Annotated in this window: 53 protein-coding genes, 2 tRNA genes, 4 pseudogenes and 1 other annotated feature (2 of these 60 cut by a window edge); of the genes and pseudogenes, 39 read left to right on the forward strand and 20 right to left on the reverse strand. The window is 71.2% G+C overall.

The window, feature by feature from the left end:
* A protein-coding gene (locus tag A0130_01175; protein ANF30477.1) for a hypothetical protein crosses the window boundary here: on the forward strand, positions 1–364 show its end. It extends 422 nt beyond the left edge of the window; 364 of the gene's 786 nt are visible here — the last part of the coding sequence; the start codon falls outside the window, past its left edge; its stop codon occupies positions 362–364.
* A gap of 30 nt (positions 365–394) precedes the next feature.
* On the opposite strand, the gene A0130_01180 is transcribed toward A0130_01175, so the two are convergent.
* Positions 395–2602, reverse strand: a complete 2208-nt coding sequence (locus A0130_01180; protein ID ANF30478.1) for a glycogen-branching enzyme — start codon at positions 2600–2602, stop codon at positions 395–397.
* 29 nt (positions 2603–2631) lie between these two features.
* The gene (locus tag A0130_01185) at positions 2632–4593 is read right to left on the reverse strand and encodes an alpha-1,4-glucan--maltose-1-phosphate maltosyltransferase (GenBank protein ID ANF33241.1); all 1962 of its coding nucleotides are present in this window, start codon (positions 4591–4593) and stop codon (positions 2632–2634) included.
* Between the two features lie 195 nt (positions 4594–4788).
* On the opposite strand from A0130_01185, the pseudogene A0130_01190 reads away from it, so the two are divergent.
* Positions 4789–7358, forward strand: a pseudogene (locus A0130_01190) (glycogen phosphorylase).
* An 81-nt stretch (positions 7359–7439) separates the two neighbouring features.
* Here the strand turns inward: A0130_01190 and A0130_01195 are convergent.
* Genes A0130_01195 through A0130_01205 form a run of 3 tightly spaced genes read right to left on the reverse strand, consistent with a single transcriptional unit; the run spans position 7440 to position 10503 of the window.
* Positions 7440–7928 (reverse strand): acetyltransferase, encoded by a 489-nt coding sequence (locus A0130_01195; GenBank protein ANF30479.1) that lies wholly within the window; start codon positions 7926–7928, stop codon positions 7440–7442.
* On the reverse strand, positions 7925–8413 hold the full coding sequence (locus A0130_01200) for an aminoacyl-tRNA deacylase (GenBank protein ANF30480.1): 489 nt from the start codon (positions 8411–8413) through the stop codon (positions 7925–7927). Before A0130_01200 ends, A0130_01195 begins: the two co-directional genes overlap by 4 nt.
* Positions 8413–10503 carry a glycogen debranching enzyme gene (locus A0130_01205; protein ANF30481.1) on the reverse strand — a complete coding sequence of 697 codons (2091 nt, stop codon included), beginning with the start codon at positions 10501–10503 and terminating at the stop codon, positions 8413–8415. The genes A0130_01200 and A0130_01205 overlap by 1 nt, the downstream gene beginning before the upstream one ends.
* Positions 10504–10549: 46 nt before the next feature.
* On the opposite strand from A0130_01205, the gene A0130_01210 reads away from it, so the two are divergent.
* The 12 genes and pseudogenes from A0130_01210 to A0130_01265 all read left to right on the forward strand — a co-directional run bounded on the left by A0130_01210 (position 10550) and on the right by A0130_01265 (position 24700).
* Entirely contained in the window at positions 10550–11728 is a 1179-nt protein-coding gene (locus tag A0130_01210; GenBank protein ID ANF33242.1) for a cysteine desulfurase, read from the forward strand.
* A 75-nt stretch (positions 11729–11803) separates the two neighbouring features.
* Positions 11804–12862, forward strand: coding sequence for a tRNA(5-methylaminomethyl-2-thiouridine)-methyltransferase (locus A0130_01215; GenBank protein ANF30482.1), 1059 nt, complete (start codon positions 11804–11806; stop codon positions 12860–12862).
* A gap of 56 nt (positions 12863–12918) precedes the next feature.
* Positions 12919–13599, forward strand: coding sequence for a hypothetical protein (locus A0130_01220; GenBank protein ANF30483.1), 681 nt, complete (start codon positions 12919–12921; stop codon positions 13597–13599).
* A gap of 9 nt (positions 13600–13608) precedes the next feature.
* A pseudogene (locus A0130_01225) lies at positions 13609–15866 on the forward strand (DNA ligase (NAD(+)) LigA).
* Between the two features lie 213 nt (positions 15867–16079).
* The gene (locus A0130_01230) at positions 16080–17390 is read left to right on the forward strand and encodes a hypothetical protein (GenBank protein ID ANF33243.1); all 1311 of its coding nucleotides are present in this window, start codon (positions 16080–16082) and stop codon (positions 17388–17390) included.
* A 49-nt stretch (positions 17391–17439) separates the two neighbouring features.
* On the forward strand, positions 17440–19215 hold the full coding sequence (locus tag A0130_01235) for a hypothetical protein (GenBank protein ID ANF30484.1): 1776 nt from the start codon (positions 17440–17442) through the stop codon (positions 19213–19215).
* A 44-nt stretch (positions 19216–19259) separates the two neighbouring features.
* Positions 19260–19595 (forward strand): asparaginyl/glutamyl-tRNA amidotransferase subunit C, encoded by a 336-nt coding sequence (locus tag A0130_01240; protein ANF33244.1) that lies wholly within the window; start codon positions 19260–19262, stop codon positions 19593–19595.
* 3 nt (positions 19596–19598) lie between these two features.
* Positions 19599–21146, forward strand: coding sequence for an aspartyl/glutamyl-tRNA amidotransferase subunit A (locus A0130_01245; protein ANF30485.1), 1548 nt, complete (start codon positions 19599–19601; stop codon positions 21144–21146).
* The gene (locus A0130_01250; GenBank protein ID ANF30486.1) at positions 21146–22660 is read left to right on the forward strand and encodes an aspartyl/glutamyl-tRNA amidotransferase subunit B; all 1515 of its coding nucleotides are present in this window, start codon (positions 21146–21148) and stop codon (positions 22658–22660) included. The genes A0130_01245 and A0130_01250 overlap by 1 nt, the downstream gene beginning before the upstream one ends.
* 39 nt (positions 22661–22699) lie before the next feature.
* Positions 22700–23254 carry a hypothetical protein gene (locus A0130_01255; protein ANF30487.1) on the forward strand — a complete coding sequence of 185 codons (555 nt, stop codon included), beginning with the start codon at positions 22700–22702 and terminating at the stop codon, positions 23252–23254.
* A complete protein-coding gene (locus A0130_01260; GenBank protein ID ANF30488.1) occupies positions 23251–24174 on the forward strand; it encodes a hypothetical protein in 924 nt (307 codons plus the stop codon). The genes A0130_01255 and A0130_01260 overlap by 4 nt, the downstream gene beginning before the upstream one ends.
* A 1-nt stretch (position 24175) precedes the next feature.
* A complete protein-coding gene (locus A0130_01265) occupies positions 24176–24700 on the forward strand; it encodes an aromatic compound degradation protein PaaI (protein ANF30489.1) in 525 nt (174 codons plus the stop codon).
* A 1-nt stretch (position 24701) separates the two neighbouring features.
* Here A0130_01265 and A0130_01270 read toward each other — a convergent pair whose 3' ends face one another.
* Entirely contained in the window at positions 24702–26426 is a 1725-nt protein-coding gene (locus tag A0130_01270) for a long-chain fatty acid--CoA ligase (protein ANF30490.1), read from the reverse strand.
* 3 nt (positions 26427–26429) lie between these two features.
* Positions 26430–27091, reverse strand: a pseudogene (locus tag A0130_01275) (NAD-dependent dehydratase).
* A 118-nt stretch (positions 27092–27209) separates the two neighbouring features.
* Between A0130_01275 and A0130_01280 the strand changes: the two are divergent.
* The 4 genes from A0130_01280 (at position 27210) to A0130_01295 (ending at position 29476) form a co-directional block, all read left to right on the forward strand.
* On the forward strand, positions 27210–27527 hold the full coding sequence (locus tag A0130_01280; protein ANF30491.1) for a hypothetical protein: 318 nt from the start codon (positions 27210–27212) through the stop codon (positions 27525–27527).
* 84 nt (positions 27528–27611) lie between these two features.
* Positions 27612–28385, forward strand: coding sequence for a preprotein translocase YidC (locus tag A0130_01285; GenBank protein ID ANF30492.1), 774 nt, complete (start codon positions 27612–27614; stop codon positions 28383–28385).
* Positions 28386–28521: 136 nt separating this feature from the next.
* Positions 28522–28764, forward strand: coding sequence for a hypothetical protein (locus A0130_01290; protein ANF33245.1), 243 nt, complete (start codon positions 28522–28524; stop codon positions 28762–28764).
* Between the two features lie 52 nt (positions 28765–28816).
* Positions 28817–29476: a hypothetical protein gene (locus A0130_01295; protein ID ANF30493.1), complete on the forward strand. Its 660-nt coding sequence runs from the start codon at positions 28817–28819 to the stop codon at positions 29474–29476.
* 73 nt (positions 29477–29549) lie between these two features.
* Here the strand turns inward: A0130_01295 and A0130_01300 are convergent, their stop codons facing one another.
* Positions 29550–30554 carry an aldo/keto reductase gene (locus A0130_01300; GenBank protein ANF30494.1) on the reverse strand — a complete coding sequence of 335 codons (1005 nt, stop codon included), beginning with the start codon at positions 30552–30554 and terminating at the stop codon, positions 29550–29552.
* Positions 30555–30652: 98 nt separating this feature from the next.
* Here A0130_01300 and A0130_01305 point away from each other — a divergent pair.
* From A0130_01305 to A0130_01335, 7 genes and pseudogenes are all read left to right on the forward strand, one after another.
* Positions 30653–31896, forward strand: a pseudogene (locus A0130_01305) (DNA polymerase IV).
* Between the two features lie 43 nt (positions 31897–31939).
* Complete coding sequence (locus A0130_01310) at positions 31940–32266, forward strand: hypothetical protein (protein ANF30495.1); 327 nt, start codon at positions 31940–31942, stop codon at positions 32264–32266.
* 24 nt (positions 32267–32290) lie between these two features.
* Positions 32291–32401, forward strand: a binding site (TPP riboswitch).
* Between the two features lie 35 nt (positions 32402–32436).
* Positions 32437–33060 carry a hypothetical protein gene (locus tag A0130_01315; GenBank protein ID ANF30496.1) on the forward strand — a complete coding sequence of 208 codons (624 nt, stop codon included), beginning with the start codon at positions 32437–32439 and terminating at the stop codon, positions 33058–33060.
* Positions 33061–33155: 95 nt separating this feature from the next.
* Positions 33156–34577: an ABC transporter ATP-binding protein gene (locus A0130_01320; protein ANF33246.1), complete on the forward strand. Its 1422-nt coding sequence runs from the start codon at positions 33156–33158 to the stop codon at positions 34575–34577.
* Positions 34574–35353 (forward strand): ABC transporter, encoded by a 780-nt coding sequence (locus A0130_01325; protein ID ANF30497.1) that lies wholly within the window; start codon positions 34574–34576, stop codon positions 35351–35353. Before A0130_01320 ends, A0130_01325 begins: the two co-directional genes overlap by 4 nt.
* 43 nt (positions 35354–35396) lie before the next feature.
* Positions 35397–35972 carry an ATP-binding protein gene (locus A0130_01330; protein ANF33247.1) on the forward strand — a complete coding sequence of 192 codons (576 nt, stop codon included), beginning with the start codon at positions 35397–35399 and terminating at the stop codon, positions 35970–35972.
* Positions 35969–36247, forward strand: a complete 279-nt coding sequence (locus A0130_01335) for a hypothetical protein (protein ANF30498.1) — start codon at positions 35969–35971, stop codon at positions 36245–36247. Before A0130_01330 ends, A0130_01335 begins: the two co-directional genes overlap by 4 nt.
* A gap of 19 nt (positions 36248–36266) precedes the next feature.
* On the opposite strand, the gene A0130_01340 is transcribed toward A0130_01335, so the two are convergent.
* From A0130_01340 to A0130_01355, 4 genes are all read right to left on the reverse strand, one after another.
* The gene (locus A0130_01340; GenBank protein ID ANF30499.1) at positions 36267–36620 is read right to left on the reverse strand and encodes a hypothetical protein; all 354 of its coding nucleotides are present in this window, start codon (positions 36618–36620) and stop codon (positions 36267–36269) included.
* A 7-nt stretch (positions 36621–36627) separates the two neighbouring features.
* The gene (locus tag A0130_01345; GenBank protein ANF33248.1) at positions 36628–37653 is read right to left on the reverse strand and encodes a hypothetical protein; all 1026 of its coding nucleotides are present in this window, start codon (positions 37651–37653) and stop codon (positions 36628–36630) included.
* A gap of 81 nt (positions 37654–37734) precedes the next feature.
* Positions 37735–38526 carry a hypothetical protein gene (locus A0130_01350; GenBank protein ID ANF30500.1) on the reverse strand — a complete coding sequence of 264 codons (792 nt, stop codon included), beginning with the start codon at positions 38524–38526 and terminating at the stop codon, positions 37735–37737.
* Between the two features lie 341 nt (positions 38527–38867).
* Complete coding sequence (locus tag A0130_01355; GenBank protein ID ANF30501.1) at positions 38868–40136, reverse strand: MFS transporter; 1269 nt, start codon at positions 40134–40136, stop codon at positions 38868–38870.
* A gap of 74 nt (positions 40137–40210) precedes the next feature.
* On the opposite strand from A0130_01355, the gene A0130_01360 reads away from it, so the two are divergent.
* Complete coding sequence (locus A0130_01360; GenBank protein ID ANF30502.1) at positions 40211–40762, forward strand: transcriptional regulator; 552 nt, start codon at positions 40211–40213, stop codon at positions 40760–40762.
* 4 nt (positions 40763–40766) lie between these two features.
* Here the strand turns inward: A0130_01360 and A0130_01365 are convergent, their stop codons facing one another.
* The gene (locus A0130_01365) at positions 40767–41069 is read right to left on the reverse strand and encodes a thiol reductase thioredoxin (GenBank protein ID ANF30503.1); all 303 of its coding nucleotides are present in this window, start codon (positions 41067–41069) and stop codon (positions 40767–40769) included.
* 96 nt (positions 41070–41165) lie between these two features.
* Here A0130_01365 and A0130_01370 point away from each other — a divergent pair, with 96 nt between their 5' ends.
* The 3 genes from A0130_01370 to A0130_01380 all read left to right on the forward strand — a co-directional run bounded on the left by A0130_01370 (position 41166) and on the right by A0130_01380 (position 42710).
* The gene (locus tag A0130_01370) at positions 41166–41963 is read left to right on the forward strand and encodes a hypothetical protein (protein ID ANF30504.1); all 798 of its coding nucleotides are present in this window, start codon (positions 41166–41168) and stop codon (positions 41961–41963) included.
* A 10-nt stretch (positions 41964–41973) separates the two neighbouring features.
* Positions 41974–42597, forward strand: a complete 624-nt coding sequence (locus A0130_01375; GenBank protein ANF30505.1) for an oligoribonuclease — start codon at positions 41974–41976, stop codon at positions 42595–42597.
* Between the two features lie 37 nt (positions 42598–42634).
* Positions 42635–42710: transfer RNA gene (locus A0130_01380), tRNA-His, on the forward strand.
* A gap of 138 nt (positions 42711–42848) precedes the next feature.
* On the opposite strand, the gene A0130_01385 is transcribed toward A0130_01380, so the two are convergent.
* Positions 42849–42924 (reverse strand) — tRNA-Arg (locus A0130_01385).
* 18 nt (positions 42925–42942) lie between these two features.
* Positions 42943–44247, reverse strand: coding sequence for an MFS transporter (locus tag A0130_01390; GenBank protein ID ANF33249.1), 1305 nt, complete (start codon positions 44245–44247; stop codon positions 42943–42945).
* 163 nt (positions 44248–44410) lie between these two features.
* On the opposite strand from A0130_01390, the gene A0130_01395 reads away from it, so the two are divergent.
* Entirely contained in the window at positions 44411–45265 is an 855-nt protein-coding gene (locus A0130_01395; protein ID ANF30506.1) for a LysR family transcriptional regulator, read from the forward strand.
* Between the two features lies 1 nt (position 45266).
* Here A0130_01395 and A0130_01400 read toward each other — a convergent pair whose 3' ends face one another.
* A complete protein-coding gene (locus A0130_01400; GenBank protein ANF30507.1) occupies positions 45267–46484 on the reverse strand; it encodes a sodium:proton exchanger in 1218 nt (405 codons plus the stop codon).
* A gap of 78 nt (positions 46485–46562) precedes the next feature.
* On the opposite strand from A0130_01400, the gene A0130_01405 reads away from it, so the two are divergent.
* The gene (locus A0130_01405) at positions 46563–47402 is read left to right on the forward strand and encodes an NAD(+) synthetase (protein ID ANF30508.1); all 840 of its coding nucleotides are present in this window, start codon (positions 46563–46565) and stop codon (positions 47400–47402) included.
* Positions 47403–47482: 80 nt separating this feature from the next.
* Here the strand turns inward: A0130_01405 and A0130_01410 are convergent, their stop codons facing one another.
* Positions 47483–48205: a hypothetical protein gene (locus tag A0130_01410; GenBank protein ANF30509.1), complete on the reverse strand. Its 723-nt coding sequence runs from the start codon at positions 48203–48205 to the stop codon at positions 47483–47485.
* A gap of 106 nt (positions 48206–48311) precedes the next feature.
* Between A0130_01410 and A0130_01415 the strand changes: the two genes are divergently transcribed.
* From A0130_01415 to A0130_01435, 5 genes are all read left to right on the forward strand, one after another.
* Positions 48312–48836, forward strand: coding sequence for a peptide-methionine (S)-S-oxide reductase (locus A0130_01415; GenBank protein ID ANF30510.1), 525 nt, complete (start codon positions 48312–48314; stop codon positions 48834–48836).
* Positions 48837–48973: 137 nt separating this feature from the next.
* Positions 48974–49387 carry a single-stranded DNA-binding protein gene (locus tag A0130_01420; protein ID ANF30511.1) on the forward strand — a complete coding sequence of 138 codons (414 nt, stop codon included), beginning with the start codon at positions 48974–48976 and terminating at the stop codon, positions 49385–49387.
* Positions 49388–49409: 22 nt separating this feature from the next.
* The gene (locus tag A0130_01425; protein ANF33250.1) at positions 49410–49919 is read left to right on the forward strand and encodes a hypothetical protein; all 510 of its coding nucleotides are present in this window, start codon (positions 49410–49412) and stop codon (positions 49917–49919) included.
* A 98-nt stretch (positions 49920–50017) separates the two neighbouring features.
* Positions 50018–51700: an energy-dependent translational throttle protein EttA gene (locus tag A0130_01430; protein ANF30512.1), complete on the forward strand. Its 1683-nt coding sequence runs from the start codon at positions 50018–50020 to the stop codon at positions 51698–51700.
* Between the two features lie 13 nt (positions 51701–51713).
* Entirely contained in the window at positions 51714–52202 is a 489-nt protein-coding gene (locus A0130_01435) for a 4-hydroxybenzoyl-CoA thioesterase (protein ID ANF30513.1), read from the forward strand.
* 81 nt (positions 52203–52283) lie between these two features.
* Here the strand turns inward: A0130_01435 and A0130_01440 are convergent, their stop codons facing one another.
* Entirely contained in the window at positions 52284–52709 is a 426-nt protein-coding gene (locus A0130_01440; protein ANF30514.1) for a hypothetical protein, read from the reverse strand.
* Positions 52710–52829: 120 nt separating this feature from the next.
* Here A0130_01440 and A0130_01445 point away from each other — a divergent pair, with 120 nt between their 5' ends.
* Positions 52830–53342 (forward strand): RNA polymerase subunit sigma, encoded by a 513-nt coding sequence (locus tag A0130_01445; protein ANF30515.1) that lies wholly within the window; start codon positions 52830–52832, stop codon positions 53340–53342.
* Positions 53339–54058 (forward strand): hypothetical protein, encoded by a 720-nt coding sequence (locus A0130_01450; GenBank protein ID ANF30516.1) that lies wholly within the window; start codon positions 53339–53341, stop codon positions 54056–54058. The genes A0130_01445 and A0130_01450 overlap by 4 nt, the downstream gene beginning before the upstream one ends.
* A gap of 15 nt (positions 54059–54073) precedes the next feature.
* On the opposite strand, the gene A0130_01455 is transcribed toward A0130_01450, so the two are convergent.
* Positions 54074–54943 carry an acyl-CoA thioesterase II gene (locus A0130_01455; protein ID ANF30517.1) on the reverse strand — a complete coding sequence of 290 codons (870 nt, stop codon included), beginning with the start codon at positions 54941–54943 and terminating at the stop codon, positions 54074–54076.
* Positions 54944–54985: 42 nt separating this feature from the next.
* Between A0130_01455 and A0130_01460 the strand changes: the two genes are divergently transcribed.
* Positions 54986–55672 (forward strand): hypothetical protein, encoded by a 687-nt coding sequence (locus A0130_01460; protein ANF30518.1) that lies wholly within the window; start codon positions 54986–54988, stop codon positions 55670–55672.
* Positions 55673–55682: 10 nt separating this feature from the next.
* Here the strand turns inward: A0130_01460 and A0130_01465 are convergent, their stop codons facing one another.
* On the reverse strand, positions 55683–56515 hold the 3' portion of the coding sequence (locus A0130_01465) for an FAD-binding dehydrogenase (protein ANF30519.1). It continues 814 nt past the right edge of the window; the window shows 833 of its 1647 coding nt (coding positions 815–1647); its start codon lies beyond the right edge, outside the window — the gene reads right to left on this strand; the stop codon is at positions 55683–55685.

Below are 56515 nucleotides of genomic sequence, written 5' to 3' on the forward strand. Positions count from 1 at the left end.
GGCGACCCAGTTCCACGACTTCGTCACGGCGATCTTCGACCGCGGGCGTCCCCTGGGAGTGCTGCTCACCCCGAGCGGCACCCGGTTCCAGCCCATCGCGGTGACCGATGTCGCGCGCGTGCTGGTCGACGTGGCCGAGGGTGCCGGCGAGCCGGACAGCGTCCGCCACATCGGCGGACCGCGCGTGGAGTCGGCGCGCTCGCTCGCCGAGCAGTGGAAGCGCGCGAGCGGCAGCCGCCGCTACATCCTCCCGATCCGCCTCGGCGGGGGACTGGGCGCCACCTGGCGTGCGGGCCGCAATCTCGTCCCCGAGCACGCCGTCGACGGCGTGCACTACGGCGCCTGGGTCGACTCCCGCGCCTGAGCGCCGCAGGAGCCGACTGCAGGCGGAGCGTCAGCCGCGGGGCTTCAGGTACAGCGCCCCGAGCGGCGGCAGGGTCAGCACGGCGGAGGCCGGGCGTCCCATCCACGGGTCGTCCGTGGCGGTCACCGCGCCGAGGTTGCCCACGCCCGATCCGCCGAAGGTCTCGGCGTCCGTGTTGAGCAGCTCCTCCCACTCGCCGGCGAAGGGCAGGCCGATGCGGTAGTCGCTATGCGGCGCCCCCGAGAAGTTGAACACCACGGCGATCGGCGACCCGTCGGCGTCCTTGCGGAGGAACGCGATGACGTTGCCTTGCGCGTCGGACCCGTCGAGCCATTCGAACCCCTGTGGCTCGTTGTCGCGCGCCCACAGCTGCGGGTTGTCCTTGTACACGGCGTTGAGCTGGGCCACGAGGTTCCAGAGGCCGCGGTGCGCCGGCTGGTCGAGCATCCACCAGTCGAGTCCGCGCTCCTCGCTCCACTCCGACAGCTGCCCGAACTCCTGGCCCATGAACAGCAGCTGCTTGCCGGGGTGCGCCCACATGAAGGCGAGGAACACCCGGGCGTTCGCCAGCTGCTGCCAGTGGTCACCGGGCATCTTGCCCAGCAGCGACCCCTTGCCGTGCACGACCTCGTCGTGGCTGATCGGCAGGAGGAAGTTCTCGCTCCACGCGTAGACGAACGAGAACGTGATCTCGCCGTGGTGGTAGCTGCGGTACATCGGGTCCTCGTGGATGTACTGGAGCGCGTCGTGCATCCAGCCCATGTTCCACTTGAGGCCGAAGCCGAGGCCGCCGGATGAGGTGGGCGCTGTGACACCCGGGTAGCTGGTCGACTCCTCGGCGATCATCACCGTGCCGGGGTTGCGCTTGTACGCGGTCGCGGTGACCTCCTGCAGGAACCCGATCGCCTCCAGGTTCTCCCGGCCGCCGTGGATGTTCGGCTCCCACTCGCCGTCGTTGCGGGAGTAGTCGAGGTACAGCATCGAGGCGACGGCGTCGACGCGGAGGCCGTCGACGTGGAACTCCTCCAGCCAGTACAGCGCGTTGGCGACGAGGAAGTTGCGCACCTGCGAGTTGCCGTAGTCGAAGATGTACGTGCCCCAGTCCTTGTGCTCGCCGCGGCGCGGGTCCGCGTGCTCGTACAGCGGCTGGCCGTCGAACCGGGCGAGCGCCCAGTCGTCCTTGGGGAAGTGGCCCGGCACCCAGTCGAGGATGACGCCGATGCCGGCCTGGTGCAGCCGGTCGATGAGGTACTTGAGGTCGTCCGGGTGACCGAAGCGGCTCGTCGGCGCGTAGTAGCCGGTCACCTGGTAGCCCCACGATCCGCCGAAGGGATGCTCGGCGAGCGGCAGGAACTCCACGTGCGTGTAGCCGAGCGCGCCGACGTAGTCGATCAGCTCGTCCGCCGCCTCGCGGTAGCCGAGCCCCGGCCGCCACGAGCCGAAGTGCAGCTCGTAGACGCTCATCGGGCCCGCGTGCGGGTCGTGCGCGGCGCGGGAGGCCATCCACTCGTCGTCCTCCCACGCGTGGCGGCTGACGGTGACGCGGGACGCGGTCGCGGGCGGCGTCTCGGCGAGCTGGGCCAGCGGGTCGATCTTGCGCACCCAGCGGCCGTCCTGCGCGAGGATGTCGAACTTGTAGATCTCGCCCTCGCCGAGGCCGGGGACGAACAGCTCCCAGACGCCCGACGAGCCCATGTTGCGCATCGAGTACAGCGTGCCGTCCCAGCCGTTGAAGTTCCCGACGACGCGGACCGCGCGCGCGTGCGGCGCCCACACGGTGAAGGAGGTGCCGACGACGCCGCCGAGATCGCGCACATGTGCGCCGAGCGCGGTCCAGAGCGTCTCGTGGCGGCCCTCGCCGATCAGGTGCAGGTCGAGCTGTCCGATGGTGGGAAGGAAGCGGTAGGGGTCGTCCGCGGTCCACGTGCTGCCGTCGTCGTAGCGCGCCTCGATCTGGTACGCGCCGGGTCCGACGATGTCGACGCCCTGCCACACGCCGTAGCCGAGGTGGGCCAGTTCGATGTGCGCGCCGGTCGACAGCACCGCGAAGACCTCGCGGGCCAGCGGCCGGAGGGTGCGGATGACGGTGACCGGGTCGGCGACGCCGGGCGCGTTCACCTGGTGCTGCCCGAGCACCGAGTGCGGGTCGTGGTAGCTGCCGGCGGCGATCGTGGCGAGCACGGTCTCGTCGATGGCGGGCAGTTCGACGGCGGCGGCGCCTTCGGGGATCGGGGACATGGTGCGGCTCCTCAGCTCTCGGTCGGCGGTCACAGCGGGCGGACGGACAGGATGTGCACGGGCTCGGTGAAGGCGTCCAGACGCACGTAGTTGTCGGTGCCCCAGGTCCAGCGCTGGCCGGTCACCCGGTCCTTCACCTCGAACTGCCGCCCGAACGGGATCCCGAACCGGGTGGGGTCGAGGTGGATGATCGTCTCGCGCACCGAGTGCGGGTCGACGTTCGCGACCACGATGACCGCGTCGGCCTTGCCGCTGCGGGTGAAGCGGCCGTCGAGGTACTTGGAGTAGACGAGGATGCTGTCGTCGTCGCTCCAGTGGATCGACAGGTTGCGCAGCTGCCGGAGCGCCGGGTGCTCGCTCCGCGCCCGGTTGAGCATGGTCAGGTAGCCCGCGAGCGAGCGTCCCTCCTGCTGCGCGCGGGTGTAGTCGCGCGGCCGGTACTCGTACTTCTCGTTGTCGATGTACTCCTCGGCTCCCGGCCGGGCCACGTTCTCGAACAGCTCGTAGCCGGAGTACACGCCCCACGTCGGTGCGGCGGTGGCGGCGATCGCGGCACGCACCTTGAACGCCGGCTGGCCGCCGAACTGCAGGTACTCGGTGAGGATGTCCGGGGTGTTCACGAACAGGTTCGGCCGCAGGTAGTCCGCCGTCTCGTGCGCGATCGAGTCGAGGAACTCCTCCAGCTCCTCCTTGGTGTTGCGCCAGGTGAAGTACGAGTAGGACTGCTGGAACCCGGCCTTCGCCAGGGTGCGGAGGATGGCGGGCCGCGTGAACGCCTCGGCCAGGAACACCACGTCCGGGTCGGTCTCGTTGACCGTGTGGATGAGCCACTCCCAGAAGTGCAGCGGCTTGGTGTGAGGGTTGTCGACGCGGAAGATGCGGACGCCGAGCGCCATCCAGTGCCGGACGATGCGGAGCACCTCCTGACGGAGCCCCTCGTAGTCGTTGTCGAAGTTGATGGGGTAGATGTCCTGGTACTTCTTCGGCGGGTTCTCCGCATACGCGATCGTGCCGTCGGGGAGGGTGGTGAACCACTCGGGGTGGGTCTGCACCCACGGGTGGTCGGGCGACGCCTGGAGAGCCAGGTCGAGGGCGACCTCGAGGCCCGCCTGCTTGGCCTTCCCGATGAAGAAGGTGAAGTCCTTCTCGGTGCCGAGGTCGGGGTGGATGGCGTCGTGGCCGCCCTCGGCGCTGCCGATCGCCCACGGCGACCCCGGGTCGTTGGGGCCGGCGTCGAGCGTGTTGTTGGGTCCCTTGCGGAACGTGCGGCCGATCGGGTGGATGGGCGGGAGGTAGACGACGTCGAAGCCCATGGCAGCGATCTCGGGCAGGCGCTTCGCCGCCGTGCGGAAGGTGCCGGACTGCCAGGTGCCGTTCGCGCGCTTCTTCGCGCCCTCGGACCGCGGGAAGAACTCGTACCAGCTGCCGACTCCGGCGCGCGTGCGCTCGACCTGGATAGCGCGCGTGGCCGACAGGGACGGCAGGCTCACCACGGGCCGTTCGGCGAGCACCTGCTGGATGCGGTCGTCCACGGCCGCCTGGAAGCGCTCCTCGACGGGCCGCTTGGTGTCCGCGACCACCTTGGCGGCTTCGGAGAGGTGGCGGCGCTCGGCGGTGCTGCGCCGCTTGTCCTTCGACGCTCGCACCAGGAGGTCGTGGCCGATCGTCAGCATGAGCTCGACGTCGATCCCGGCCGGGACCTTCACCTCGGCGTTGTGGTGCCAGGTCGCGTACTCGTCGGCGTACGCCTGCACGCGGTAGCGCCACAGGCCGGTCTGGTCGAGCTGCACCTCCACCTCCCAGCGGTCGGTGCCGGGAGTGAGCGGGTGCATGTGGTGCTCGCTCTGCTGCCCGGCGGGGTCGAGCAGGATGAGGTCCACGCCGATCTTGTCGTGCCCCTCGCGGAACGCGGTCGCACGGAACGGGATCACCTCGCCGCTGAACGCCGTCGCCGCCCACAGCCCCTCATCGACCTGGGGCGAGAGCTCCAGGATCGGGATGCGGGGGAGCAGGGGCTCGTAGTGCGCCGGGGGCGCCGGGGTCGCCGCGGGCGCCGACTCCACGGGGGGTTGCTTCGTGGCCGCCTCGGGCGCGGCGGCTGCTGACTTGGTCGCTGCGTTCTTCACCACGGTCCGAACGTACACTCATTAACCCGCGCGTCATGAGGCTCATCTAAGGTGGAGCGGGTGAAGGCCATCCGTCGATTTACCGTCCGCGCCGTCCTCCCCGACAACCTCTCCGCTCTGGAGGAGATCGCCGGCAACCTCCGCTGGTCCTGGCACGAGCCCACCAAGGAGCTGTTCGCCCGCATCTCGCCCGAGCTGTGGCAGCAGGTCAGACACGATCCGATCGCCCTCCTCGGCGCCGTCGAGCCCTCGCGGCTCGCCGAGCTCGCGGGCGATCAGGGTTACGTCGACTGGGCGAACCACATCCGCGACGACCTCCGCGCCTACCTCAGCGAGCCGCGCTGGTACCAGTCGCTCGGCGAGGGCGCGCCCAAGACCATCGCCTACTTCTCGCCGGAGTTCGGCATCGCCGCCACGCTGCCGCAGTACTCAGGCGGCCTCGGCATCCTCGCGGGCGACCACCTGAAGGCGGCCAGCGACCTCGGCGTGCCGATCGTCGCCGCCGGGCTCTTCTACCGCTCCGGCTACTTCTCGCAGGCGATCACGCCCGACGGGTGGCAGCTGGAGAGCTACCCGGTGCTCGACCCCGACGGCCTGCCGCTCAGCGTGCTCCGCAACCCGGACGGCACGCCGGTGCAGATCTCGCTGGCCCTGCCGGATGGCGTGCTGCACGCGCGCGTCTGGCAGGCCGCGGTCGGTCGCGTGAAGCTGCTCCTGCTCGACACCGACATCCCCGACAACGAGGAGCGCCTGCGCTCGGTCACCGACCGCCTGTACGGCGGCGGGGGAGAGCACCGGCTGCTGCAGGAGCTGCTGCTCGGCATCGGCGGCGTGCGCGCCGTGAAGGCGTGGACCGAGCTGACCGGCGCGCCCGAGGCGGAGGTGTTCCACACCAACGAGGGCCACGCCGGCTTCCTGGGGCTCGAGCGCATCTCCGACCTGATCGGCGAGGGGCTCACCTTCGACCAGGCGCTGCAGGTCGTGCGCGCGGGCACCGTGTTCACGACGCACACGCCGGTCCCGGCCGGCATCGACCGGTTCGACAAGCCGCTGGTCCAGCGGTATTTCTCGACGTCGCTCCTTCCGGGCGTGTCCGTGGACCAGGTGCTCCCGCTCGGTGCGGAGGACTACCCCGGCGGCTCGCCGGACGTCTTCAACATGGCGGTCATGGGCCTGCGCCTCGGCCAGCATGCGAACGGCGTGTCGCAGCTCCACGGCGACGTGTCCCGGCACATGTTCAACGGCCTCTACCCGGGCTTCGACCCGCAGGAGGTGCCGATCGACTCGGTCACGAACGGCGTCCACGCGCCGACGTGGACCGACCCGATGCTCCGCGCCCTCGCCCTGGAGCGCCTGGGCACAGAGGACACCACGCACGCCGACTGGGCCAACAGCGGCGCGGTCAGCGACCTCGACCTGTGGGGCGTGCGCAACCGGATGCGCGAGCAGCTGGTCCAGGACGCCCGGCGCCGACTCGAGCGGGCGTGGGAGGAGCAGAACCCGGGCGGCATCGCCCCCGCGTGGATGGACGACCTGCTCGACCCGAACGTCCTCACCATCGGCTTCGCCCGACGTGTGCCGACGTACAAGCGGCTCACGCTGATGCTGCACGACCCTGACCGGCTGCGCCGCATCCTGACCGACCCGAAGCGTCCGGTGCAGTTCGTGATCGCGGGCAAGTCGCATCCGGCTGACGACGAGGGCAAGCGCCTCATCCAGAAGCTGGTGCAGTTCGCGTCGGAGGCCGACATCCGGCAGCGGATGGTGTTCCTGCCCGACTACGACATCGGGATGGCGCAGCTGCTCTACCCGGGCACGGACGTGTGGCTGAACAACCCGCTCCGCCCCTCGAGGCGTGCGGCACCTCCGGCATGAAGGCCGCGCTGAACGGCGCGCTGAACCTGTCGATCCTCGACGGCTGGTGGAACGAGTTCTACGACGGCGAGAACGGGTGGGCGATCCCGTCGGCGGACGCCGCCGGTGACGGCGCCGAGCGCGACGCGCTCGAGGCGGAGGCGATGTACGACCTCATCGAGCACCAGATCGCGCCGCGGTTCTACGACCGCGACGGCGACGGCGTCCCGACCGCGTGGATCTCCCGCATCCGGCACACGCTGGCCACGCTGTCCGCGCCGCTGTCGGCCGAGCGGATGGTGCGGGAGTACGTGGAGCGCCTGTATGTGCCCGCGGCCTCCTATGAGGACCGCCTGACCGAGGACGACTTCGCCGAGGCGCGCTCGCTCGCCGACTGGAAGGCGAAGGTGGAGGCGGCCTGGCCGGGCGTCAACGTCGCCCACGTGGACGCCGGGGGCGTGGATGCGGTGCCGCAGGTCGGCGACGAGCTCCACGTCCGCGCACTGGTGCACCTGAACGGGCTCGACCCGTCGGACGTCGAGGTGCAGCTCGTCTACGGCCGCAGCCATGACGACGAGCTGACCGACACGCGCCACCAGGCGCTCACGGTCGACACCTCGGTGCCCGGGACGCACGACGCGACCGTCGCGCACGAGTTCGTCGGCACGGTCCGGCTCGCGTGGGCCGGCTCCTTCGGCTACACCGTCCGCGTCGTCCCCGTGAACGACCTGCTCCTCACCCCCGCCGAACTCGGCCTCGTCACCACCGCCTCCTGAGCAGCCCCGCCGCCGAGTCCGCAAAGAGTGCACGCGAGAGGCCGCAGGAGCGTGCAGTCTTTGCGGACTCGATGGTGGGGGTCAGCGGGTCATGCGGACCGCGGGGACGGAGGTGGGGCCGACGGGGTGCGTGGCGGTCGCGCCGTCGCGCGCGAAGCCGTTGCGGCGGTAGAAGGCCTCGGCGCGGGCGTTGCCGTCCATGACCCACAGGTAGGCGGGGGCGTCGCCGATCGCCGCATCGAGCAGGAGCTGACCCGCGCCCGAGCCGTGGGCGTCGGCGAGAACGTAGATGCCCTCCAGTTCGAGCGGGCGGGGGGCGTCGTCGTCGCGCCCCGGTCCGGCGGTCGCCCAGCCGACCACCTCGCCGTCGCGGGAGGCGACGAAGGCGTCCGTCATACCGTCGGAGAGGATGGTGACCCACCCGCGGGCCCGCCGCTCGATGTCGAGCGAGGCGAGGAAGTCCGCGGGCATCCGCCCGGCATACGCCTCGCGCCAGGACAGCACGTGGACGCGCGCGATCGCGCCTGCGTCGTCCACCGTCGCCGGGCGGACCGAGATCGCGCCGGTCATTTCGCGATCCCCGCGTAGGAGCCGCCGGTCGCCGTCAGCAGGTCGCCGGGCGACAGCTCGATGTCGAAGCCGCGCTTGCCTCCCGACACGAAGACGGTGTCGAAGAGCTGCGCGGTCTCGTCCACGACGGTCGGATGCGCGGTCTTCTGCCCGATCGGGCTGATGCCGCCCACGACGTACCCGGTGCGACGCTCGGCGACCGCCGGCTCCGCCATCGTCGCCCGCTTCGCACCGACCGCGGCGGCCAGGGCCTTGAGGTCGAGCATCCCGGTGACGGGAACCACGCCGACCACGAGCCCGAGGTCGGTGTCTGCCAACAGCGTCTTGAACACGCGGTCCGGTTCCACGCTCAGCGCCTCCGCCGCCTCCAGCCCGAACGACGGCGCTGACGGGTCATGCTCATACGGATGCGTCGCGAACGTGATGCCCGCGGCCGTCAGCGCGACCGTGGCCGGCGTCCCCGCCGCAGCCTTCGCGCGCGCCATCAGCCCTCCTCGTCGACCCGCGGGCCGTTCGCCCTGTACAGCTGCATCGACGTGCCGCCGACGAGCCGGACCGTCCCCGGCGGGTACTCGGTCGGGTCCTCGGGAATCGGCACCTCCGTCGACGAGTCCCACAGCAGCTGGTACGACGTGACGCCGGGCGCTGCGGGCAGCGACACCTCCACGTCGTCCTCGACGCCGTGGACGATCAGCAGGATGCGGTTGAACTCCTCGGTGACCGGCGTCGACGCGGCCACGTACTGCAGCGTCCGGTTGGCGGGGGAGTTCCAGTCGTCGTCGTCCATCCGCTGACCGGTCGCGTCATACCAGTCCATGTGGCTGGCGTTCGGCGTCTCCTGGCCCGACACCGCGTAGCGGACCGGCCGGAGCGCGGGGTTGTCCCGTCGCAGCTGCAGCAGGCGCTTGGTCGTCTCGTACAGCTCCCGCTGCTCGCGCGTGCGCAGCCAGGTGAGCCAGGTCAGCTCGCTGTCCTGGCAGTACGCGTTGTTGTTGCCGCGCTGGCTGCGGCCGTACTCGTCGCCCGCGGTGATCATCGGGACGCCCGCCGACAGCAGCAGCGTCCCCATCAGGTTCCGGATGGCCTTCGCACGCACCAGGAGAATGGACTCGTCCGTCGTCGGCCCCTCGACGCCGTGGTTGAACGAGCGGTTGTTGTCGGTGCCGTCGCGGTTGTTCTCGCCGTTGCCGAGGTTGTGCTTGACGTCGTAGGCGGTGAGGTCGGCCATCGTGAAGCCGTCGTGCGCCGTGACGAAGTTGATGGATGCGAGCGGCCCGCGCTCGGGCGAGAACGTGTTCGACGACCCCGCCAGCCGCGTGGCGAAACCGCCGATGCCGACCGGCGCCTGCCCGTTCCGCCGGGCCTCGGCGATGTCGGCGAGCCAGAAGTTGCGAACCCGGTCGCGGTAGCGGTCGTTCCACTCCGACCAGCCGTCGTGCCCTCCCGAGGGCCCGGGGAAGTTGCCGGTCTGCCAGCCGCCGAGTCCCACATCCCACGGCTCCGCGATCAGCTTCACGCCCGCGAGCGCCGGGTCGGACTGCGCGGCCAGGAGGAGCGGGTGGTCGCGGTGGAAGGACGCGTCGGTCCCGCGGCCGAGCGTGGCCGCCAGGTCGAAGCGGAACCCGTCGATCTGCATCTCGTTCGCCCAGTAGCGCAGCGAGTCGAGCACGAGCCGCTGGGGGACGGGATTGCCGAAGTCGACGGTGTTGCCGCATCCCGTGACGTCGATGTAGGCACCGGCGTCGTCGTGCCGGTAGTACGTGGCGTTGTCGATCCCGCGGAAACTGGTGCGCGGGCCGTCGTGGCCCTCCTCGGCGGTGTGGTTGTAGACAACGTCGAGGATCACCTCGATGCCCGCCAGGTGCAGCAGCTTCACCATGCCCTTGAACTCGGCGAGCACCGCCTCCGGGCCGGCCGCCTGCGCGCCGCGTGAGGCGTAGGGCGCGTGCGGGCTGAAGAAGTTGAGGGTGTTGTAGCCCCAGTAGTTGGTCAGCCCCTCCTGGATGAGCCGCTGCTCCGACACGAACGCGTGCACCGGCAGCAGTTCGACCGCCGTGACGCCGAGGTCTTTCAGGTACCGGATGGTCGACTCGTGCGCGAGGCCCGCGTAGCTGCCGCGCAGCTCCTCCGGGACCTCCGGGTTGAGCCGGCTGATTCCGTGCACGTGCGCCTCGTAGATCACCGTGTGGTCCAGCGGGGTGGCGGGCTTGCGCGCCTCGCCCCAGTCGAAGCCGTCCGCGACGACCACCGACCGGAAGCCGTCCGCCGCCACCCGCACCAGGCCGCGGGCGTACGGGTCGAGGAGCAGCGCCTCCGGGTCGAACGAGTTCGCGGGCGCCGTCGGGCCGGACACGCGGAGGGCGTAGCGGGTGCCGACCGTCAGCGAACGCGAACGGCCCAGCCAGACGCCGTTCGCGTCCCGGGTCATCGGCACCGCCTTGGTCAGCCAGTTCGGGTCGTGCTCGTCGAAGATGCACAACTCCATCGCATCCGCCGCCGCGGAGAACACCCGCAGCTCGCCCCCGTGCGGCCCGACGCGGACTCCCAGATTGCGCAGGGGATCGGTCGAGGTCATGCGATCTAGAGTAGTGACACACGCCTGGACCGCTGGGGAGGGCACCGTGCCGGTCTATCTCGACCACGCCGCCACCACGCCCATGCGCCCGGAGGCGATCGCCGCCTACGCCGAGGCCATGGGCGTCGTCGGCAACCCCTCCAGCATCCACAGCCAGGGCCAGCACGCCCGGCGGATGCTGGAGGAGGCGCGCGAGACCGTCGCCGCCACACTCGGCGCCGACCCGATCGAGGTCGTCTTCACCTCCGGCGGCACGGAGGCCATCAACCTGGCCGTGAAGGGGATGTACTGGGCGCGCAACGACAGGGTGTCGCGGCCCCGCATCCTGGCGCCCGGCGGCGAGCACCACGCGACCATGGACACGGTGGAGTGGCTGGAACGGGCCGAAGGGGCGCGGCCGGAATGGCTGCCGCTCGACGCGTCCGGCCGCATCGTCGTGCCCTCCGCGATCGAGGGCGACGACGTCGCGCTGCTCACCTTCCTCGCGGTCAACAACGAGGTGGGGACCGTTCAGCCGGTGACCGCGCTCGCCGCGGTCGCCCGGGCTGCCGGGGTGCCGGTCCACGTGGACGCGGTGGCCGCCTACGGACACGTGCCGCTCGACTTCCGGGCGCTCGGGGTGGATGCGCTCAGCGTCTCGGCGCACAAGATCGGCGGCCCGGTCGGGATCGGCGCGCTGGTGCTGAGCCGCGCATCCACGGTTGTGCCGCTCATCCACGGCGGCGGTCAGCAGCGGCAGGTGCGGAGCGGGACGCAGGATGTGGCGGCCGCGGTCTCGTTCGCCGTCGCCGCGCGTGCGGCGGAGGCGGAACGCGAGGCGGAGACCGTCCGCCTGGCGGCGCTGCGGGACCGGCTGATCGCCGGCGTCCGTTCGGCCGTGCCGGACGCCGTGCTGAGCGGGCCGGAGCCGGGTCCGAAGCGCGTCGCGTCCAACGTGCACTTCACCTTTCCGGGCGCCCAGGGCGACTCGCTGCTGTTCCTGCTCGACATGGCCGGCGTGTCGGTGTCCACCGGGTCGGCGTGCACCGCCGGCATCCCGGAGCCGTCGCACGTGCTCCTGGCGATGGGGCGGAGCGAGGAGGACGCGCGCAGCGCCTTGCGGTTCACCCTGGGCCGCACGTCCACCGAGGCGGATGTGGACGCGCTCCTCGCGGCGCTCCCCGCCGCCTACGCGCAGGCCGCGCGCGCCGGTCTCGCCGAGCGCCCCTCCCGCCTCGCCCGCTGAGAGCGCCGACGAGAACCCCGGGTAGAATCGGCGGGTGAAGGTTCTGGCGGCGATGAGCGGGGGGTCGACTCCGCGGTGGCGGCGGCGCGTGCGGTCGAGGCCGGTCACGACGTGGTCGGTGTGCATCTCGCGCTGTCGCGCATGCCCGGCACGCTGCGCACCGGCAGCCGCGGCTGCTGCACGATCGAGGACTCGATGGATGCGCAGCGCGCGGCGAACATCATCGGCATCCCGTACTACGTGTGGGACTTCTCCGAGCGCTTCAAGCTCGACGTGGTCGACGACTTCATCGCCGAGTACTCCGCCGGGCGCACGCCCAACCCGTGCATGCGCTGCAACGAGCGCATCAAGTTCGCCGCCCTCCTCGAGAAGGCGCTCGACCTCGGCTTCGACGCCGTTTGCACCGGCCACTACGCGGCCATCGTGACGGACGAGGACGGCAACCGCGAGCTCCACCGCGCGAGCGCGTGGGCCAAGGACCAGTCGTACGTGCTCGGCGTGCTGACCGCCGAGCAGCTCGCGCACGCGATGTTCCCGCTCGGCGCCACGCCCTCCAAGACCGAGGTGCGGGCGGAGGCGGCGGCGCGCGGCCTGAGCGTCGCGAACAAGCCCGACTCGCACGACATCTGCTTCATCCCGGACGGCGACACCCGCGGCTGGCTCGCCGAGCGCGTCGGCACCGCCACCGGCGACATCGTCGACCGCGAGGGCAACCGCCTCGGCAGCCACGAGGGCGCGCACGCGTACACCGTGGGCCAGCGCAAGGGCCTCAACGTCGGCTACCCGTCCCCGGACGGCCGCCCGCGCTTCGTGCTGGAGGTGCGGCCGAAGGAGAACGAGGTCGTCGTCGGCCCGCGCGAGGCGCTCGACATCGCCGAGATCGCCGGCTCCCGCTACACCTGGGCCGGGCTGGCCCCGGCGGATCCCGCGACGCCGTTCGCGTGCGAGGTACAGATCCGCGCCCACGCCGACCCGGTGCCCGCTGTGGCGTCGGTGGTGGACGGCGAGCTCGTCATCCGTCCGGACGTCCCGCTCAACGGCGTCGCGCCGGGGCAGACCGCCGTGGTGTACGTCGGCACGCGCGTGCTCGGTCAGACGACCATCGACCGCACCGTGTCGGCCGTCCCCGTCTGAGCGTTCGTCCGACACAGCCGGTGCCAAGCGGCCCTCCGGCGCTCTAGGCTCCGGACATGGTGGCGGAGCGGGTGGTCCGGCTGCGGCGCGAGGCGTGGGGCTTCGCGATCGGCTCGCTGTTCTTCATGGTCGGGGCGGTTCCGTCGTACCAGCACGCGGTGGGCGACGCGGTCGCCAACGCAACGTTCTTCCTCGGCGCGTTGTTCTTCACCGCGGCCGCCCTCATCCAACTCGCGCTGAGCGGGCGCAAGCCCCCGCGTACCGGCTCCACTCGGGCGGACTGGTTCGACTGGTGGGCGGCCGCCGTGCAGTTCGTCGGCACGCTGTTCTTCAACGTGAGCACGACGGAGGCGCTGATCGTCGCGCTGAACGCGCAGACCCGGGTCGGTGACGGCTGGCGTCCGGATGCGCTCGGGTCCGTCTGCTTCCTGGTGTCCAGCGGCTTCGCGGTGGTGGCGACGGTCGATCGCGACCGGCTCTGGGACCCGCAGGCGCGCACCTGGCACGGCGCCTGGCTGGGGCTGCTGGGCTCTGTCCTCTTCGGCCTCTCGGCGATCGGCGCCTACACGATCCCGGAGACCGGCGACCCGGTGAGTCTGCTCTGGGCCAACCTCGGGACGCTGCTGGGCGCCGCGTGCTTCCTCGCCGCCGCGGTTCTGAGCCGCCGCTCCATCCCGATGCGGCCGCGGCGGCGACCGGCCCCGGCCACCCCGTCCGGCGTCGGGGGTGCCGATTAAGCTGGACCCGTGGCGATCGAGACGACGACCGACGACCAGCTCGCGCAAGCGCGGGCCGAGGCGCAGCAGCTGACGACGCGCATCCTGGAGCTGCGTGACGCGTATTACGAGCGCGACACCGTGCTCGTCAGCGACGAGGAGTACGACCGCATGATGCGGCGGCTCGAAGAGCTCGAGCGGCTGTATCCCGAGCTCCAGTCGCAGGACAGCCCGACGCAGACGGTCGGTGGACGCGCCCAGACGACGCTCTTCGCGCCGGTGGAGCACGCCGAGCGGATGCTGAGCCTGGACAACGTCTTCTCGATCGAGGAGTTCGAGGCGTGGGCCGCCAAGGTGGAGCGCGACGCCGGCCGGAAGATCGACTACCTGTGCGAGCTGAAGATCGATGGGCTCGCGATCAACCTCCGCTATGAGCGGGGCGTGCTGGTCTCGGCCGCCACCCGCGGCGACGGGGTCGTCGGGGAGGACGTCACCGAGAACATCCGCTGGATCCCGGCCATCCCGACCCGCCTCGCCACCGACGAGCCGCCCGCACTCGTCGAGGTGCGCGGCGAGGTCTTCTTCCCGGTCGCCGAGTTCGAGGAGCTGAACGCGCACCAGCAGGAAGCAGGCGAGCGCGTCTTCGCCAACGCACGCAACGCGGCGAGCGGCTCGCTGCGCCAGAAGGCGGAGGGCAAGAACGCCGCCCAGCTCGAGATCATGCGCAACCGGCTGCGCCGCCTCCACATGCTCGTCCACGGCATCGGGGCGTGGCAGAACCCGCCGGTCGACGCCCAGTCGAAGGTCTACGAGCTCCTGAAGGGATGGGGTCTGCCGACCTCGACGCACTACCGCGTCGTCGACAGCGTGAAGAAGGTCGACGAGTTCATCGAGTACTACGGCGCTCACCGGGGAGCGGTCGAGCACGAGATCGACGGCATCGTCATCAAGGTCGACGAGCTCGCGCTGCACGACGAGCTCGGCGCGACCAGCCGCGCCCCTCGTTGGGCGATCGCCTACAAGTACCCGCCGGAGCAGGTCAACACCAAACTCCTCGACATCGTCGTGAGCGTCGGCCGCACCGGCCGGGCGACCCCGTTCGCGGTGATGGAGAAGGTGCGGGTCGCCGGCTCGGAGGTGCGTCAGGCCACGCTCCACAACCAGGAGGTCGTCAAGGCGAAGGGCGTTCTCATCGGTGACACCGTGGTGCTGCGCAAGGCGGGCGACGTCATCCCCGAGGTGCTCGGGCCGGTGGTCGAGCTGCGCGACGGCACCGAGCGCGAGTTCGTCATGCCCGAGTTCTGCCCCGAGTGCGGAACGCGCCTGGCGCCGGCGAAGGAGGGCGACATCGACCTCCGCTGCCCGAACGCGGAGTTCTGCCCCGCGCAGGTGCGCGGGCGCGTGGAGCACATCGGCTCGCGCGGAGCGCTCGACATCGAGGCGCTGGGCGAGGTGGCGGCCTCGGCCCTCACCCAGCCACGGTTCCCGGAGCACCCGCCGCTCCCGACCGAGGCCGGCCTGTTCGGGCTGACGGTCGCAGACCTCTTCCCGATCGAGGTCGTCGTGCGCGATTCCGAAACCGGACTGCCCAAGCTGACCGAGTCGGGGGACGAGAAGGTAGACACTCCGTTCCGCCGTCGGCGGCAGAAGAAGGACGGCGTGTTCGACCCGGAGGCGCCGGAGTTCGGCGGCGACGAACTGTACGTCCCATCGAAGAGCGCGCTGGAGCTGCTGAACAACCTCCAGGTCGCGCGGGTGAAGCCGCTGTGGCGCATCCTGGTCGCCCTCAACATCCGTCATGTCGGGCCGGTGGCGGCGCGCGCGCTCGCCAACCACTTCGGGTCGCTCGACGCGATCCGCACCGCGTCCCGCGACGAACTCGCGGCGGTGGACGGCGTCGGCGGCATCATCGCGGATGCGGTGCTCGCCTGGTTCGACGTCGACTGGCACCGCGAGATCGTCGAGCGCTGGGCGGCAGACGGCGTCCAGTTCACCACTCCCGGCCATCCCGGCCCAGGGGCCGCGGACGAGGCGGGGGAGTGCTCGCCGGGCTGACCGTGGTCGCGACCGGCTCGCTGGAGGGCTTCACCCGCGAGGGTGCGCAGGAGGCGATCATCGCGGCAGGCGGCAAGGCCGCGTCGAGCGTGTCCAAGAAGACCGACTTCGTTGCCGCGGGGCCGGGCGCTGGATCGAAACTCGCGAAGGCGGAGGAGCTGGGCGTGCGGGTGATCGACGCGGCGCAGTTCAAGCGGCTGGTCGAGGAGGGTCCGCAGGCGCTCGAAGAGTGACGAATCCGGTCCGTCATCCTGTGGACAGTATTCGAGTTCTCCCCCCGAATCGGGGTAGAACGGCCTGCCGTCCGCCACCCATTCATGGGTAGAGTCGAGGTGTGCGCTCCCCCGCGCACTGCAAGGGCTTAGCTCGCTCGCTCTCGGAGGGACCCGGACGGAGTGCTGGTCGGCTTTGCAGCTGTACTCACCGTGACCTCGGTCGTCTCCGGACTGACCGGGGCCTTCGTCGTGCCCGCAGAGAACGCTCCCACAACCTCGATCACGGCCTCGTACACCGCCCTTCCCGCGTCGATCAGCGGACCCGTCTCCGACGTCCCGGCGGCCCCGAACGGCGGCAGTGCCGCCATGTCGGTGCTCGGCGCGGTGGCCGGGATCGACGCGTCGGCGCTCCCGGGCTTCCTGGACGCCAACCGGGCCAAGCTCGAGTCGCTGCTGCGGCAGTCGCCCGCTCCCGCCGACGTCGAGCGCGTCTGGCGGCTCATCGACCCGGCCAAGCAGAAACTCCTGGTGGAGGCCGCTCCTCACGTGGTCGGCAACCTCGAGGGCGTGCCCTACGGGGTCCGGGGCACCGCGAACGCACTCGACCTGAAGCAGACCATCGGCAGCGTCACCCGCACGCTGAAGACCGAGCACGGCCGCACCCAGCGTGTCGCCCTGCAGCGTCAGCTCGACACGCTCGACAACGTGAAGAAGGCGCTGACGAAGAAGGACGGCGTCAAGCGCACGCTGGTCAGCCTCGACCCCTCCGCCGACGCCAAGGCGTCCATCGTGGTCGGCGACCTGAGCACGGCGGCGTACGTGAGCGTCCTGGTGCCCGGGATGTACATGTCGGTGGGTGAGCAGATCGAGTCCTGGGCGCAGGTCGCGCAGGAGCAGTACGAGCTCCAGACCGGCTTCCTCCAGCGGATGCTCGGTCCACGCGGAAAGGGCGGCGCGCCGGGCGTGGCCGTGGTCGCCTGGATCGGCTACCAGACGCCGGTCCTCACGAACATCGGCGGCACGACCCTCGCCACGCAGGGCGCCGACAGCCTGGAGCGCACGCTCGCCGGCATCCGCGCCCTCCGCAGCGGAAACCAGCCGCACCTCAGCCTGTTCGCCCACTCCTACGGATCGACGGCCGCGCTGATGGCGCTCGAACGGCACACGGTCACCGTGGACTCCCTGGCGCTGATGGGCTCGCCGGGCAGCCCGGCGCAGTCCGTCGCGGGCCTCTCGGTGACGGGCGGGAACGTCTTCGTCGGCGAGGCGCCGATGGACCCGATCGTCAACAGCGCGTTCTTCGGCAGCGACCCGGGATCGCCGGGCTACGGCGCGAAGCCGATGGGCGTGGACGGTGCGACCGACCCCATCACGCACGCCGAGCTGGCCGGATCGTCGGGCCACAACGAGTACTTCACCGCCGGTACCGAATGCATGCGCAATCTCGCCGTGATCGGCATCGACCGCGGCGACCTGGTCATCGCGGGCGGCAGCGGCTCCGGCGCGGGGTCCGACGGCGCCACCCAGGCGTCGTCCCGCTGATCCGGCCGATCCCGACCGGATGTCGGCGGCGGCGCCCATAATGGGTGGAATGCGACCGCACGAGGACGATCCCGCCGAGCCCGACCGGGCCGAGGAGAAGCGCGGCGCCAGCCGCCGGGCGTTCCTCACGGGCGCGGGACTCGTCGCGGCCGGGGCGGTCGCCGGGGGCGTGGCAGGCGGAGCGGCGGGCGCGGCGATCGGCAGTGCCGCGGGAGCCACGTCGCCCACGGCCGACGAGTCGGGCGAGCAGTACCCTCCGCTCCCGGCGCGTAGCGGAGGCGCCGGGTTCGACCACCTCGTCGTGCTCATGTACGAGAACCGCTCGTTCGACAACCTCCTCGGGCACCTCTACGACGACGAGACGCTGCCGAAGGGCAAGCGGTTCGAGGGGCTGGCCTTCGGCGACTACAGCAACCCCGATCCCGCAGGCGGCCCGGACATCCCGGCCCACGCCTACGAGGGCACCACCGACTTCGTCATGCGCCAGCCGTCGCCCGACCCGGGCGAGGTCTACCCGCACGTCAACACGCAGCTGTACGAGGTCGTCGACCCGCCCTCCAACGCCGACGCGCGCCTGCCGCAGATGCTCCCGCCCTACAACGCGCCGAAGCCCGGCGCGAAGCCGACGATGCGCGGGTTCGTCCGCGACTACATCGGCGTGCTGCGCAAGGACACCGGGCGTGAGCCGGTGGTCGACGACTACCGCCGCATCATGGGCGGCTTCACACCGGACATGCTGCCGGTGTTCTCCACCCTCGCGCGGCAGTTCGCGGTGTACGACGACTGGCACTGCGCGGTCCCATCGCAGACCTTCTGCAACCGCTCGTTCTTCCATGCCTCCACCTCGCACGGGTACGTCGACAACGGCGGCGCGGAGGGTCTGCGCAAGTGGTTCGACCCGAAGAACGACGCGCCGACGATCTTCAACCGGCTCGAGGAGGCGGGACGCAGCTGGCGCGTCTACTACGACGACCGGCAGCTCATCTCGCTCACGGGCTTCATCCACGCGCCGGTGCTCGAGCCGTTCTGGAAGTCGCACTTCCGGACGATGACGCAGTTCTACGTCGACGTCGCGGAGGGCACCCTTCCGGACTACGCGTTCGTGGAGCCGCGGTTGCTGTACGACCACAACGACATGCATCCGCCGGGCGGCCCGATGACCGCAGAGGAGGTGTCGGGCGAGGAGGTCGTCGGCGGCGCGATCTCGGACGTCCGCGCGGGAGACCTGCTGCTCCATCGCGTCTACTCGGCGATCCGCGAGTCCCGCAGCGCGAAGGGCTCGAACGCGCTCAACACGATGCTGCTGGTGACCTTCGACGAGCACGGCGGCACGTACGACCATGTCGCGCCGGGCGCGGCGACCCCGCCGGACGACAGCGGGCCGGGGGAGAACGGGTTCGGCTTCGACCGGCTCGGCGTGCGCGTCCCGGCGATCGCCATCTCGGCCTACACGGAGCGCAACACGATCATCCACGAGGAGATGCACCACTCGGCGGTGGTGGCGACGCTCGCGAAGAAGTACCGGCTGAAGCACCTCACCGAACGCGACCGCGGCGCGCGGACGATCGACAACGCGATCAACCGCAGCACGCCCAGACAGCCCGGCACCTGGCCGGACACGCACCCGCAGTACCTGCCGGCCAATCCCGAGGCGGACGCGCCGGCCCCGCAAGATGAGGACCGCCCGCTGAGCCCGCCCGGCGTCGGCCTGGCCGGGCTGCTGATGGCGCGGTACGGCGCGCCCGGCGCGAAGGTGCCCGTCACCTACAAGGAGGCGTACCAAGCGGTCAACGGACTGGGGCGCGGGCTGTTCGGCTCGTCCTAGAATCGTCAGTGGGCCTTTCGCACTCGCGACCACGCCCGTTCATCATGCCTATCCCACGGAGACGCACCTTGTCTGAAACCAGCGCAGGCGACATCACCGCCGAACAGGTCGCGCACTTGGCGAACCTCGCCCGGATCGACCTCAGCCCAGAAGAGCTCGAGAGCCTCACGAAGGAGCTCGGCCAGATCGTCGAGTCCGTCGCCAAGGTCCAGGAGGTCGCCGGTCCCGACGTGCCCGCCACCAGCCACCCGATGCCGCTCACGAACGTGTTCCGCGCCGACGAGGTGCGGCCGTCGCTGACCGTCGAGCAGGCGCTCTCCGGCGCCCCGGACCGCGAGGGCGACCGCTTCAAGGTCGCCACCATCCTGGACGAGGAGTAAGCCATGACCGACCTGACCCGGCTCACCGCGTCCGCCCTCGCCGACAAGCTCGCCGCGCGCGAGGTGTCCTCCGAGGAGGCCGTGCGGGCGCACCTCGACCGCATCGAGGCCGTCGACTCCGATGTGCACGCCTTCCTCCACGTCGCCGGCGACAAGGCGCTCCGCACCGCCGCCGAGATCGACGGCCGCCGCGCCGCAGGCGACCCGCTCGGCCCGCTCGCCGGCGTCCCGATCGCCATCAAGGACGTGCTGGCCACCCAGGACATGCCGTCCACCTCCGGCTCGAAGATCCTCGAGGGATGGCTGCCTCCCTACGACGCCACCGTCGTTCGCAAGCTGCGCGAGGCCGACCTCGTGCCGCTCGGCAAGACCAACATGGACGAGTTCGCGATGGGCTCCTCCACGGAGCACTCGGCGTACGGCCCGACACGCAACCCGTGGGACCTGGAGCGCATCCCGGGCGGCTCGGGCGGAGGCTCCGCCGCCGCCGTGTCCGCCTTCGAGGCCCCGCTCGCGCTCGGCTCCGACACCGGCGGCTCGATCCGTCAGCCCGCCGCGGTGACCGGCTCGGTCGGAGTCAAGCCGACGTACGGCGGCGTCAGCCGCTACGGCGCGATCGCCCTCGCGAGCTCGCTCGACCAGGTGGGCCCTGTGTCCCGCAGCGTCCTCGACGCGGGCCTCCTGCACGACGTGATCGCCGGGCACGACCCCTTCGACTCGACCTCGCTGACCGACAGCTGGCCGTCGATGGCCGACGCCGCACGGGCCGGCCAGCGCGAGGGCGCGCTGAAGGGCGTGCGCGTCGGCGTGATCCGCGAGATCGCCGGCGACGGCTTCCAGAAGGGCGTGAAGCAGCGCTTCGACGAGTCGCTCGCGCTGCTCGAGTCCGCGGGCGCCGAGATCGTGGAGGTCAGCGCGCCGAGCTTCGAGTACGCGGTCGCCGCGTACTACCTGATCCTCCCGGCCGAGGCGTCCAGCAACCTGGCGCGCTTCGACTCCGTGCGGTTCGGTCTGCGCGTCGACCCCGCGGAAGGTCCGGTCACCGTCGAGCGCGTCATGGCCGCCACCCGCGACGCCGGGTTCGGGCCCGAGGTCAAGCGCCGCATCATCCTCGGCACGTACGCGCTGAGCGCCGGCTACTACGACGCCTACTACGGCAGCGCGCAGAAGGTCCGCACGCTCATCCAGCGCGACTTCCAGGCCGCGTTCGAGAAGGTGGATGTGCTGGTCAGCCCGAGCGCGCCGACCACCGCCTTCAAGCTGGGCGAGAAGATCGACGACCCGATGGCGATGTACCTCAACGACATCACCACCATTCCGGCGAACCTCGCCGGGGTCCCCGGCATGGGGCTGCCGATCGGGCTCGCGCCCGAGGACGGCCTGCCCGTCGGGATGCAGCTGATGGCGCCCGCCCGCTCGGACGCCCGCCTCTACACCTTCGGCGCGGCGCTCGAGCGCCTGCTGGAGGAGCAGTGGGGCGGACCGCTGCTGAGCCAGGCGCCGGATCTGAGCGCCACCGAGATGTTCGCGAGCGAAGAGGGAGCCGTCTGATGGCCACCGCCACCAAGGCCGAATTGATGGATTACGACAAGGCTCTCGAGCTGTTCGAGCCGGTGCTGGGCTTCGAGGTGCACGTCGAGCTGAACACCAAGACGAAGATGTTCTGCGGCTGCGCCAACGAGTTCGGCTCGGGCGCCAACACGAACACCTGCCCGACCTGCCTGGGTCTCCCGGGCGGTCTGCCGCAGGTCAACGAGAAGGCGATCGAGTCGAGCATCCGCCTCGGACTCGCCCTCGGCTGCGATATCGCCGAGTCGAGCCGGTTCGCGCGCAAGAACTACTTCTACCCGGACCTCGCGAAGGACTTCCAGACCTCGCAGTACGACGAGCCGATAGCCCACGACGGCTCGATCACCATCGAGCTGGAGAACGGCCGCGAGCTCACCATCGAGATCGAGCGCGCGCACATGGAGGAGGACGCGGGCAAGCTGACGCACGTCGGCGGCGCCACCGGCCGCATCCAGGGCGCGGACTACTCGCTCGTCGACTTCAACCGCGGCGGCGTGCCGCTGGTCGAGATCGTCACGAAGATCATCGAGGGCGCCGAGGCGGACGCGCCGGAGGTCGGCCGCACCTACGTGCGCGCCATCCGCGACATCGTGAAGGCCCTCGGCGTCTCCAACGCGCGCATGGAGGAGGGCAACGTCCGCTGCGACGCGAACGTCTCGCTCCGCCGTCGCGGCTCCTCGGAGCTCGGCACGCGCACCGAGACCAAGAACGTCAACTCGCTGCGTTCGATCGAGCGCGCCGTGCGCTACGAGATCCAGCGCCAGGCGGCCATCCTGGAGGCGGGCGGCACCATCGTGCAGGAGACCCGTCACTGGCACGAAGACACGGGCACGACGAGCGCCGGCCGTCCGAAGTCGGACGCGGACGACTACCGCTACTTCCCGGAGCCCGACCTGGTGCCGGTCGCACCGAGCCGCGACTGGGTCGAGGAGCTGCGCGGCACGCTGCCGGAGCAGCCGGCCGCCCGCCGCAAGCGCCTCGCCGCCGATTGGGGCTTCACCGCTCTGGAGTTCCAGGACATCGCCAACGCCGACCTGCTCGACGAGGTCGAGGCCACGGTCGCCGCGGGCGCGTCGCCTGCGGCCGCGCGCAAGTGGTGGACCGGCGAGATCGCCCGCCTCGCCAACGCGCAGAACGTGCCCGCCGGCACGCTGGTCAGCCCGCAGCACGTCGCCGAGCTCGCGGCTCTGGTCGACGCGGGCACCCTCACCGACCGCCTGGCGCGCCAGGTGCTCGAGGGCGTCATCGCCGGCGAGGGCCGTCCGCAGGAGGTCGTGGACGCCCGCGGTCTCGCGGTCGTGTCCGACGACGGCGCGCTGATCGCCGCGATCGACGAGGCGCTGGCCGCTCAGCCGGACGTGCTCGCCAAGATCCGCGACGGCAAGGTGCAGGCCGCCGGCGCGGTCATCGGCGCGGTCATGAAGGCGATGCGCGGCCAGGCCGACGCGGCCCGGGTGCGCGAGCTGGTGCTCGAGCGGGCGGGGAGCGCGGAGTAGCCTTTGCCGGCTCCCAGGCTCGGCGTGCAGAGTAGCGGTATGGGCGTCTTCACACTCGGCGGTCTGACCACCGCACCTGCTTCCTCCCGCACCGACCTGCTCGCGCCGTCGACCCTGCAGACCCTGGAGGCGCTCGGCTGGCTGGATGAGGTGGGCGTGGTCGAGATCGACCCCGACATCTCCGACACGGCCGCGACCCGCGACGAGTTCGGGCTGGACGCGTCGAACCTCGCCAACTGCGTCGTCGTCGGCGGCAAGCGCGAGGGGGTCGAGCGGATCGCCGCGTGCGTCGTCCTCTCGACCACCCGCGCCGACGTCAACAACACGGTCAAGCGGCTGCTGGATGTGCGCAAGGCGTCGTTCCTGCCCATGGATCGCGCGGTCGAGCTGACCGGGATGGAGTACGGCGGCATCACGCCGATCGGACTCCCCGCGGGCTGGCCGGTGCTGGTGGACGCGCGCGTCGCCGAGCAGGAGGTCGTGATCATCGGCTCGGGGGTGCGCCGCTCCAAGATCCTCCTGCCCGGACGCCTGATCGCGTCGCTGCCGGACGCTCAGCTCATCGAGGGGCTGGGCCTGGAAGCGGCCGGATGACCGGTCCGACCGCGGTCGACCGCGTCCTGACACCCCTCCGCTCGCGGCTGATCGAGACCCTCGCCGGCCGTTCCGACGAGGTGCCCGCCTGGGTGCTGCGGCTGGAGGACGGCGAGGACGAGGGCTTCTTCACTCCGGAGAGCGCCTCCTGGGCCGTGCACGGCGGGATGCCGACGCTCGTCGCGGGGGTCCGCGCACTGCTGCTGCAGGCGCTGCACCCCGGGGCCCTCGCCGGGGTGCGCGACCATTCGCGCTTCCGGGAGGACCCGCTCGGGCGGCTGGCCGGCACCATCCAGTGGATCCACACCGTCACGTTCGGCAGCCGCGGTCAGGCGGTCGCCGGGTCGGAGATGGTCCGATCGCTGCATCGCCGGGTCGTCGGGACATACGTCGACGGCCACGGGGTCGAGCGGCCGTATGCGGCCAACGACCCGGACCTCGCCCGCTGGGTGCACCTGGCCTTCACCGACGCCTTCCTCACCGCCCACGAGCAGTGGGGCGACCCCATCCCGGGCGGCGCGGACGGCTACATCGACGAGTGGGCGATCGCAGCCGAGCTGATGGGCGTCGAGAACCCGCCGCGGACCGCCGCGCAGCTGCGGGCGGAGATCGACGCGATCACCGACGCGGGGGAGTTGCGCGGAGGCCCGGAGGTGGAGGAGATCGTGCGGTTCATCCGCCGGGCGCCGCTGCGCCGGATGCTGCGGCCGTCGTACCGGATCGTGTTCCGCGCCGCCGTGTCCACGCTGGAGCCGCGGCACCGCGAGCTCCTCGGGCTGCCGACAACGGCGGCCGAACGGCTGCTGCCGCTGCACGCGGCGACCGGTCTGGTGCTGCGCGGCTCGCGCGTCCTGCTCGGTCCGCAGACGCAGGCGGAGCTCGCGGCGCGACGTCGGCTGGCGCGGCTCGCCGCGTCCTGAGATGCGGCAGGATGAGGTCATGCACGACGACGTCACCGAACGCACCCGTACCGTCACCTGGCAGGACCCGGCGCCCGGGGTAGCCGTGATGCCCACGGTCAGCGGGCTCGACTACCTGCGCTCGATGCTCCGCGGGGAGCTGCCGCCGCCTCCGATCACCGAGCTGATGCGGATGACGCTGGTGTCGGCCGACCCCGGCACCGTCACCTTCGTCTGCGAGCCCGACGAGTCGCACTACAACCCGATCGGGACCGTGCACGGCGGGCTGGTCTGCACGCTCCTCGACTCGGCGCTCGGATGCGCGGTGCAGACGACGCTCCCGCAGGGCCAGGGCTACACGTCCATCGAGATCAAGGTGAACTACCTGCGGCCGGTCTACGCGCACACCGGGCAGCTGACCTGCGTCGCGACTGTGACGAAGCCGGGCAACCGGGTGGCCTTCGCGGACGGCGTGGTCACCGACGCGTCCGGCAAGACGGTGGCGACCGCGACCGGCTCGCTGCTCGTCTTCCCGATCGGCGGCTGAGCTACTTCGCCTGGTCGGCCAGCAGCAGGTCGCGCACCTTGCGTCGGATGACCTTGCCGACGATCGAGCGCGGCAGCTCCTCCAGCTGGTAGACGTGCTTCGGCACCTTGTAGGGCGTCAGGCAGTCGCGTCCGTAGGCGCGGATCGCCTCCTCGTCGAACGACGCGCCCTTCTCCATGACGACGGCGGCCACCACGTCCTCGCCGCCGCGGCGGTGGGGGAGGCCGACCACGGCGACGTCGGCGACGCCCGGGAAGGAGCGCAGCGCATCCTCCACCTCGGTCGGAGAGACGTTGAAGCCGCCGGTCACGATGAGCTCCTTGATCCGGTCGACGATGCGGACGAAGCCGTCCTCATCCATCGTGACGATGTCGCCGGTGCGGAACCAGCCGTCGGCGGTGAGCACCTTCGCCGTCTCGTCCGGCTTGCGCCAGTACCCCGAGAACACCTGCGGGCCGCGGGCGAGCAGTTCGCCCTCCTCGCCGAACGCACGGTCGACCGTCGGGTCGTCCGGATCGGCGACACGAAGCTCGGTGCTCGGCAGCGGCAGGCCGACCGTCCCGGGCTTGCGGGTCGCGCCGACCGGGTTCGCCATGAGCACGGGCGAGCACTCCGACAGCCCGTAGCCCTCGACGAGGTACCCGCCGGTCTTCTCCTCCCAGAGGTCGACGATGCCCTGCGGCAGGCTCATCGCGCCGGAGATGGCGATCTCGATGCCGGAGAGGGACACCTTCCGCTTCTCCGCCGCCTGCACCAGCCGCTCGTAGATCGGCGGCACCGCGGGGAGGAAAGTCGCGGGATGCTTCTTGACCACATCGAGCACCAGGTCCGGGTCGAACTTCGGGAAGAGCACCAGGCGGGCGCCCATGCTCATCGCGAAGGTGAGGCAGAGAGTGAGCCCGTAGGCATGGAAGAGCGGCAGCACCGCGTAGACGACCGAGGTGCCGCGCTCGATGGTGGGCACCCACGCGCGCGACTGCGCCGCGTTCACGGTGAGGTTGGCGTGGCTGAGCATCACGCCCTTAGGCAGGCCTGTGGTGCCCGAGGTGTACTGGATGAGCGCGAGGTCGTCGCGCTCGGGTCGCGGGTACGACGCCTTCAGCCTGCGGGACGCGACGAGCGTGTCCCACGGGATGGTTCCGGTCACCTTTGCGGTCAGCTGCTCGCGCGCCGTTCGCGCGGCCTTCACCGGGAGGCGCAGCGCGAATCGCTTGAAGGCGGGCATCGCGCGCGTCAGGTCGACCGAGATGACGGTCTTCACACCGAGGTCGGCCGGAAGCTCCTGAACGGTCTTCGCGACCTTGTCCCAGACGATCGCGACCGTCGCGCCGTGGTCCTCGAACTGGTGCCGCAGCTCGCGCGGCGTGTAGAGCGGGTTGTGCTCGACCACGACCGCGCCGAGACGCAGCGCGGCGTAGAAGGCGGCGACGTGCTGCGGGCAGTTCGGCAGCACGAGAGCGACCCGGTCGCCCTTGGAGACGCCGAGCTTGCGCAGGCCCTCCGCCGCCCGGGCGATCTGGTCGCCCAGCTCGGCGTAGGTTGTGGTGGCGCCGAAGAACTCCAGCGCGACGTGCGTGCCGTACGTCTTCACCGACTCGTCGATGAGGTGGGGGAGGGAGCCCGCCGGCACTTCGACCTCGGCGGGCACCCCCGGAGCGTAGCCGTGCACCCACGGCTTGGCGCTGTACGGGGACTGGTCGCTCGTCACATCGCTGGTCACGCGCAAAGCCTACGCGGACGCGGTCGCCGCCCGCACCGCATCCTCGATCGCGGTGTCGCCGGAGACGACCTCCCACTGGTGCCCGACGGTCGCGGGCTCGTGCAGAATGAGCGCGATGAGGCGGGCGACGTCCTCGCGGGCGATGCTGCCGCGGGGACGCTGTCGCCGAGCTGGATGCGGCCGGTGCCCTCGTCGGTGGTGAGGCCGCCCGGGCGCAGGATGGTCCACTCGAGTCCCGAGTCGCGCAGAACCGCGTCGGCGTCTCGCTTCGCCTCGACGTAGGCCTTCCAGACCGGGTCGGCGTCGTCGACCGGCGCGTCGACGCCCCACGCCGAGACCTGGACGAAGCGGCGGATGCCCGCCTGCTTCGCCGCCTCCTGCGCCTTCACCGACCCGCCGTAGTCGACGGTGCGCTTGCGCTCGATGCCGGAGCCGGCTCCCGCGCCCGCGGTGAAGACGACGGCGTCGCAGCCGTCGATGGCCGCGGCCAGCGCGTCCGCCTCGGACTTCTCGAGGTCGAGCAGGACGCCCTCGCCGCCGAGGCGGTAGACGTCTTCGGCGTGCTCGTCGTTCCGCACCACGCCGACGAAGTCGTCGCCGAGGTCGTAGAGCACCCGCATCAGCTGCTGGGCGACTTTTCCATGGGCACCGATGATCGCGACTCGAGTCATGCCTCCATCCTTCCACCGCTCGCATGCCGCGCGGGAAGTGCGGAGAGATGCGGCGATACGCGTCCGCCGGGCGCGAACGCTCTGGGCTGCGGGCGCACCCTCTGTTAGCGTCGTCTCCATGACCGCCCTGCTCGAGCTCCTCGGACGCGCTTCCGCGTCCGTCGTCGGCTCGCTGGGCGCGGGCTCCTTCGGCGCAGGCGGCACCGCAGGTCTCGTCGCGCTGGCCGGTGTGGCCGGAGCCCTGGGTCTGGTGGCGGTCTTCGCCGCGGCAGCCGTGCGCTCGGTGGCCGCGCTGGCCGCGTCGCTGCGCCTCCGCGCGGTGTGGTCGCGTCCCATCGAGCCGGCCGCGGGCTGGCTCGCCGAGGGGCAGTCCGACCCCGACGCCGACGGACGACCGCGCCCCCGAGCGCCGGGCGCGCCCCTGCCGGTCGTGTAGCCGCCGATCCCGCGTTCGCGGGCGGTGGTGGATGCGGCCAGACGCGTCCACTCTTCCGCCGAAACGCAGGGATCACTCACACTCATGGACTTCTTCTCCTGGCCGCCGATCGCGGCCGTCCTCGACGGGGCCTACGGCCTCGTCACCGCCCTCTCCGCCACTGTCGAGCCCGTCGTCGGCACGCTCGCCGGTCTCGTCGCCGTCGCCATGCTGACGGTGCTCGTCCGCGTCCTCCTCGTCCCGGTCGGCATCAGCCAGGTGCGCGCCGAGTACAGCCGTCGCCGCCTCGCGCCGCACCTCGCAGAGCTGCAACGCAAGCACAAGGGCGACCGCGAGACGCTCGCCCGCAAGACGATGGAGCTGTACCAGGCGGAGCAGGTCTCACCCTTCGCCGGGATGCTGCCGCTGCTCGCGCAGATCCCGGTCATCACGCTCGTCTACGCCGTCTTCACCCACGCGACCATCGCCGGGCACGCGAACGCCCTGCTCACAGAGCACGCCTTCGGTGCGCCGCTCGGCACCAGCTTCGTCGGGCTGACCGGCGCGGGCGCGGGCGTGTGGCCGGCGATGCTCGTCTATCTCGGCGTCCTGGCGCTGATCGCGATCGTGACCACCGTGTCCCGGCGCGTGCTGATGCTGCCGCAGCCCGAGGGGTCGCAGACACCGGTGGGCATGCTGCGCGCGCTGTCGTTCCTGCCGTACGTGACCGTGGTGTTCGCGGCGTTCGTCCCGCTGGCGGCGGCGGTGTACATCCTCACCTCGACGGCGTGGACCGTCGCCGAGCGGTGGACGCTGCGCCGCCTCCTCGACCCGTCGCGCCGGGCGGGCGGCACAGCGACGCCCACCACGTCGCACTGAGCGCCGGCGACGCATGGGCCGCATCCAGCCCGTGCGGATGCGCGGATGGGAGCATGGACGCATGTGGAAGCGCGCGAAGGACGACCGCACCCCGGCGCCAGCGGGGACCTCGAGCGGGCCCGGGCTCGGCGTGGGCGTGCAGGTGTACGTGCGCGAGCACGACCAGCCGTCGTCGGACGACTGGGTGGGTGAGCCGACCGGGGTGATCGTGGCACCGGGCGACCGCAGCCTGCGCAACGTGTACGGCCCGCTCGACGGGCTGACCACCTGGACCGTCGCCTTCTTCGAGCCGCAGCACCGCCGCGACGGGCGCGGTCCGTACGAGCGGGCCGTCATCCCTGCGGCGCTGCTGGTGGCCGAGGAGCCCTACCCCGGCTGAACCGGTTCGGCACCCTCTACCTCCTGTCGGGCGGCGAACTTACAATGTCGGCATGTTCGTCGAGGGCACCCTTCGATGGCAGGTCACGGAGGACTGCCCGTGGGACCTGCTGATGGCCCTCGCGATCCGCGACCTCGCGGGGCTCGCCGCGCGTGTGCGTCCCGAGCTGCCCGCATTGCATCCGGCGGTCGCCTCCGTGCTGTCGCGTCCGTCCTCCCCGGGGGACGGGCGGATGCGCGCCCGGCCGCTGCCGAGTGCCGGAGCTGCCGGCTCGGACGCTCCTGACGCGTTGGCCGAGCAGTGGCAGGCCTGGTTCGAGGTGGCCTCGGACCGGCACCGGCGCCTTGTCGGGCCGCTGCTGCATCCACCGCACTTCGAGGCGTTCGACCGCGCCATCGACCTGCAGGACGCCATCATCGCGCACTACGACGCGGCGGAGCAGTGGGCGGATGCGCGTCACGCCGAGTACGTCGCCGCCAGCCTGGCGCAGCACGCGCGCCGCGCGGCCGACATCGTCGAGGTCGTCCGGGAGCGCGAGCACGAGCTGCGGCGGCAGGCGGGCTACTTCCGCCTGGACATCGACGTGCTTCCGCTCGCCGAGAAGGGCGCCTGGATCGTCGGGCCGCACACCGTCGCCCTCAGCGCGTCGCTGCGCGACGACTCCGTCGCCTTCCGCGACTGGCTGCGTCCCCTGGTCGCCGCCCTCGTCTGACCCCGCGAAGTGCAGGTCGTTGCGCAGTCGCACGGCGTGTCGCGCGCAACTACCTGCACTTCGCGGGCGGAGGTTACGCGGGGCGCTTGGCGGGGGAGACGGTGAGGGCGGGGTCGGTTTCCGCTACGTCGCCGACGGCCTCGTCGATGCGCGCGAGCACGTCGCCCGAGAGGCGGATGCCCGCGGCCTCGGCGTTCGACTTCACCTGCTCGGGGCGGGATGCGCCCACGATCGCGCCGGCGACGTTCGGGTTCTGCAGCACCCACGCCACCGCGAGCTGCGCCATCGTGATGCCGAGCTCGTCGGCGATGGGCTGCAGGCGCTGCACCGCGGTGAGCACCTCGTCCTTCATGAAGCTCTGGATGGCGCCCGCGCCGCCCTTCTCGTCGGTGGCACGGCTGCCCTCGGGCAGGGGAGCGCCCGGCTTGTACTTGCCGGTCAGCACGCCCTGCGCCACCGGCGACCAGACGATCTGCGAGATGCCGAGCTCGGCGGAGGTCGGCACGACCTTCTTCTCGATGACCCGCCACAGCATCGAGTACTGCGGCTGGTTCGAGATGAGCTGGATGCCGAGGTCCTTCGCGAGCGCGTGCCCGGCGCGGAGCTGGTCGGCCGTCCACTCGCTGACGCCGATGTACAGCGCCTTGCCTTGGCGGACCACGTCGGCGAACGCCTGCATGGTCTCCTCCAGCGGCGTCTCGGAGTCGTACCGGTGCGCCTGGTAGAGGTCGACGTAGTCGGTGCCGAGGCGCTGCAGCGAGCCGTCGATCGACTCGAGGATGTGCTTGCGCGACAGCCCGACGTCGTTGTGGCCCTTCGGCCCGGTGGGCCAGTAGACCTTGGTGAAGATCTCGAGCGACTGGCGGCGCTCTCCCGCGAGGGCGTCGCCGAGCACCTGCTCCGCGACCGTGTTGGCGTACGCGTCCGCCGTGTCGAAGGTGGTGATGCCGGCGTCGAGCGCCGCTCGCACCGACTGGGTCGCGGTGTCGTTCTCGACCTGGGAGCCGTGCGTCAGCCAGTTGCCGTAGATGATCTCCGAGATCTTGATTCCGCTGTTGCCGAGGTACCTGAATTCCATGGCTTCACCGTATCCCGATCCGGCGACGGGACGAGGCCGCTGTCGGCGGCAGGTGAGAAGCTGGAGGGGTGGGACGAGCGGACGGCAGCGAGCGGCAGGTGAGCGCGGCCGACGTCGACGACTCGGAGGCCGGCATCCTGCACGTCGACATGGACGCGTTCTTCGCGTCGGTCGAGCTGCTGGAGCGTCCGGATGCCCGCGGCAAGCCCGCGATCGTCGGGCACGCGGGCGGCCGCGGTGTCGTCACGAGTGCGACCTACGAGGCCCGCCGTTACGGTGTCCGCAGCGCGATGCCGATGTCGCAGGCGCTGCGCCTGTGCCCGAACGCGATCATCCTGCCGCCGCACTACGAGCGCTACACCGAGTACTCGCGCAAGGTGATGGACATTTTCCACGAGGTGACGCCGCTGGTCGAGCCGCTGAGCATCGACGAAGCGTTCCTCGATGTGTCGGGGAGCAGGCGGCTGCTCGGCTCCCCGCGCCGCATCGCGGAGCTCATCCGCTCGCGCGTGCTCGAAGAGACCGGACTGACCTGCTCGGTCGGCGTCGCGGCGACGAAGTTCATGGCCAAGCTCGCGTCGGGCCGGGCGAAGCCCGACGGTCTGCTCGTCATCCCGAAGGCCGAGACCCTCAGCTTCCTGCGTCCGCTTCCCGTCGGAGCGCTGTGGGAGTCGGCGCCAGCACCCAGTCCTCTCTGGAGCGGATGGGGCTGCTCACCGTCGCAGACCTCGCCGACGCGCCGCTGCACGTGCTGCAGAAGGCCGTCGGCGACGCGAGCGGCCGCCGGCTGCGCGACCTCGCCAACGGCCGGGATCCACGCCGGGTCATCACCGAGTCGCGTGAGAAGAGCATCGGCCACGAGAACACGTTCGGCACCGACGTCGGCGACCTCGATACGCTGCGCCGCGAGTTCCTGCGGCTCTCCGGACGGGTCGGGGAGCGACTGCGCAAGCACGGGATGGTGGCCCGCACGGTGGCCATCAAGGTCCGCTTCTCCGACTTCCGCACCATCACGCGGTCGCGCACCCTGGCCGAGCCCACGAACGTGGGACGACGCCTCTTCGAGGAGGCGTGGGATGTGTTCGACGCACTCGGCCTCGACGTGAGGCAGACGCCGCTGCGCCTGATCGGGGTGCGCGCCGAGCAGCTCCTCGACGCCGGGGGAGACGCCCTCGCGCTGTGGGATCCCGACGAGGAGTGGCGCGAGACCGAGCGCACGCTGGACGCCGTGAGCGCCCGCTTCGGCCGCGGCATGATCGGTCCGGCGTCGCTCGTGCGCCGGTCGAAGGACGCGGACGAGGAGGAGCGCGACGGGCGCAACCCCAAGTACGTCAGCGACTGATCGGGGCCTGTCGTCCGCACGCCGGGAGCGCTAGCGTGGCCCCATGACGAACTTCTCGCTGAAACTCGCCGAGACCGTGACCGGTTCCGGCATCAAGTCGGTCTACGGCGAGCCGGTCGTCGTCGACGGGACGACCCTCGTGCCGGTCGCGGCCGTGCAGTTCGGCTTCGGCGCCGGCGGAGCAGGCGACGAGAACGCGCCCGGCGGCGCGGGCGGCGGCGGCATCGCTATCCCCTTCGGCGCCTACGTCTCGGACGAGCTGGGCCTGCGCTTCCGCCCGAACCTGATCACCCTGATCGTCGTCGCGATCCCGTTCGTGTTCGTGACCGGCTTCGCCTGGTCGCGGGTGATCCGCGCGCTCAAGAAGTAGAACCGCCTCGGCCGGGCTACACTGGGTCCCGAACACGGGAGTCCGGTGAGCCGGGCTGAGAGGAGACTTCTCCAAGTCTCGACCGTCGAACCTGATCTGGGTCATGCCAGCGCAGGGAGGCCATTCTCACATCCCGTGCCCTGTTCCATTCGACTGAAAGGGCACGAACAGTGCACGCAACTCTTCTCTCCGCGGGCGCACGCCCGCGTACCCTCCGCTGGCGGGTCGTCGACATCGTCGTCGCCAGTGTCGTGGCCGTCGCCTCGGGCGTCGTCTTCTGGGTCTGGGGCATCCTCCAGAACCCGATCTCGGGACCGGTCGGCGCCGTCCTGCCCGGTTTCCAGGGCATCCTGAACGGGCCGTGGCTCTTCGCCGGGGTGCTGGTCGCCCTCATCGTCCGCAAGCCCGGCGCCGCGCTCTACGGTGAGCTGGTCGCCGCGATCGTCTCGGCATTGATCGGGACGCAGTGGGGCTTCGCGACGCTGCTCTCCGGTGTCGTGCAGGGCCTGGGCGCCGAGATCGTCTTCGCGCTCTTCCTGTACGCGAACTGGCGGCTGGTGCCGGCGCTGCTCGCCGGCGCCGGTGCGGGGCTCGCGGAGTCGATTCTCGACCTCCTCTACTGGTACCCGGGCTCGAAGGCCGGGTTCGCCATCACGTACACGATCACGACGACCGTCTCCGGCCTGGTCGTCGCCGGTCTCGGCTCGTGGCTGCTGGTCCGCGCGCTCGCCAAGACGGGTGCGCTGAGCCGCTTCGCGGCGGGCCGGGAGGCGCGGAAGGCCGTCCGGGTCTGACGGAGATGATCGCAGGACAGCCGGCCCCGGTCGCCGTTCGGGTCGACGGCTGGGGCTGGCGCTATTCGGGGCGCACCGCGTGGGCGGCGCGCGGGATCGATCTGGCCATCGAGCCGGGCGAGCGCGTGCTGCTGCTCGGCGCGTCCGGTGCGGGAAAGAGCACCCTGCTCGCCGGACTGGCCGGCGTGCTCGACGGCGACGACGACGGAGAGTCGGAGGGCGCGCTCGCGATCGGCGGGCAGGCGCCGGCCGAAGCGCGCGGGATGGCCGGGCTGCTGCTGCAGGATCCGGACGCCCAGGTCATCCTCGCCCGGGTGGGCGACGACGTCGCCTTCGCCGGCGAGAACCTCGGCGTGCCCCGTGACGAGCTGTGGACGCGCGTGCATCACGCACTCGACGCGGTCGGCCTCGATGTGCCGCTCGACCGTCCGACCGCGCAGCTCTCGGGCGGGCAGAAGCAGCGGCTGGCGCTGGCCGGCCTGCTCGCGATGCGCAGTGGCCTCCTGCTGCTCGACGAGCCTACGGCGAACCTCGACCCCGACGGGGTGCTGGAGGTGCGGGATGCGGTGCGCGCGGCCCTCGACGCCACCGGCGCCACGCTGGTGGTCGTCGAGCACCGGGTGGCTGTCTGGCGCGACCTGGTGACGCGGGTCGTCGTGCTCGGCGCGGACGGGGGAGTCCTGGCCGACGGCGACCCCGACACCGTGCTGCGGGACGCGGCCGGCGAGCTGCGCCGGGCGGGCGTGTGGCTGCCCGGCACGCCCGTCCCCGAGGCGCCCATCGTGGCGGAGGGCTCTCCTCTGCTGACCGCGCGGTCGCTGGCGTTCGGACGCGGGCCGGCCGTGACGCGTGGCCGACGGCGCGACCGTGCGCGAGCGCGCGACGCGGCGGCCGCGGTCGGGCATCCCGTCGACGTGGACCTGCGCGAGGGGTCTGCGCTCGCCCTCACCGGGCGCAACGGCGCGGGCAAGTCGACGCTCGCGCTCACGCTCGGCGGACTGCTGCCGCCGGTGGCCGGCTCGGTGACCGCGGAGCCGACCCTCGCCGCCGATGCCCCACCCGATCCCGCCGGGTGGCGGTCGCGCGAGCTGCTGACGCGCATCGGGAGCGTCTTCCAGAATCCCGAGCACCAGTTCATCGCCTCCACCGTCCGGGAGGAGCTGGCCGCCGGCCCGCGCGGCCTCCGGCTGCCCGAGGCCGAGGTGGCGGGGCGTGTGGACGAGCTGCTCGGCCGCCTCTCGCTGAACGCCGTCGCGGAGGCGAACCCGTTCACCCTCTCCGGCGGCCAGAAGCGTCGGCTCTCGGTCGGCACGGCCCTCGCCACGCGCCCGCGCCTGCTGGTGCTCGACGAACCGACGTTCGGGCAGGATGCGCGCACCTGGGAGGGCCTCGTCGCCCTTCTCGCGCAGCTCAGGGCCGACGGCCACGCGGTGGTCGCCGCGACCCATGACGCCGAGTTCGTAGCCGCGATCGGCGCGTCCTCCCTCCGGCTGGACACCGCGGAGGTCATCGCATGACCCTCGTGCAGCCGGTGCGGACCGGTCCGCTCGCCACCCTGAACCCGGTGGCGAAGCTCGGCGCCGCGCTCATCGTCACGCTCGCGCTGCTGCTCTCCATCGACCCGGTCTCCGCCGGGGTCGCCTTGGGGCTGGAGCTGGTGCTCCTGCTGTTCGCGGGTCTCCCGGTGCGCACCATCGTCACGCGGACGGCCCCGGTCTGGATCGCCGCGCCGCTGGCCGGGCTCACCACCCTCCTCTACGGGCAGACCTCCGGCACCGTCTACGTGCAGTGGTGGGCCGTCGAGATCAGCGACGGGTCGATCGCGCTGGCGTGGGCGACCGCCCTGCGGGTGCTGGCGATCGGCATCCCGGCCGTGCTGCTGTTCGTCACGATCGACCCCACCGACCTCGCCGACGGGCTGGGGCAGCTGCTGCGGCTGCCGGCGCGCTTCGTGATCGGCGCGCTGGCCGGGCTGCGACTGATCGGGCTCTTCGCCGAGGACTGGCGCGCGCTCACGCTGGCCCGTCGCGCCCGCGGCGTGGCCGAGTCCGGGGCGGTCCGCCGCTTCGCCGGCCAGGCGTTCGCCCTGTTCGTGCTGTCGCTCCGGCGCGGGACGAAGCTGGCGACGGCGATGGAGGCGCGTGGCTTCGGCGCCGATGCGACGCGGACCTGGGCACGACCCTCCGTCTTCCGAGCCCGGGACTGGGCGACCCTTGCCGTCGCGCTGCTCCTGGCGGGAGTTGCCGTCGGCGCAGCCATCACCCTCGGGACGTGGAATGCCCCCTTCAGCTGAACCCCTCGAGGGCGGCGTGGCCCTGGACGCGCTCGACGCGGCCGTGGTCACCGCGGTCGCAGCCGCCGAAGACGCTGGACGCACCCCGGTCATCCTGATCGACGGGCCCAGCGGGGCAGGGAAGAGCTCGCTCGCCGACCTGCTGCTCGCGCGGTGGCCGGCGGACGGCGTCCCGCGACTGGTGCGGATGGACGACCTCTACCCGGGATGGGACGGCCTGGGCGCCGGAAGCGCGGCCGTCGGGCGCGACCTCCTCGGACCGCTCCGGACCACCGGCCGGGGAACCTGGGAGCGCTGGGACTGGGAGCACCATCGTCCCGCCGAGCGGCACACGGTCGCGGGCGGCGAGCCGCTCGTGATCGAGGGATGCGGCACGCTGTCCCGCGAGAACGCCTCCCTCGCCGACCTCACTGTCTGGCTGCACGCCGACGACGCGCTGCGCAAGCGGCGCGCCCTGGCCCGGGACGGCGAGACCTTCGCCGTGGAGTGGGACCGCTGGCAGGCGCAGTTCGATCGCTTCGTCGAGCGCGAGCATCCGCTCCACCACGCCGCGCTGGTCCTCGACGTGACGGGTGCGGGCCTCGCGGAATCCCGACCAGGGACTACGGTGGAGGCATGACCGACGCACGACAGGACCCCGAATACATCGTCGAGTACGTCGACGGCCCGCTCGTCGGGCAGACCGACCGCCGCTTCCTGGTCGACGGCGAGGTGGACGAGCGCATCGGCGTGATCGCCGCCGTCGAGGGCCTCGAGTCCACGTTCTGGTACGTGGCCGGCGACCGTCGTCAGTCCGGCGACGACCTCCTCGTGGAGTACCACTTCGACCAGCCCGACTCCGACCCGGTGGAGGCCGACCAGGAGGACGAGTCGATCTTCGGCTACGGCGCCTGAGGCGTCACCGCCGGCCGGCTCACGCCCAGCCGAGCTCGTGCAGCCGGTCGTCGTCGATGCCGTAGTAGTGCGCGATCTCGTGCACCAGCGTGATGTGGATCTCGTCGCGCAGCTCGTCCTCATCCGCGCTGATCGCGAGCAGAGGTTCCCGGTACAGGATGATGCGGTCCGGCATCTCGCCGAACCCGTACGCGTCGCGCTCGGTGAGCGCGACGCCGTCGTACAGGCCGAGGAGGTCGAGCGAGCCGTCCTCCGGGCGGTCCTCGACGACGAACACGACGTTGTCGAGCCCGTCGACCATCTCGTCCGGCAGTTGATCGAGCTCGTCCGTGACCAGGGCCTCGAACGCCTCCGGACCGAGCGACAGGCTCACCGTCGGCTCACCAGGCCTCGGCGACGGCGGCGTGCAGGTCGAGCAGGGGAGCGGTCCGCTCGCTCGGTCCGCGGCCGAAGCCGCACTCCGTGCCGACGCCGAACGCCGTGAGCGCGGTCGCGGCTGCCGCCGCCCGGCGCTGCGCGCCCTCCACACCGTCCTCGTGGTGGATGAGGCCGAGGTACAGCTCGGTGCCCTCGGACACCGCAACCGACGCCAGAGGCGCGAAGTACGCGGCGTCGTCGCGTTCGATGGGCACCGGCAGGTGCACCCAGGTCACGGGACGCGGCGCCTGCGACAGGATGCCGTCGAGCACCTCCGCGAGGTGGCCGGCGTCGGTCGGCTGCACGAAGTGCTGCTCCTCGACGTCGCCGTAGCAGAGGTGGTAGCCGACCTGCACGTCGGCGGGGACGGCCGCGGCCTGTCGGGCGGCGCGCTCCAGCACACCGGCGAGCACGTCGTCGCCGAACCACGAGGGCATCCGGCCCTCGAGCAGGGCGAACTCGACGGCCGTATCCCACTGGATCGCGAGGTCTTCATGCGGGATGCCGTCCAGGACCCGCTGCAGCTCGCCGAACAGCGCCCGCTCGTAGGCGGGCTCGAGGGCCGCGCGGTCCTCCGGCACGACGAACGGGCCGATGACGCCGGCCGGGGTCGGGAGAGAGACCTGGAAGCGCGTGCCCGGCGCGATCGCGCCCTCGTCGCGCAGCCGCCGGAACGTCTCGTACGAGTCCAGCGCAGCCTCGGCGTAGCCGAGGTCGGGGAAGACCAGCTCGTCGGCGGAGACGCCCTCCTCGAGCCGGAAGGGTCGTCCGTCGAACACCCCGCGCAGCAGGTGCGGCTCGCCGGGCATGCGCGAGAGGCCGCGCACCTCATCCAGCCGCTTGGTCTGGAACTGCACCCAGTAGAAGCGCTCACCGACCTCGCCGTCGGGGATGCGGCGCAGCTGCGGCCCGAGGTGGGAGCTGACGGTGCGGAGCACGGTCTCGGCGTCGGGCAGGTTGACGCTGCCGACGAGGTGCGCGCCGCGGATGACGGGAGAGGCGGTGGGGGTGGTCACCTGCGCGAGTCTACCGGCGGGGCGGCAAGGCCCCGCCGGTACCTCGCAGGCGGATCAATACCAGTTGAAGGACTCCGAGTGGCCCCAGGCGCCGCACGGGGTGCCGTAGCCGCGGGCGATGTAGTCGAGGCCCCACTTGATCTGCGTGGTGGCGTTGCTCGCCCAGTCGCTGCCGAACGAGGCCATCTTGCTGCCGGGGAGCGCCTGCGGGATGCCGGTGGCGCCGCTGCCCGAGTTGGAGGCCTGGTAGTTCCAGCCGGACTCGCGCTGCCAGAGCTTGTCGAGGCAGCTGAACTGGTCCGCGCCCCAGCCGTACTGGCTGGAGGCCAGGCTCGCGGCGGTCGCCTTGGCGCCGTCGACGGTGTTCGCGTTGGCCTGCGCGGCGGCCGCGGCGGCGGCTGCAGCAGCGGCGGCAGCGGCGACCTGGCGGTCGTGCTCGGCGCCGGCGGCGGCCAGAGCGTCGGACGCGGCCTTCGTCTTGTCGATTGAGTCGCGGAGCTTGTCGTCATTCAGCTTGGTGAAGCTGGTGAGGCCCGCGATCGCCGTCTTGGCGGCGGAGGTGTCGACCTTCGTCTCGTTGGCGGCGACGGTGCTCTCCGCGCCGGTGAGGGTCGTCCTGGCTTCGCGCTCGAGGCGGTCGCGCACGATAGAGCCGTACACGCCGAGCTGCTCGTGACGCATCCCAGTGGATGCGCTGAGTTCGCGGGTCTCGCGCTCGCTGGCCTGCTGCTGGGCGACCGCGGGGGCGATCAGGCTGACGCTCATGATGAGGGTGGCGGCGCCGGTGACGATGCGGGTGAAGGGGACGGGGCTGTCTTTGATGGTCTTGCGAAGAGTGCTGAGCATTGTGTTCCTGGATCGGGCTTCCCCGTCTGCGCACGACGCCGTCTCGGCGCGTGCGGGACCGCCGTTCATTCGGGGGCGGTCCTGCGGGCTGGCTGCCGCGAGCATGCGAGGAAGGGCCTCGTGGACCCGTGGTCCGGAAGGCGCGGCATGCGGCGCGGTTGTGCCGGGCGTGGGAAGGCCAGAGCATCCAGGAGCGGGCGCGGGGGCGCCTCAGGGTTGGGGGTGGGGGGGCTGGATGCCGCCTGCGCGGCACGGACGGCATATCCATCGCCGTCGTTAGAAGACCCTAGGCGCGGTTTCTGGACGGTTCGGGCATGGAACCTGGCAAAGTCGTGTACGCGTCACCGATCGACGGCGGTCTCAGCGGCCGCTTCGGTCGCCTCCTGCGCCTCGACCTGAGCCTCCGCCGCGTCCATCCGGCGGTCCGTGATCCAGAGCATCGGGATCAGCTGGAGCAGCACCAGCGCGCCCATGATGACGAACACCCACTGCACGCCGAGCAGCTGCCCGAGGAGCCCGCCCGCGGCGGCGCCGAGCGGCATCGTGCCCCACGCGAGCAGGCGGTAGGCGCTGTTGAGCCGGCCCAGCAGCCGGGTGGGGGTGATGCGCTGGCGAAGGGACACCGTGATGACATTCCAGATGGACACGGTGATGCCTCCGAGAAGCATCCCGGCGCCGATGATGAACGGATTCGCAGTGAAGCCCGGCGTCGCGACGGTCAGCAGCGATCCGACGATCGTGAGCGCCAGCGCGCGCGAGCGTCCGAGCAAGCGCTCGGCGGGCTCGGCGAGGAACGTGCCCAGGACGCTTCCGATCGCCGAGAACGTGAGCAGCAGCCCGTACGCGGGATCGGAGAGCTTCATTACCGAGTCCGGGCCGGCGGCGTAGAGCACGAAGACGGTGAACACCGCCGAGCTCGCGAAGTTGAAGACGCCCACCATGATGGCGAGGGTGCGCAGCAGCGTGCTGCTCCCGAGGAAGCGGAGCCCCTCGGCGATGTCGGCGCGGATGGTCGTCGAGCCGCTCCGCTCGGCCGTGAACCGGCCCCGAACGAGCAGCAGGACGCCGATCGCGACGATCCACAGCAGGGCCGGCGCGCCGAAGGCGAAAGCCACGCCGATCGCGACGAGGAAGCCGCCGAGCGGAGGCCCCACGAACTCGTTGGCGGTGAGCTCCGCGGCGTAGAGCCGGCCGTTGGCCCGCGACAGGCGGTCCCGCGGCACCAGCTGCGGGAGGATCGACTGGGACGACGTGTCATACACGGTCTCGGCGATCCCCACGCACAGCGCTGCGACGTACAGCAGCCAGATGGACCCGCCGCCGAGGACGGTCACGACCGTCAGGCAGGCGAGGAAGCCGGCTCGGGCGGTGTTGGCGACGAGCATCAGGCGACGGCGGTCGATCCGGTCCGCGAGGGCGCCTGCGGTGAGGGCGAACAGCAGCCAGGGGAGGGTGAAGGCGAAGCCGAGCCCGGCGATCAGGGCGGGGGAGTCGGTGTAGCGGATGGCGACGAGCGGCAGGGCGACCTTCATCGCGCCGTCGGCCAGGTTCGAGAGGCCGGCCGAGGTCCACAGCTTCCAGTAGCGCGCCCCGAGGCCGTTGGTGCTCATGGACTCAGCCTGGCACGTCGATTGGGAAAACTCAATCGCATCGAAGAATCCCAATCAGTGGGTACGATGATGCCATGAGCGAGGAGAGCAGGCCGGACCCGGACGCTAAGCGCCGACCCGCCACGCCGCAGGAGCTGAAGGCGATGTCGCACCCGCTTCGGGTGCGCATCCTGCGCCTCTGCGGCGACGGCGAGCTGACGAACAAGCAGCTCGCCGACCGGCTGGGGGTGGATGCGGGCACGGTGTACTACCACGTGCGCCAGCTGGTCGACGCCGGCTTCCTCGAGCCGGCGGCGGTGAGAACGGGGGAGTCCGGCGCCCTGGAGAAGCCGTACCGCTCGACCGGCAAGAGCTGGTGGCTGTCGGCGCCGCTCGAGGACATCGACCTCTCGCACGGCCTCGCCCCGGTGGAGGCCTTCCAGCAGGAGCTCGCCGAAGCGGGTCCCGCCTCCATCGCCACCTACGCGCGGTTCTCGCTGCACCTGTCACCGGAGGACCTCGCCGAGCTCGACCGGCGCATCGTCGCGGTGCTCGACGACTACGTCGAGACCGACGCCGAACGGTCGCACCTGCCCGCGCACGGCGGCATCTTCCTGCTGCACCGCGCGCCGGGCGCCGCCGACTGAGCGCTCAGAGCGCCTTCGCCGCGGCGGCCAGCACCTGCGCCAGGGTCGGCACTCCCTCCGCGCGGAACACCTCGGACCCGTCCGAGCCTGTGACGATCACCGTCGGCGTCGAGCGGATGCCGTCGCGCTCGGCCTGCTCCAGGTTGCGCGCCACATCCCGCTCGGTCACGCGGATGCGCGGCGCGAGCCGGGAGGCCTCCGCCAGAACGGCGCGCGTCTGCATGCACGGCTCGCAGAAGGCGGACGTGTAGAGCGTGAGCTGCGCGTCCCGGGTGTCCGCCGGGTCAACGGCCGGTGTCGAATCCACACCGTCAGTGTACGTCCGGCGAAATCGGGGCGACGATCGAGCGGAACCCGCTGTCGGCGCACCCGTGGCGGACCCGCGCCGATCCATCATCGAAGCGTGAGCCGATCGACCTTCACGCGCTACGTCGCCCTCGGAGACTCGCTCACCGAGGGCCTGTGCGACAGCGCGCCCGGGCAGCCGGACGCGTTCCTCGGCTGGGCGGACCGCTTGGCCGGCATCCTGGACGGCGACGCCCGGCTCGCCGGCGCTTCCGTCGAGTTCGCCAATCTCGCCGTCCGCGGCCGCCGCATCGCGGACGTGGTGGACGCGCAGGTGCCGCACGCGCTCCAGCTCGGGCCCGACCTCGTCTCGGTGATGGTCGGCGGCAACGACCTGATGAGCCCCGCCGCCGACCCGGATGCGCTGGCCGCCCGACTGGAGTCCGGCATCCGGTCGCTGCGCGCGTCCGGCGCCACGGTGCTCCTGGCGAACATCTTCGACCCGCAGTTCGCGTTCTTCCTCAAGCCGTTCCGGGGGCGCGCGGCCGTCTTCAACGCGAACATCTGGAGCATCGCCCGCGACCAGCGCGCGATCGTGCTCGACGTCTGGGGCGTGCGCGAGTTCCGCGACCCGGCGATGTGGGCGTCGGACCGGGTCCACCTCAGCACGCGCGGCCACCGCCTCCTCGCCGCGCAGGCCGCGCACGCGCTCGGCGTGCCGTTCGCGCAGATCGGTGGCCCGGAGGCGTCCGCGCCGCCCGACGACCCGCCCGCGCCGCCCGACGCGGTGCCGCTGCGCACCTGGCTGCGGGTGTACGCGATCCCGTGGGTCGCCCGCCGCGTGCGGCACGTGTCCACGGGCGATGGACGCGGCCCCAAGCTGCCGGTGCCGAGGACCGTCGGAGGCCCGCACTAGACTCGCTGGTATGGCTACCTCCTCGGATCGACTGGTCTGGATCGACTGCGAGATGACCGGCCTCGACCTCGAGGTCGACGAGCTCGTCGAGATCGCGGTGGTGATCACCGACTTCGAGCTGAACGTGCTCGACCCGGGCCTCAGCATCGTCATCAAGCCCGACGACTCGGCGCTCGAGCACATGGGCGACTTCGTGCGCCAGATGCACACCACCTCCGGGCTGATCGAAGAGATCCCGAACGGCAAGAGCCTCGCCGAGGCCGAGTACGAGGTGCTGGAGTACGTGCTGAAGTTCGCGCCGACCGCGCGCACCGCCCCGCTCGCCGGCAACACCATCGGCACCGACCGCATGTTCCTCGCGAAGTACATGCCGCGGCTCGACAACCACCTGCACTACCGCAACGTCGACGTGTCCTCGATCAAGGAGCTGGCCCGCCGCTGGTTCCCGCGCATCTACTTCAACGCCCCCGAGAAGAACGGCGGCCACCGCGCCCTCGCCGACATCCTCGAGTCCATCCGCGAGCTCGACTACTACCGCTCCGCCGCGTTCGTCGCGCCTCCCGGCCCGACGACCGAGGACGTGCAGGCTGTGGCCTCCGGCGTCGTGGAAAAATGGGCTCCCCGGATGTACTAGAATCGATGAGTTGCCCCGCCTGCCGCGGGTGCACTTGGTGGGTATAGCTCAGTTGGTAGAGCGCCTGGTTGTGGTCCAGGAGGTCGCGGGTTCAAGCCCCGTTACTCACCCCAAGCGAAAGGCCCGGCTCCAGATGGAGCCGGGCCTTTCTCGTCGTTCAAGCCCGCTCCGATTCGTGCCGAATGAGCGCCATTCGTCACGAATAGCGCTCATTCGGCACGAATCGGCGGGGTGGGCTGGAGAGTGGTGGATGGTGCCCCCGGCAGGAATCGAACCTGCGACCAAGAGATTAGAAGGCTCCTGCTCTATCCGCTGAGCTACGGGGGCGTCGCCTCCACGATACCGTCAGAGCGTCGCGCCGCTCTTCCCGGCGCGGTTGACGATCGCGATCACCGGCCGCCGACCGCGCAGACCGAACCGCAGCCGGAGGCTCGACTGGCGCGCGATCAGCACGGCGATGACCGTCGCGGCCGCGGCCGGCACGAGTCCCGAGATGGCCATCGCGATGTGCGGGCCGACCTGCTCCACGATCCAGCCCATCAGCGGTCCGCCGAGAGCCTGCCCGCCGAGCAGCACGAGGATGTACAGCGAGATCACGCGTCCGCGGATCTGCACGTTCGACGACATCTGCACGAGCGAGTTCGCGGCGGTGATGAACAGCAGGTTCCCGACGCCGATGCAGATCAGCAGCATCCCGAACGCCAGCTCGCCGGGCGCGAAGCCGGCCAGCGCCTGCACGATCCCGAGCGCCGCGGCGGTGCCGACGACCATGGACAGGCGCACGCTCGTCCGGCGGGTCGAGGCGAGCGCTCCGGTGAGCGCGCCCGCCGCGACGAGCGCGTTGAACAGTCCGTAACCCTGGGCGCCGACATGGAAGACGTCGTTGGCGTACGCCGCCAGGAACACCGGCATGTTGAAGGCGAACACCGCGATCACCGCGACCATGACGACGGTCCAGAAGATCACGGGCTTGCGGCGCACGTAGCGCATCCCCTCGGCCAGCTGACCCTTGCGGCGCGGGGCGGCGGGGGAGGAGTGCAGTTCCGAGCGCTTGAGGGTCGCGACCGCGAACACCACCGCGAGACACGCGACCGCGTTGATCGCGAACGACCAGCCGCCGCCGACCGCCGTGATGAGCACGCCGCCGAGCGCCGGACCGATGAGGCCGCCGAGCTGGAAGATCGACGAGTTGAGGCTGATCGCGTTGCGCAGATACGTCGGGCCGACGAGCTCGTTCACGAAGACCTGACGCGCCGGGTTGTCGACCACGGTCACGAGGCCCAGCGCGAAGGAGATCGCGTAGACGTGCCACACCTCGATGCCGCCCGAGAGCGTCAGCACCGCGAGGAGGGCCGCGAGGCCGGCCGCGCACGACTGGGTGATGACGAGGAGGGTCTGCTTGGAGTAGCGGTCTGCGATCACGCCGCCCCACAGCCCGAGGATCAGCATCGGGGTGAACTGCATGAACACCGTGATCCCGACCGCGGCGACGCTGCCCGACAGCTGCAGGACCAGCCAGTCCATGGCGATCCGCTGCATCCACACCGCCGTGTTGGCGACGAGGTTGCTGGCGGCGAAGCGGCGGTAGTTCGGCACCCGGAGGGAGGCGAAGGTCTCGCGCCACGGCGGCCTGGCGGAGAGGACCGGCATGGGTCCGGTGAGCGGGGCCGCTGCGGTGGAGTGCGCCACTGTGGTGTTACCTCGATGTCGTCGCTGGTTTCGTATGATGTCTCGCTTCGACATTACGCATCCGGGGCTATTCTTGTTCCCGATAACGGCTATAACTCCCATTGGCTTTTCGAATGGACGCGGAATGTTCGACCCGGTGCTCCTCCAGACGTTCCTCGCGGTCGCCGACACGCGCAGTTTCACGAAGGCGGCGGCGCGGCTGGGGATCAGCCAGCCGACCGTCAGCCAGCACATCCGCAAGCTGGAGCAGTCCGCCAAGCGGCAGCTGATCGCGCGCGACACCCGTGAGGTGCGGCTCACCGACAACGGGGATGCGATGGCCGGCTTCGCGCGCACCATCCTCGCCGCGCTGGCGGAGGCCGACAGCTACTTCAGCGGCTCGGCGATGCGCGGCCGGTTGCGGTTCGGCGCGGCCGACGACCTCGCGATCACGACGCTGCCGCGCATCCTGCGCCATTTCCGGCAGCAGAACCCGCAGATCAACCTGGAGCTGACCGTCGACCAGTCGGCTCCGCTGCACCGCAAGCTGAAAGCCGGCCACCTCGACCTCATCTTCATCAAGCAGACGCCCGGCACCACCGAGGGCGCGGTGGTCGCGACCGACGAACTGGTGTGGATGGGGCAGGAGAAGACCATCCTCGACCCCGACGGGCCGGTGCCGCTCATCGCCTACCAGGGCCCGAGCATCAGCCGGCAGGCGGCGATCGACGCGCTGGAGGCGGCGGGACGCACCTGGCGGATCACCTGCAACACCCGCGAGGTGAACGGGGTGCTCGCCGCGGTGCGCGCAGGCATCGGCGTTGCGGTGTTCCCGCGGTCGCTGATCCCCACGGACCTCATCAAGGTGACGAACCGGTTCGGGCTGCCGGAGCTCGGACACGTGGACTTCACGCTGCTCTCGAACCCGTCCGCCGCCCGCGAGCCGGTGGAGGCGCTGACGACCGCCATCCTCGCCCGCGCCGTCAGCCGGGTCGCGTAGCTCAGCCCTCGACCGGGATCGCGTCCGGGTCCGCCGGGCGCGCGCCGCCGTCGGGGCTTCGCCGTCGGAGCGTGAGGGCGACGAGCGGGAAGACCAGCACCGAGAGCATCCCCGCTCCGACGAGCGCGGTCGCGGTGCCGACGGGGAGCTCGTGGTCGCGCACGCCGATCTGCGTCACCGCCACGATGATCGGAAGGCCGGTCGCCGCGAACAGCGTCAGCGAGGCGCGGTCGCGCGGCGTCGAGCCGGGCGGGGCGGAGAACGACGCCGGGATGCCGCGCACGACGATCAGCAGCAGCAGGAAGATCGGCAGCAGGAGCAGAGCGCGCGGATCGCCGAGCAGCGCCTGCAGGTCGAAACCGATCCCGGTGTTGATGAAGAAGATCGGCACCAGCACCCCGAAGGCGACCGCCTCCAGCTTGCTCTCGATCTGGTGCGCGTCCGCCGGCTCCGCGCCCGCCAGCAGGATGCGGATCAGCACGCCCGCGGCGAAGGCACCGAGCAGCATGTCGAGGCCGAGGGCGATGCTCAGCCCGACCAGGGCCGCGATGATCAGGACCACGAACCGCACCGCGAACTGCCCGCTGGTGTGGAGGGTCGCGCGCACCAGGGCGTGGAAGCGGCGGTGGCCGCCGCGGGAGGCGAACCAGATGGCTCCGCCCGCGATGATCGCGAAGCCGATCAGCACCAGCGCGGCGGCGAGCGGCCGTCGCCCGCTGAGGAACAGCGAGATGGCGAGGAGCGGACCGAACTCGCCGACGGCTCCCACCGCCGTGACCGCGCGGCCGAACGGCGTCCGCAGCTCGCCCGCATCCCGCAGCACCGGCATGAGCGTGCCCAGCGCCGTCGAGGTCAGCGCGATGCCGAGGTAGACGCCGCGGATCGCATCCCCGGCGATCAGCGCCGCCAGCAGGACCCCCGCCACGAGCGACACCACCCACAGCAGCGAGGCCTTGCGCAGCCGCCGCGCGCCGATGGCGGCGAAGTCGATCTCGTTCCCCGCCATGAAGAACAGGAACGCGAGGCCGAAGTTCGCGAGCGCGGTGAGCTCGGCGGTCTCCTTCACCCAGCCCAGCACGCTCGGTCCGATGATCAGCCCGAGCACGATCTCGAAGACCACCAGCGGGATCTTCACCCAGCGTCCGATCGCCGTGGTCAGCAGCGCCGCCGCGACGGCGATCAGCGGGACGAGCACGACGGTCGTGACAGCGGGGTCCATGGGCGCATGCTAGCGACGGGACGGGCTGTGCGGCAGACCGTTCACACGGCCGAAATCCGCCGGGGATAGTGTGTCGTCATGCGTGAACAACAGGCGAGAATCATCGAGGATCTGCACGTCAGCCCGGAGGTCGACCCGGCGACGGAGATCGAGCGTCGCGTCGGCTTCCTCGTCGACTACGTGCGCACCACCGGCGCGAAGGGCTTCGTGCTCGGTATCAGCGGCGGTCAGGACTCCACGCTCGCGGGCCGGCTCACGCAGCTGGCCGTCGAGCGGCTCGCGGACGAGGGCACGGAGGCGGACTTCATCGCCGTGCGGCTGCCCTACGCCGTGCAGCGCGACGAGGAGGATGCGCAGCTAGCGCTGTCCTTCATCCGGCCGAAGCGCCAGGTGGTCTTCAACATCCAGCGCGGCACCGACGGCGTCGAGGACGAGTACGCCGACGCCCTCGGCGAGCCGATGACCGACTTCGTGAAGGGCAACGTCAAGGCGCGCATTCGCATGGTCGCCCAGTACGCGATCGCCGGTCAGGGCGCCTACCTGGTGGTCGGCACCGACCACGCGGCCGAGGCGGTGACCGGCTTCTTCACGAAGTACGGCGACGGCGGCACCGACATCCTGCCGCTCACCGGGCTCACGAAGCGCCAGGGCAAGCAGCTGCTGCGGTACCTGGATGCGCCCGCGCGGCTGTACGAGAAGGCGCCCACGGCCGACCTGCTCGACCTGAACCCCGGACAGACCGACGAGGACAATCTCGGGCTGACGTACGAGGACATCGACGACTTCCTCGAGGGCAAGGACGTCGCGAATGAGGTGGCCGAGGCGCTGGAGGCGCGCTACCGGGCGACCGAGCACAAGCGGCAGCCTCCGGCGAGCATGTTCGACTCCTGGTGGAACGAGGGGTCGTACAGCCGCTGAGCGGACGCCGCTCAGGACGACGAAGGGCGCCGGCGTGATGCCGGCGCCCTTCGTGTTCGGGTGGAGTGCTCTGCCGTTGGTCAGACCGGCTGGCTGAGGCGCGACGTCGGGGAGGTGTCGGCGGACGCGTTCGACTCGGCCGCGGCCGCGGCGAACGGGTTGGCGGGAGCCGGTTCCGGGGTGCGCTCGGCAGCGGGTGCGGTGCTCTCGGCGGCCGTCGTGGTGGTCGCCGGAGCCGCGTACTGCTCGTGGTGCTGCTGGGCGACCCACGCATCCTGCTGGGCGATCAGCGAGCGCTCGTTGTCCGTGTTCTCGAACCGCCAGCGCTCGAGGTCGTTCTGGAAGATCTTGCGGGCGCGGCGCGGGTTGTTCTGCCACTCGATGAGGCGGTCGCGGAACTCGGCGATCGCCGGGTCGGCCTGGTAGCCGAAGGTTGCGGAGGCCCGCTTCAGCTCGGCGAGCTGGTGTCCGGCCCAGTTGGCCGCGAGTCCGGAGCTCTTGATCGGGAGGAGGCGCACCATGATGTCGGCCTGGCCGACCGCGCGGTCGGAGAGCACCTGCTCGGCCGGGGTGAGCGAGTTCCAGACGGAGGCCTCGGTCGCCGCATCCACGAGGGCTGCGATGGCGGACGCCTTCTGCTGGCGGTCGGTGCGGGAGAGGAGGCCCTTGAGGGCTCCCCGGGCGATCCAGGCGGCGATGAGGCCGGAGAGGATCACGGCGACCGCGAGGACCGCCGCGTAGAAGATCACCGGACGCGCTGCCGGCGATGTGAGCCAATCGACGAAGTCATTCCACCACTGCATGCCGCGATGGTAACCGCGCTTCGACGGCGTCCCGCGGACCGTTCGCGTCGTGTCGCCAACTGCGCCGTAGCAGAATGGAGGCAGTCGGATCGGAAGGGGACGGGTAATGCAGACATTCGTGGTGGCCGGAGGATGCTTCTGGTGCTTGGACGCGGTGTACCGCGTGCTCCGCGGGGTGCAGGATGTGGTGTCCGGCTACACCGGCGGCACCGCCGTCGACCCGACCTACGAAGAGGTCTGCACCGGCCGGACCGGCCACGCCGAGGCCGTCGCGGTCACCTTCGACCCCGAGGTCATCCCGGCGAGCGTCATCCTCGACGTCTTCTTCACCCTCCACGACCCGCGCCAGCTCAACCGGCAGGGGAACGACATCGGCACGCAGTACCGCTCGGCGATGTTCTACGACGGCGAGGCGCAGCGCGAGCTCTTCGAGGCGGCCCGCGACCGCGCTGCCGAGTACTGGGACGGCGGGATCGTCACCACGATCGAGCCGCTCGGCCCGTTCTACCGCGCCGAGGAGTACCACCAGGACTTCTTCGCCAAGAACCCGGGACAGGGATACTGCCTCGCGGTGGCGCTGCCGAAGGTCAACAAGATCCGCGCGTCGTACGCGGACTACGTCGCGGCGTAGCCGCCGGGCGAAGTCGTCCACAGGTCGGCTCCTTCGCGAGTTATCCACCGATCTCGCTCATGTCCTGCGCTCGCTTGCGCCGGGCGCGAGAGTGGTCTCAGTCCGCCACCCCGGCGGGCGTTCCGAAAGGGGAGACCATGTCCGACACCGTCGCCGTCCGCGGCTTCGTCGCCACCGAACCGCGCCACCTCGTCACCGAGGCGGGCCTGCCCATCACGAGCTTCCGGCTCGTCACGACGCGGCGCCGATACAACCGTCAGGCGTCCGCGTGGGAGGACGGCGGACAGAACTGGTACACGGTGAGCGCCTTCCGCAAGCTGGCGCTGGGCGCGGCCGGCTCGATCGCCAAGGGCGACCCGGTGCTGGTGGCGGGGCGCATCCATCTGCGGGAGTGGACCGGCGACAAGCAGGGCGTGACGGTCGAGATCGAGGCCGACTCCATCGGGCACGACCTGACGTGGGGGCGGTCGCGCTTCACGAAGTCGGCGGGCGGCCCAGCGGGTGAGGAGGGGGCTGCGCCTCCCGACGCTCTCACAGGGGCGGCACCCTAAGATGAGGCATATGACGCGCTCCGTGGACCGCAGGACCGGTTCCTCCGCCGCGTCCGCGTCGATCCTCGCGGCCGGGGTCGCGGTGCTGCTCACGCTCACCGGGTGCTCGGGCGCGACGACCTCCACCCCGAGCCCATCGGCGCCGGCGACCACGGCCGTCGCGTCGCCGACCCCGACGACCCCTGCGACTCCGGCGGCCATCGGGCTCGTGCCCGGCGGCACGGCGGAGCAGAACCTGCCGTACTTCGACAAGGTCAACCGGGCTACGCTCGCGGCGAACCCGGACGCCAAGGGGCGCGACTTCATCGAAGCGCTCGTCGCGGCCGGATTCCAGAAGTCCGACATGCAGGTGACGGTCGACACCACGACGATCGGGCTGAAGGCGAACTCCATCCAGTTCGCCGTGCGCATGGGCGACACCTGCCTGATCGGCCAGAACGGCGCGGACGCGGGCGGCTACTGGAGCCAGGCCGTGCCGGTCCTGCCGACGGGCACCTGCCTCATCGGGCAGACGCGCCCGATCGACTGGTGAGCACGACCTGACGGCAGCCCCGACCGCCCGGGAGCACCCCCGTTCCCGGTATCCTCGTATACGGCAGCAAGCCGACGACAGGGAGTTTGAGAAGAAGAGTGGCCGAATACATTTACTCGATGGTGCGCGCCCGCAAGGCGGTCGGCGACAAGGTGATCCTCGACGATGTCACGATGGCGTTCCTCCCGGGCGCCAAGATCGGCGTCGTGGGCCCCAACGGCGCCGGTAAGTCCACCATCCTGAAGATCATGGCCGGCCTGGACACGCCCTCCAACGGCGAGGCGAAGCTCACTCCGGGCTACACGGTCGGCATCCTCATGCAGGAGCCCCAGCTCGACGAGAGCAAGACCGTGCTCGAGAACGTCCAGGAGGGCGTGGGCGAGATCAAGCAGAAGGTCGACCGGTTCAACGAGATCTCCGGACTGCTCGCCGACCCCGACGCCGACTTCGACACCCTGCTCGCCGAGATGGGCACGCTGCAGGAGCAGATCGACGCCGCCGACGCCTGGGACCTCGACTCCCAGCTCGAGCAGGCGATGGACGCGCTCCGCTGCCCGCCGGGCGACTGGCCGGTCAACACCTTGTCCGGTGGTGAGAAGCGCCGAGTCGCGCTCTGCAAGCTCCTGCTGCAGAAGCCGGACCTCCTGCTCCTCGACGAGCCCACCAACCACCTCGACGCCGAGAGCGTGCTCTGGCTCGAGCAGCACCTCGGCAAGTACCACGGCGCCGTGCTCGCCGTGACCCACGACCGGTACTTCCTCGACCACGTGGCCGAGTGGATCGCCGAGGTCGACCGCGGTCACCTGTACCCGTACGAGGGCAACTACTCGACCTACCTCGAGAAGAAGCGCGAGCGCCTCGCGATCCAGGGCAAGAAGGACGCGAAGCTGGCCAAGCGCCTCTCCGAGGAGCTCGACTGGGTGCGCAGCAACGCGAAGGGCCGTCAGGCCAAGTCCAAGGCGCGTCTCGCCCGGTACGAGGAGATGGCCGCCGAGGCGGAGCGCACCAGGAAGCTCGACTTCGAGGAGATCCAGATCCCGCCGGGGCCGCGACTCGGTAACGTCGTGATCGAGGCCAAGGACCTCGAGAAGGGCTTCGCCGACCGCAAGCTCATCGACGGCCTCAGCTTCACCCTGCCCCGCAACGGCATCGTCGGCGTCATCGGCCCGAACGGCGTCGGCAAGACCACGCTGTTCAAGACGATCGTCGGCCTGGAGCCGCTCGACGACGGCGACCTGAAGGTCGGCGAGACCGTCCAGATCTCCTACGTCGACCAGACCCGCGGCGGCATCGACCCGAACAAGAACGTCTGGGAGGTCGTGTCCGACGGGCTCGACTACATCCAGGTGGGCAAGACCGAGGTGCCGTCGCGCGCCTACGTGTCGACCTTCGGGTTCAAGGGCCCGGACCAGCAGAAGAAGTCGGGCGTGCTCTCCGGTGGTGAGCGCAACCGCCTCAACCTGGCGCTGACGCTCAAGCAGGGCGGCAACCTCCTGCTCCTCGACGAGCCGACCAACGACCTCGACGTCGAGACGCTCTCGAGCCTCGAGAACGCGCTGCTCGAGTTCCCCGGCTGCGCGGTGGTCATCACCCACGACCGGTGGTTCCTCGACCGGATCGCGACCCACATCCTCGCCTACGAGGGCACCGACGAGGACCCGGCCAACTGGTACTGGTTCGAGGGCAACTTCGAGGCCTACGAGGAGAACAAGGTCGAGCGCCTCGGCCCGGACGCCGCCAAGCCCAACCGCTCGGCGTACCGCAAGCTCACGCGCGACTGAGGCCGAACAGCGCATGCGCCTGCACGTCCCGATCAAGCTCCGCTGGAGCGACCTCGACGCCTACGGGCACGTCAACAACGCCGAGATGCTGCGCCTCCTCGAGGAGGCGCGCATCGAGGCGTTCTGGGCGACCGATGACTCCGGACAAGGGTCCGGGGAAGCGGTCGGCGGTTCGACCGCCGTGCTCGACGGGCGTCCAGGCGCGGACACTCTGACGCTGATCGCGCGCCAGGAGATCGAGTACCTCGCGCCGATCCCGTACCTCCGCCAGCCGCTCGACGTCCAGCTGTGGCTCGGGCGGCTCGGCGGGGCCAGCCTCGAGGTCTGCTACGAGGTCTGGACGCCGGAGGGCACCGAGCCGCGCACGCTGTACTCGCGCGCCGCGACCACCATCGTGCTCGTGGATGCGGCCAGCCAGCGACCGCGCCGCATCAACGAGCGCGAGCGGGCCGCCTGGACGCCGTACCTCGACGAGCCCGTCGCCTTCGCCAAGCGCGGCTGACCCTCGCAGCATTCGTGCCGAATGTGCGTTATGACGACGCCATAACGCTCATTCGGCACGAATCGTAGACGCAGCGGCCCCCTACGCGGTGACGGTCACCGAGTCACCGGAGACCTCGGCCTTGAGCTTGGGCAGCGGGTCGCGCGCCGGTCCGTTCAGCACGTCGCCCGTGGTCGCGTCGAACGTGGATCCGTGGCACGGGCAGTCGAACTCCTTGCCCTGCGGCGCGACCGTGCATCCCTGATGCGTGCACACCGCGCTGAACGCGACGACCTTCCCGGCGGTCGGCTGCGACACCACGATCGGCTTGCCCGCGAGGGTCGCAGACACCGCGCCGCCGACCGGGATGGACGCGAGCGACACCTGCGCGGATCCCGAGCCGCCGTCGCCCGACCCTCCGGAGTCCTGCGCGCCTCCCGGGGTGCAGGCGGCGAGCAGGACCGCGCCGCTGGCGGCGCCTCCGATCGTGACGAGCGTGCGGCGGGTCAGCGGAGCGTGGTCGTTCATGCGATTCTCCCGTTCGTCGGTGACGTCTCCTACGGTATTCACGAGACGATGTCCCGTCGGGTTCAACTCTCGCGTGTGAACCTTTCCGCACGCTGCATCGTGTACTGAGTGGAGGTGAACATGCCGGAGGAGGACGCCCGCCTGCTGCGCGAGCTGCACGATCAGCACGCGCAGGCGCTATGGCGGTACGTCGTGCACCTCACCGGCGACCGTGCGATGGCCGACGACATCGTGCAGGAGACGCTGCTGCGCGCCTGGCGCAAGCCGTCCGTCCTGGACCAGTCCCAGCAGTCCGCCCGCACCTGGCTGTTCACCGTGGCGCGCAACCTCGTGATCGACGACCGCCGGAGCGCGGCCCACCGGCACGAGTTCGGCGCGGAGAACCTGCCGGAACATCCCTCGCCGGACAGCGAGGCCGACGCTGTGCTCGACTCTTGGCTGGTCTCGGACGCGCTGGCCGAGCTGTCGGTGGAGCACCGGGCGGTCATCGTCCACGCCTACTACGGCGGCCGATCGGTCGCCGAGATCGCGCGCGAGCTCGACATCCCCGAGGGGACCGTCAAGTCGCGCCTGCACTACGGACTCCGCGCGCTGCGGCTCGCGCTCCAGGAGAGAGGGGTGACGGAACGATGACCACGCACGACGAGTTCGCCACCTGGGATGCCGCCTACGTGCTCGGCGCGCTTGCGCCGACCGAACGGCGCGAGTTCGAGGCGCACCTGCGCGAGTGCGAGCGGTGCTCGGAGGCTGTGTCGGAGCTCGCCGGGATGCCCGGAATCCTGAGCCGCGTGCTGCGGGAGCAGGCGTTCGCGCTGCTGGAGGAGGACGCTCCGGCCGCGACCGCGGATGCGCTCGAGCCGCAAGGCCCGAACCCGGACGTGCTGCCCGCGCTGCTGCACACCGTGCGCCGCCGCCGCGTCCGCGCGCGCTGGCTGGTCGGAGGGCTGTCGGCCGTCGCGGCCGCCCTGCTCATCGGCGTCGCCGCCCTGGTGCTGCCCGGCGTCGTGAACCCGGCCGCCACCCCGCAGGCCGCCGTCGTGATGCAGCAGGTGGAGCCGAGCGCGCTGACCGCGGACCTGCGCCTGACTCCCGAGCCCTGGGGCACCCGGATCGACTCGACCTGCCGCTACGCCCACGTCGGCGCCGAGGACGGCGCGCACGCCTGGACCTACGCCATGGTCGTCACCGACCGCGCCGGTCAGCAGCACACCATCTCGACGTGGACCGCCGACGAGGGCACGACCGCCCTCCCGGTCGCGACCACGAGCGTGCCGCTGAAGGACATCGCCACCGTCGACATCCGCTCCGCCGGCGACGGCACCGTCCTCCTCCGCTCGACGTTCGGCTGACGCCGCCCGAGCGCGTCAGTCGCGGGGGAGGCGGATGGTGGCCTCCTGGGCGACGCTCGCGACCAGGCGGCCGTCGCGCGAGAAGATGCGGCCGTTCGAGAGGCCGCGGCCACCGCCGGCGGTCGGCGACTCCTGCACGTACAGCAGCCACTCGTCGACCCGCGCCGGCCGGTGCCACCACATCGCGTGGTCAAGGCTGGCGGCCTTGAGGCCCGGCGTCGCCCACGCGATCCCGTGCCGGCGCATGACCGACTCCATGATCGTGTAGTCGCTCGCGTAGGCCAGCGCCGCGCGGTGCAGCGCCGGGTCGTCGGGCATGTCGCCGATGGTCCGGAACCACACCGACTGGTGCGCGACCCGCTCGCCCTCCACCGACAGGTACACCGGCGAGGTGACGTGCCGCATGTCGAACGGCCGCTGGCTGGCCCAATACTGTGCGACGGGATGCCGCACATCCTCCAGGGAGGTGGCCGTCGACGGCAGCGACTCCGGATCCGGCAGGCCCTCGGGCATCGCATCCTGGTGCTCGAAGCCGTCGTCCTCGGTCTGGAACGACGCGATCATCGACAGGATCGGCAGACCGTTCTGGTACGCCTGCGTGCGCCGTGTCGAGAACGAGCGGCCGTCGTGGATGCGGTCCACCGAGAACGTGATGGGGAAGTTCACATCCCCCGGCCGCAGGAAGTAGCCGTGCATCGAGTGGATGGCCCGGTCCGGCTCCACGGTACGGGTCGCAGCCACGATGGACTGCGCCAGCACCTGGCCGCCGAACACGCGGCCCAGCGGCATCCACTGGGAGGGACCGGTGAAGATGTCCTCGCTGGTGCGGGCGCCCGTGTCGGTGAGATCGAGCGCGGTCAGCAGGGAATCCAGGGGCTCGGTCACTGTGCCTCCAAGTCGGTGGTCTCTTGGTAGTTTAGAGGTCCGATGAACCCCTCGTTCTCTCTGACGGACGCTCTCGCCGTCGCCGATCTGCACACCTATCTCTCGCGCGCCTCCCGGGTGGAGGAAGGATCCGTGCGCCTGATCGCCGGCTCCGGCATCCTCGCCGTGTACACCGCGATCCTCTACCCCCGCGGGCTGATGGATGAGACCCCGACCGTCCTGGGGCTGCGCACCTTCGCGACCGGCGCGGACGTCGAGTTCGACGCCGTGGTCCCGATCCGCTCGCTGCTCGACCGCATCGCCCGCGTGCGCGAGACCGCGGAGAAGGAGGACGCGCCGCAGGGCCCGCTGGAGATCCGCCTCCCGCTCGAGGTGTCGACGGTCACCTGGGCGGGCATCTCCCCGCCGCGCGGTGGCTGGCGCTCGGTCGGCGAGACCGACGCGCCGCAGCTGCGGACGATCGCGCAGGCCGGCATCGCCGAGGTCGCGGACGCCGTGCCGACCGGCACGGGGGAGCAGCTGGTGCAGCGGGTGCGCGCCGAGGTGTGGGGCCGCCCCATCGACGGCTTGGAGTACATCCCGGCCGGCGCCGCCTTCGCGGCCGAGTCCCTGGGCTTCCTCGGCGACGACGAGCCGGTCACCATCCACGAGACCGGCACCTGGACGCGCCTGACCACCCGCCGCGGCCACACCCTCATCCGCCGCCCGTCCTGGTCCCTCCGCCGCTGAGGCGGCGGGGTCAGGCGCGGGCGGCGGCGCGGCCGGCCTGGCGACCGGAGAACAGGCAGCCGCCCAGGAAGGTGCCCTCCAGGGCCCGGTAGCCGTGCATCCCGCCGCCGCCGAAGCCGGCCGCCTCGCCGACGGCATACAGGCCCGGCACGACCGAGCCGTCCGCGGCGAGCACGCGCCCGTCGAGGTCGGTCTCGATCCCGCCGAGGCTCTTCCGGGTCAGGATGTGCAGCTTGACCGCGATGAGCGGTCCCGCCGCCGGGTCGAGCAGCTTGTGCGGGCTGGCGACGCGGATGAGCTTGTCGCCTCGATACCGGCGGGCTGAGCGGATGGCCGCGAGCTGCAGATCCTTCCCGAAGTCGTTGTCCAGCTGCCGGTCGCGCTCGCGCACATGCCGGGCGACGAGCTCGGCGTCGAGCGGCACGTCGGCGATCTTCTGCATCCCGGCGAGGAGGTCGTCGAGAGTGTCGGCGACGACGAAGTCCGCTCCGTGCTGCTTGAACGCCTCCACCGGTCCCGGCGCGCCCGGGCCGACGCGCTTGGCGAGCAGGCGCACGTCCTTGCCGGTCAGGTCCGGATTCTGCTCGCTGCCGGAGAGCGCGAACTCCTTCTCGATGATCTTCTGCGTGAGCACGAACCAGCTGTAGTCCGAGCCGGTGCGCCGCAGGTGCTCCAGCGTCCCGAGGGTGTCGAAGCCGGGAAACAGCGGCGACGGCAGCCGGTCCCCGCGCGCGTCGAGCCACAGCGACGACGGGCCGGGGAGGATGCGGATGCCGTGCTGCGCCCACACCGGGTCCCAGTTCTGGATGCCCTCGGTGTAGTGCCACATCCGGTCGCCGTTGA

It is taken from the genome of Leifsonia xyli, assembly GCA_001647635.1.
GTDB lineage: Bacteria > Actinomycetota > Actinomycetes > Actinomycetales > Microbacteriaceae > Leifsonia > Leifsonia xyli_A.

Coding starts and splice junctions, on each gene's coding strand:
- A0130_01300 (ANF30494.1), bottom strand. CDS start 30,554: ATGGAATTCAGGTACCTCGGCAACAGCGGAATCAAGATCTCGGAGATC.
- A0130_01325 (ANF30497.1), top strand. CDS start 34,574: ATGACCCTCGTGCAGCCGGTGCGGACCGGTCCGCTCGCCACCCTGAAC.
- A0130_01280 (ANF30491.1), top strand. CDS start 27,210: ATGACCGCCCTGCTCGAGCTCCTCGGACGCGCTTCCGCGTCCGTCGTC.
- A0130_01310 (ANF30495.1), top strand. CDS start 31,940: ATGACGAACTTCTCGCTGAAACTCGCCGAGACCGTGACCGGTTCCGGC.
- A0130_01360 (ANF30502.1), top strand. CDS start 40,211: ATGAGCGAGGAGAGCAGGCCGGACCCGGACGCTAAGCGCCGACCCGCC.
- A0130_01200 (ANF30480.1), bottom strand. CDS start 8,413: ATGGCGCGCGCGAAGGCTGCGGCGGGGACGCCGGCCACGGTCGCGCTG.
- A0130_01260 (ANF30488.1), top strand. CDS start 23,251: ATGACCGGTCCGACCGCGGTCGACCGCGTCCTGACACCCCTCCGCTCG.
- A0130_01285 (ANF30492.1), top strand. CDS start 27,612: ATGGACTTCTTCTCCTGGCCGCCGATCGCGGCCGTCCTCGACGGGGCC.
- A0130_01375 (ANF30505.1), top strand. CDS start 41,974: ATGGCTACCTCCTCGGATCGACTGGTCTGGATCGACTGCGAGATGACC.
- A0130_01450 (ANF30516.1), top strand. CDS start 53,339: ATGACCACGCACGACGAGTTCGCCACCTGGGATGCCGCCTACGTGCTC.
- A0130_01445 (ANF30515.1), top strand. CDS start 52,830: ATGCCGGAGGAGGACGCCCGCCTGCTGCGCGAGCTGCACGATCAGCAC.
- A0130_01240 (ANF33244.1), top strand. CDS start 19,260: ATGCCTATCCCACGGAGACGCACCTTGTCTGAAACCAGCGCAGGCGAC.
- A0130_01395 (ANF30506.1), top strand. CDS start 44,411: ATGTTCGACCCGGTGCTCCTCCAGACGTTCCTCGCGGTCGCCGACACG.
- A0130_01335 (ANF30498.1), top strand. CDS start 35,969: ATGACCGACGCACGACAGGACCCCGAATACATCGTCGAGTACGTCGAC.
- A0130_01220 (ANF30483.1), top strand. CDS start 12,919: ATGGTGGCGGAGCGGGTGGTCCGGCTGCGGCGCGAGGCGTGGGGCTTC.
- A0130_01460 (ANF30518.1), top strand. CDS start 54,986: ATGAACCCCTCGTTCTCTCTGACGGACGCTCTCGCCGTCGCCGATCTG.
- A0130_01255 (ANF30487.1), top strand. CDS start 22,700: ATGGGCGTCTTCACACTCGGCGGTCTGACCACCGCACCTGCTTCCTCC.
- A0130_01390 (ANF33249.1), bottom strand. CDS start 44,247: ATGCCGGTCCTCTCCGCCAGGCCGCCGTGGCGCGAGACCTTCGCCTCC.
- A0130_01435 (ANF30513.1), top strand. CDS start 51,714: ATGCGCCTGCACGTCCCGATCAAGCTCCGCTGGAGCGACCTCGACGCC.
- A0130_01440 (ANF30514.1), bottom strand. CDS start 52,709: ATGAACGACCACGCTCCGCTGACCCGCCGCACGCTCGTCACGATCGGA.
- A0130_01245 (ANF30485.1), top strand. CDS start 19,599: ATGACCGACCTGACCCGGCTCACCGCGTCCGCCCTCGCCGACAAGCTC.
- A0130_01405 (ANF30508.1), top strand. CDS start 46,563: ATGCGTGAACAACAGGCGAGAATCATCGAGGATCTGCACGTCAGCCCG.
- A0130_01205 (ANF30481.1), bottom strand. CDS start 10,503: ATGACCTCGACCGATCCCCTGCGCAATCTGGGAGTCCGCGTCGGGCCG.
- A0130_01400 (ANF30507.1), bottom strand. CDS start 46,484: ATGGACCCCGCTGTCACGACCGTCGTGCTCGTCCCGCTGATCGCCGTC.
- A0130_01235 (ANF30484.1), top strand. CDS start 17,440: ATGCGACCGCACGAGGACGATCCCGCCGAGCCCGACCGGGCCGAGGAG.
- A0130_01195 (ANF30479.1), bottom strand. CDS start 7,928: ATGACCGGCGCGATCTCGGTCCGCCCGGCGACGGTGGACGACGCAGGC.
- A0130_01350 (ANF30500.1), bottom strand. CDS start 38,526: ATGCTCAGCACTCTTCGCAAGACCATCAAAGACAGCCCCGTCCCCTTC.
- A0130_01180 (ANF30478.1), bottom strand. CDS start 2,602: ATGTCCCCGATCCCCGAAGGCGCCGCCGCCGTCGAACTGCCCGCCATC.
- A0130_01415 (ANF30510.1), top strand. CDS start 48,312: ATGCAGACATTCGTGGTGGCCGGAGGATGCTTCTGGTGCTTGGACGCG.
- A0130_01250 (ANF30486.1), top strand. CDS start 21,146: ATGGCCACCGCCACCAAGGCCGAATTGATGGATTACGACAAGGCTCTC.
- A0130_01295 (ANF30493.1), top strand. CDS start 28,817: ATGTTCGTCGAGGGCACCCTTCGATGGCAGGTCACGGAGGACTGCCCG.
- A0130_01265 (ANF30489.1), top strand. CDS start 24,176: ATGCGGCAGGATGAGGTCATGCACGACGACGTCACCGAACGCACCCGT.
- A0130_01410 (ANF30509.1), bottom strand. CDS start 48,205: ATGCAGTGGTGGAATGACTTCGTCGATTGGCTCACATCGCCGGCAGCG.
- A0130_01420 (ANF30511.1), top strand. CDS start 48,974: ATGTCCGACACCGTCGCCGTCCGCGGCTTCGTCGCCACCGAACCGCGC.
- A0130_01355 (ANF30501.1), bottom strand. CDS start 40,136: ATGAGCACCAACGGCCTCGGGGCGCGCTACTGGAAGCTGTGGACCTCG.